Source organism: Crossiella sp. NPDC003009, assembly GCF_053591555.1.
In genome coordinates this window covers 55973-112776 of sequence record NZ_JBSFUA010000015.1, presented here as the reverse complement: position 1 = coordinate 112776, position 56804 = coordinate 55973, and the positions used below count along the sequence as shown (strand labels likewise).

Annotated in this window: 50 protein-coding genes (2 of these 50 running past the window's edge); 19 read left to right on the top strand and 31 right to left on the bottom strand. The window is 71.7% G+C overall.

Annotation, left to right across the window (positions count from 1 at the left end):
- Positions 1 to 1051: the 3' portion of an MFS transporter gene (locus ACWDY5_RS18745; protein WP_449723441.1), read on the top strand. 269 nt of this gene lie to the left of the window's left edge; the window shows 1051 of its 1320 coding nt (coding positions 270–1320); its start codon lies beyond the left edge, outside the window; it ends in the stop codon at positions 1049 to 1051.
- Here the strand turns inward: ACWDY5_RS18745 and ACWDY5_RS18740 are convergent.
- Positions 1005 to 1631, bottom strand: a complete 627-nt coding sequence (locus ACWDY5_RS18740; protein ID WP_449723440.1) for a GntR family transcriptional regulator — start codon at positions 1629 to 1631, stop codon at positions 1005 to 1007. The genes ACWDY5_RS18745 and ACWDY5_RS18740 overlap by 47 nt on opposite strands.
- 84 nt (positions 1632 to 1715) lie before the next feature.
- Between ACWDY5_RS18740 and ACWDY5_RS18735 the strand changes: the two genes are divergently transcribed.
- The gene (locus tag ACWDY5_RS18735; RefSeq protein WP_449723439.1) at positions 1716 to 2510 is read left to right on the top strand and encodes a carbon-nitrogen hydrolase family protein; all 795 of its coding nucleotides are present in this window, start codon (positions 1716 to 1718) and stop codon (positions 2508 to 2510) included.
- 146 nt (positions 2511 to 2656) lie between these two features.
- Here the strand turns inward: ACWDY5_RS18735 and nadC are convergent, their stop codons facing one another.
- The 3 genes from nadC to nadA are packed head-to-tail and all read right to left on the bottom strand — an operon-like array spanning position 2657 to position 6238.
- Positions 2657 to 3511: a carboxylating nicotinate-nucleotide diphosphorylase gene (nadC, locus tag ACWDY5_RS18730; RefSeq protein ID WP_449723482.1), complete on the bottom strand. Its 855-nt coding sequence runs from the start codon at positions 3509 to 3511 to the stop codon at positions 2657 to 2659.
- Positions 3512 to 3567: 56 nt separating this feature from the next.
- Positions 3568 to 5217: an L-aspartate oxidase gene (locus ACWDY5_RS18725; protein WP_449723438.1), complete on the bottom strand. Its 1650-nt coding sequence runs from the start codon at positions 5215 to 5217 to the stop codon at positions 3568 to 3570.
- 1 nt (position 5218) lies between these two features.
- Positions 5219 to 6238: a quinolinate synthase NadA gene (gene nadA, locus ACWDY5_RS18720; RefSeq protein ID WP_449723437.1), complete on the bottom strand. Its 1020-nt coding sequence runs from the start codon at positions 6236 to 6238 to the stop codon at positions 5219 to 5221.
- Between the two features lie 71 nt (positions 6239 to 6309).
- On the opposite strand from nadA, the gene ACWDY5_RS18715 reads away from it, so the two are divergent.
- Both ACWDY5_RS18715 and ACWDY5_RS18710 read left to right on the top strand, forming a co-directional pair.
- The gene (locus ACWDY5_RS18715; RefSeq protein WP_449723436.1) at positions 6310 to 7035 is read left to right on the top strand and encodes an NUDIX hydrolase; all 726 of its coding nucleotides are present in this window, start codon (positions 6310 to 6312) and stop codon (positions 7033 to 7035) included.
- A 9-nt stretch (positions 7036 to 7044) separates the two neighbouring features.
- Positions 7045 to 7719: an LON peptidase substrate-binding domain-containing protein gene (locus tag ACWDY5_RS18710; RefSeq protein ID WP_283660836.1), complete on the top strand. Its 675-nt coding sequence runs from the start codon at positions 7045 to 7047 to the stop codon at positions 7717 to 7719.
- A gap of 13 nt (positions 7720 to 7732) precedes the next feature.
- Here ACWDY5_RS18710 and ACWDY5_RS18705 read toward each other — a convergent pair whose 3' ends face one another.
- The 3 genes from ACWDY5_RS18705 to ACWDY5_RS18695 form a co-directional block, all read right to left on the bottom strand.
- Positions 7733 to 8584 carry an NAD(P)-dependent oxidoreductase gene (locus ACWDY5_RS18705; RefSeq protein ID WP_449723435.1) on the bottom strand — a complete coding sequence of 284 codons (852 nt, stop codon included), beginning with the start codon at positions 8582 to 8584 and terminating at the stop codon, positions 7733 to 7735.
- A 47-nt stretch (positions 8585 to 8631) separates the two neighbouring features.
- Positions 8632 to 9063: a CBS domain-containing protein gene (locus ACWDY5_RS18700; RefSeq protein ID WP_449723434.1), complete on the bottom strand. Its 432-nt coding sequence runs from the start codon at positions 9061 to 9063 to the stop codon at positions 8632 to 8634.
- A 115-nt stretch (positions 9064 to 9178) separates the two neighbouring features.
- Complete coding sequence (locus tag ACWDY5_RS18695; protein WP_449723433.1) at positions 9179 to 10159, bottom strand: GlxA family transcriptional regulator; 981 nt, start codon at positions 10157 to 10159, stop codon at positions 9179 to 9181.
- Between the two features lie 95 nt (positions 10160 to 10254).
- Here ACWDY5_RS18695 and ACWDY5_RS18690 point away from each other — a divergent pair, with 95 nt between their 5' ends.
- On the top strand, positions 10255 to 10953 hold the full coding sequence (locus tag ACWDY5_RS18690) for a DJ-1/PfpI family protein (RefSeq protein WP_449723432.1): 699 nt from the start codon (positions 10255 to 10257) through the stop codon (positions 10951 to 10953).
- Between the two features lie 366 nt (positions 10954 to 11319).
- Here ACWDY5_RS18690 and ACWDY5_RS18685 read toward each other — a convergent pair whose 3' ends face one another.
- The 3 genes from ACWDY5_RS18685 to ACWDY5_RS18675 all read right to left on the bottom strand — a co-directional run bounded on the left by ACWDY5_RS18685 (position 11320) and on the right by ACWDY5_RS18675 (position 13225).
- Positions 11320 to 11862, bottom strand: coding sequence for a hypothetical protein (locus tag ACWDY5_RS18685; RefSeq protein WP_449723431.1), 543 nt, complete (start codon positions 11860 to 11862; stop codon positions 11320 to 11322).
- A 156-nt stretch (positions 11863 to 12018) separates the two neighbouring features.
- Complete coding sequence (locus tag ACWDY5_RS18680; protein ID WP_449723430.1) at positions 12019 to 13002, bottom strand: helix-turn-helix transcriptional regulator; 984 nt, start codon at positions 13000 to 13002, stop codon at positions 12019 to 12021.
- A gap of 133 nt (positions 13003 to 13135) precedes the next feature.
- Positions 13136 to 13225, bottom strand: a complete 90-nt coding sequence (locus tag ACWDY5_RS18675) for a PH domain-containing protein (protein ID WP_449723429.1) — start codon at positions 13223 to 13225, stop codon at positions 13136 to 13138.
- A gap of 159 nt (positions 13226 to 13384) precedes the next feature.
- Here ACWDY5_RS18675 and ACWDY5_RS18670 point away from each other — a divergent pair, with 159 nt between their 5' ends.
- The gene (locus ACWDY5_RS18670; RefSeq protein ID WP_449723428.1) at positions 13385 to 13789 is read left to right on the top strand and encodes a RidA family protein; all 405 of its coding nucleotides are present in this window, start codon (positions 13385 to 13387) and stop codon (positions 13787 to 13789) included.
- 591 nt (positions 13790 to 14380) lie between these two features.
- Positions 14381 to 15445 carry a DUF2293 domain-containing protein gene (locus ACWDY5_RS18665; protein ID WP_449723427.1) on the top strand — a complete coding sequence of 355 codons (1065 nt, stop codon included), beginning with the start codon at positions 14381 to 14383 and terminating at the stop codon, positions 15443 to 15445.
- Here ACWDY5_RS18665 and ACWDY5_RS18660 read toward each other — a convergent pair.
- The gene (locus ACWDY5_RS18660; protein ID WP_449723426.1) at positions 15429 to 16367 is read right to left on the bottom strand and encodes a GNAT family N-acetyltransferase; all 939 of its coding nucleotides are present in this window, start codon (positions 16365 to 16367) and stop codon (positions 15429 to 15431) included. The genes ACWDY5_RS18665 and ACWDY5_RS18660 overlap by 17 nt on opposite strands.
- Before the next feature lie 211 nt (positions 16368 to 16578).
- Positions 16579 to 17613: a DUF6923 family protein gene (locus tag ACWDY5_RS18655; RefSeq protein WP_449723425.1), complete on the bottom strand. Its 1035-nt coding sequence runs from the start codon at positions 17611 to 17613 to the stop codon at positions 16579 to 16581.
- A 301-nt stretch (positions 17614 to 17914) separates the two neighbouring features.
- Here ACWDY5_RS18655 and ACWDY5_RS18650 point away from each other — a divergent pair, with 301 nt between their 5' ends.
- A complete protein-coding gene (locus ACWDY5_RS18650; RefSeq protein WP_449723424.1) occupies positions 17915 to 18673 on the top strand; it encodes a bestrophin-like domain in 759 nt (252 codons plus the stop codon).
- Positions 18674 to 18699: 26 nt separating this feature from the next.
- On the opposite strand, the gene ACWDY5_RS18645 is transcribed toward ACWDY5_RS18650, so the two are convergent.
- Together ACWDY5_RS18645 and ACWDY5_RS18640 are read right to left on the bottom strand one after the other, a co-directional pair.
- Positions 18700 to 19476 (bottom strand): SDR family oxidoreductase, encoded by a 777-nt coding sequence (locus ACWDY5_RS18645; protein WP_449723423.1) that lies wholly within the window; start codon positions 19474 to 19476, stop codon positions 18700 to 18702.
- Positions 19477 to 19749: 273 nt separating this feature from the next.
- On the bottom strand, positions 19750 to 19953 hold the full coding sequence (locus ACWDY5_RS18640; RefSeq protein ID WP_449723422.1) for a hypothetical protein: 204 nt from the start codon (positions 19951 to 19953) through the stop codon (positions 19750 to 19752).
- Between the two features lie 897 nt (positions 19954 to 20850).
- Between ACWDY5_RS18640 and ACWDY5_RS18635 the strand changes: the two genes are divergently transcribed.
- Together ACWDY5_RS18635 and ACWDY5_RS18630 are read left to right on the top strand one after the other, a co-directional pair.
- Positions 20851 to 21666, top strand: a complete 816-nt coding sequence (locus ACWDY5_RS18635) for a sensor histidine kinase (protein WP_449723421.1) — start codon at positions 20851 to 20853, stop codon at positions 21664 to 21666.
- Positions 21659 to 22312, top strand: a complete 654-nt coding sequence (locus ACWDY5_RS18630) for a response regulator (RefSeq protein WP_449723420.1) — start codon at positions 21659 to 21661, stop codon at positions 22310 to 22312. Before ACWDY5_RS18635 ends, ACWDY5_RS18630 begins: the two co-directional genes overlap by 8 nt.
- Here ACWDY5_RS18630 and ACWDY5_RS18625 read toward each other — a convergent pair.
- The 4 genes from ACWDY5_RS18625 to ACWDY5_RS18610 all read right to left on the bottom strand — a co-directional run bounded on the left by ACWDY5_RS18625 (position 22278) and on the right by ACWDY5_RS18610 (position 28431).
- Positions 22278 to 24080, bottom strand: coding sequence for a serine hydrolase domain-containing protein (locus ACWDY5_RS18625; protein WP_449723419.1), 1803 nt, complete (start codon positions 24078 to 24080; stop codon positions 22278 to 22280). The genes ACWDY5_RS18630 and ACWDY5_RS18625 overlap by 35 nt on opposite strands.
- Positions 24081 to 24225: 145 nt before the next feature.
- On the bottom strand, positions 24226 to 27039 hold the full coding sequence (locus tag ACWDY5_RS18620; protein ID WP_449723418.1) for a vitamin B12-dependent ribonucleotide reductase: 2814 nt from the start codon (positions 27037 to 27039) through the stop codon (positions 24226 to 24228).
- A gap of 188 nt (positions 27040 to 27227) precedes the next feature.
- Entirely contained in the window at positions 27228 to 27716 is a 489-nt protein-coding gene (nrdR, locus tag ACWDY5_RS18615) for a transcriptional regulator NrdR (RefSeq protein WP_252480814.1), read from the bottom strand.
- Positions 27717 to 27924: 208 nt separating this feature from the next.
- On the bottom strand, positions 27925 to 28431 hold the full coding sequence (locus ACWDY5_RS18610; RefSeq protein WP_449723417.1) for a hypothetical protein: 507 nt from the start codon (positions 28429 to 28431) through the stop codon (positions 27925 to 27927).
- A 282-nt stretch (positions 28432 to 28713) separates the two neighbouring features.
- On the opposite strand from ACWDY5_RS18610, the gene lexA reads away from it, so the two are divergent.
- Positions 28714 to 29376, top strand: coding sequence for a transcriptional repressor LexA (lexA, locus tag ACWDY5_RS18605; protein WP_252480884.1), 663 nt, complete (start codon positions 28714 to 28716; stop codon positions 29374 to 29376).
- 52 nt (positions 29377 to 29428) lie between these two features.
- Here lexA and ACWDY5_RS18600 read toward each other — a convergent pair whose 3' ends face one another.
- The 4 genes from ACWDY5_RS18600 to mraZ all read right to left on the bottom strand — a co-directional run bounded on the left by ACWDY5_RS18600 (position 29429) and on the right by mraZ (position 33536).
- Positions 29429 to 31339 (bottom strand): peptidoglycan D,D-transpeptidase FtsI family protein, encoded by a 1911-nt coding sequence (locus tag ACWDY5_RS18600; RefSeq protein WP_449723416.1) that lies wholly within the window; start codon positions 31337 to 31339, stop codon positions 29429 to 29431.
- Complete coding sequence (locus tag ACWDY5_RS18595; protein ID WP_449723415.1) at positions 31339 to 31977, bottom strand: hypothetical protein; 639 nt, start codon at positions 31975 to 31977, stop codon at positions 31339 to 31341. Before ACWDY5_RS18595 ends, ACWDY5_RS18600 begins: the two co-directional genes overlap by 1 nt.
- Positions 31974 to 32930 (bottom strand): 16S rRNA (cytosine(1402)-N(4))-methyltransferase RsmH, encoded by a 957-nt coding sequence (gene rsmH / locus ACWDY5_RS18590; protein WP_449723481.1) that lies wholly within the window; start codon positions 32928 to 32930, stop codon positions 31974 to 31976. Before rsmH ends, ACWDY5_RS18595 begins: the two co-directional genes overlap by 4 nt.
- Before the next feature lie 174 nt (positions 32931 to 33104).
- Positions 33105 to 33536: a division/cell wall cluster transcriptional repressor MraZ gene (mraZ, locus tag ACWDY5_RS18585; protein WP_252480810.1), complete on the bottom strand. Its 432-nt coding sequence runs from the start codon at positions 33534 to 33536 to the stop codon at positions 33105 to 33107.
- Positions 33537 to 33954: 418 nt separating this feature from the next.
- On the opposite strand from mraZ, the gene ACWDY5_RS18580 reads away from it, so the two are divergent.
- From ACWDY5_RS18580 to ACWDY5_RS18570, 3 genes are read left to right on the top strand one after another with little or no spacing between them, the layout of a single operon-like run.
- Positions 33955 to 35037 carry an AAA family ATPase gene (locus tag ACWDY5_RS18580; RefSeq protein WP_449723414.1) on the top strand — a complete coding sequence of 361 codons (1083 nt, stop codon included), beginning with the start codon at positions 33955 to 33957 and terminating at the stop codon, positions 35035 to 35037.
- 3 nt (positions 35038 to 35040) lie between these two features.
- Positions 35041 to 36312, top strand: coding sequence for a DUF58 domain-containing protein (locus ACWDY5_RS18575; RefSeq protein WP_449723413.1), 1272 nt, complete (start codon positions 35041 to 35043; stop codon positions 36310 to 36312).
- Positions 36313 to 36322: 10 nt separating this feature from the next.
- Positions 36323 to 38797, top strand: a complete 2475-nt coding sequence (locus tag ACWDY5_RS18570) for a transglutaminase family protein (protein ID WP_449723412.1) — start codon at positions 36323 to 36325, stop codon at positions 38795 to 38797.
- Between the two features lie 49 nt (positions 38798 to 38846).
- On the opposite strand, the gene ACWDY5_RS18565 is transcribed toward ACWDY5_RS18570, so the two are convergent.
- Entirely contained in the window at positions 38847 to 39503 is a 657-nt protein-coding gene (locus ACWDY5_RS18565) for a response regulator (RefSeq protein WP_449723411.1), read from the bottom strand.
- Complete coding sequence (locus ACWDY5_RS18560) at positions 39455 to 41326, bottom strand: sensor histidine kinase (RefSeq protein ID WP_449723410.1); 1872 nt, start codon at positions 41324 to 41326, stop codon at positions 39455 to 39457. Before ACWDY5_RS18560 ends, ACWDY5_RS18565 begins: the two co-directional genes overlap by 49 nt.
- Before the next feature lie 188 nt (positions 41327 to 41514).
- Here ACWDY5_RS18560 and ACWDY5_RS18555 point away from each other — a divergent pair, with 188 nt between their 5' ends.
- The 4 genes from ACWDY5_RS18555 to ACWDY5_RS18540 are packed head-to-tail and all read left to right on the top strand — an operon-like array spanning position 41515 to position 49476.
- A complete protein-coding gene (locus ACWDY5_RS18555) occupies positions 41515 to 42444 on the top strand; it encodes an ABC transporter ATP-binding protein (protein WP_449723409.1) in 930 nt (309 codons plus the stop codon).
- Positions 42441 to 43181, top strand: coding sequence for an ABC transporter permease (locus ACWDY5_RS18550; protein ID WP_449723408.1), 741 nt, complete (start codon positions 42441 to 42443; stop codon positions 43179 to 43181). The genes ACWDY5_RS18555 and ACWDY5_RS18550 overlap by 4 nt, the downstream gene beginning before the upstream one ends.
- A 29-nt stretch (positions 43182 to 43210) precedes the next feature.
- On the top strand, positions 43211 to 46180 hold the full coding sequence (locus tag ACWDY5_RS18545; RefSeq protein WP_449723407.1) for an NACHT domain-containing protein: 2970 nt from the start codon (positions 43211 to 43213) through the stop codon (positions 46178 to 46180).
- Positions 46177 to 49476 carry an NACHT domain-containing protein gene (locus ACWDY5_RS18540; RefSeq protein WP_449723406.1) on the top strand — a complete coding sequence of 1100 codons (3300 nt, stop codon included), beginning with the start codon at positions 46177 to 46179 and terminating at the stop codon, positions 49474 to 49476. The genes ACWDY5_RS18545 and ACWDY5_RS18540 overlap by 4 nt, the downstream gene beginning before the upstream one ends.
- Position 49477: 1 nt before the next feature.
- Here ACWDY5_RS18540 and ACWDY5_RS18535 read toward each other — a convergent pair whose 3' ends face one another.
- The 6 genes from ACWDY5_RS18535 to ACWDY5_RS18510 all read right to left on the bottom strand — a co-directional run bounded on the left by ACWDY5_RS18535 (position 49478) and on the right by ACWDY5_RS18510 (position 55569).
- Complete coding sequence (locus ACWDY5_RS18535; protein ID WP_449723405.1) at positions 49478 to 50914, bottom strand: pyridoxal phosphate-dependent decarboxylase family protein; 1437 nt, start codon at positions 50912 to 50914, stop codon at positions 49478 to 49480.
- 96 nt (positions 50915 to 51010) lie between these two features.
- A complete protein-coding gene (locus tag ACWDY5_RS18530) occupies positions 51011 to 52192 on the bottom strand; it encodes an ATP-grasp domain-containing protein (protein WP_449723404.1) in 1182 nt (393 codons plus the stop codon).
- Complete coding sequence (locus tag ACWDY5_RS18525; RefSeq protein ID WP_449723403.1) at positions 52189 to 52692, bottom strand: hypothetical protein; 504 nt, start codon at positions 52690 to 52692, stop codon at positions 52189 to 52191. The genes ACWDY5_RS18530 and ACWDY5_RS18525 overlap by 4 nt, the downstream gene beginning before the upstream one ends.
- Before the next feature lie 462 nt (positions 52693 to 53154).
- Positions 53155 to 53562 (bottom strand): DUF3040 domain-containing protein, encoded by a 408-nt coding sequence (locus ACWDY5_RS18520; protein WP_185008604.1) that lies wholly within the window; start codon positions 53560 to 53562, stop codon positions 53155 to 53157.
- 341 nt (positions 53563 to 53903) lie between these two features.
- On the bottom strand, positions 53904 to 54521 hold the full coding sequence (locus ACWDY5_RS18515; protein WP_449723402.1) for a TetR/AcrR family transcriptional regulator: 618 nt from the start codon (positions 54519 to 54521) through the stop codon (positions 53904 to 53906).
- A gap of 4 nt (positions 54522 to 54525) precedes the next feature.
- Entirely contained in the window at positions 54526 to 55569 is a 1044-nt protein-coding gene (locus ACWDY5_RS18510) for an agmatine deiminase family protein (RefSeq protein ID WP_449723401.1), read from the bottom strand.
- 101 nt (positions 55570 to 55670) lie between these two features.
- Between ACWDY5_RS18510 and ACWDY5_RS18505 the strand changes: the two genes are divergently transcribed.
- Entirely contained in the window at positions 55671 to 56567 is an 897-nt protein-coding gene (locus ACWDY5_RS18505) for a universal stress protein (RefSeq protein ID WP_449723400.1), read from the top strand.
- A gap of 166 nt (positions 56568 to 56733) precedes the next feature.
- On the opposite strand, the gene ACWDY5_RS18500 is transcribed toward ACWDY5_RS18505, so the two are convergent.
- Positions 56734 to 56804, bottom strand: the end of a protein-coding gene (locus ACWDY5_RS18500) for a DNA polymerase IV (RefSeq protein WP_449723399.1). The gene runs 1213 nt beyond the window's last position; the window shows 71 of its 1284 coding nt (coding positions 1214–1284); the start codon falls outside the window, past its right edge; its stop codon occupies positions 56734 to 56736.

The window sequence follows — 56804 nt, the reverse complement described above, 5'->3', positions numbered from 1 at the left end:
CACTGGGGTATCCACCTTCGTGATCGGCCTGCTGCCCACCCACGAGGACATTGGGGTGACCGCCGCGGTGCTGCTGGTGCTGCTGCGCTTCGCCCAGGGCGTCGGCCTGGGCGGGGAGTGGGGCGGCGCGGTGCTGCTCTCCAGCGAGTTCGGCGACCCGGCCCGCCGCGGCTTCTGGGCCTCGGCCGCCCAGGTCGGCCCGCCGCTGGGCACCCTGCTGGCCAACGGCGTGATCGCGCTGCTCGGCGTGGCGCTGAGCGCCGAGGACTTCCTGGCCTGGGGCTGGCGGGTGGCCTTCCTGCTGTCCGCGGTGCTGGTCATCTTCGGCCTGTGGATCAGGGCCAAGCTGGAGGAGACCCCGGTCTTCCAGGCCATCGCCGAACACGGCGACCGCCCCACCGCGCCGGTCACCGAGGTGTTCACCACCCAGCGCCGCCAGCTCGTCGCCGCGGTGCTCTGCCGGGTCTGCCCCGACGTGCTCTACGCCCTGTTCGCGGTGTTCGTGCTGACGTATGCCACCCAGGAGCTGGGCGTGCCGCGCGGCTGGGCGCTGGCCGCGGTGCTGATCGGCTCGGCCGTGCAGGTCTTCCTGATCCCGCTGGCCGGCGCGCTGTCCGACCGCTGGGGCCGCCGCCGGATGCTGGCCGCGGCCACCCTCGCCGCGATGGCCTGGCCGCTGGTGTTCTTCCCGCTGGCGGAGGCGCGCTCGCTGCCGCTGCTCATCCTCGGCGTGCTGGGCGGCCTGGTGATCCACTCCGCCCTGTTCGGCCCGCAGGCGGCCTTCATCGCCGAGCAGTTCACCCCCAGGCTGCGCTACACCGGCAGCTCACTGGCCTACACCCTGGCCGGGGTGATCGGCGGCGCGGTCGCCCCGCTGCTGTTCACCTACCTGCTGGCGGAGTTCCACAACTGGCTGGCGCTGGCCGCCTACCTCGCGGTTACCGGCGTGATCTCCCTGATCGGCCTGGCCCTCGGCCGGAACCCCGACCCGGCCGAGCAGCTGCTCACCCCGCCAGCAGCACCTTCAGCGTCGCCTGCAGATGCGTCGTGATGGCCAGCGAGGCGGCCAGCCCGTCCCCCTCGGCGAGGGAGTTGAGGATCAGCTCGTGCTCGGCCAGCACCGCCTCCCGCCGCCCGGCCGCCCGGCCCAGCGCGGCCACCCCGACGGTGACCTGCCTGGCCCGCAACCCGTCGTAGACCCGCACCAGCAGCTGGTTCCCGGTGGCCGAGACCAGCGCGGCGTGGAAGCGCCGGTCCCACTCGATGAAACCGCGGGAGTCCTCGCTGGTGAGCAGCCCGCGCTGGGCCTCGAGCGCCTCGGCCATCTCGTTCAGCGCGCTGCGGTCGCCGGCCAGCACGCGTTCGGCGGCATGCCGTTCCAGGAGCTCGCGGAGCTCCATCAGCTCCTTGATCTCCCGCATGGTCATGGCCGGGATGTAGGCGCCCTTCTTCGGCACCAGGCGCAGCAGGTCCTCGGCGGCGAGCATGAGCAGTGCCTCGCGGATGGGCGTGCGCGACACACCGATACGGTCAGCGAGCTCCTGCTCGTTGATGAACTGTCCCTGCATGGCCGGATCACCCAGGACCGTGTCCTTCAGGAACTCGTAGGCGCGGTCACGGCCACTGGCCATCAGACACCCCCTTGCATACTGGAAGTATACAAGTAGGTCACACTGTGTGGGCCAGCTTGCCGAGGAGTTCAAGGAGGACCCAGAGTGCGAATCGGCCTGTGTCAGATCGTGTCGGGCGCCGACCCCGCCCAGAACCTGGAACTGGTTCGGGAGGGCATCAGCCTGGCCGCGGACCAGGGCGCCGAGCTGGTGGTCTTCCCCGAGGCCACGATGGCCTGCTTCGGCGGCCCGAAGCTGACCGACATCGCCGAGCCGGTGGACGGCCCCTGGGGCACCGCGGTCGGCATGCTGGCCAAGGAGGCCGGGGTGCTGGTGGTCGCGGGCATGTTCACCCCCGCGCCGGACGGCCGGGTCTACAACACGCTGCTGGTCACCGGCGGCGACGACCCGGTGGGCTACAACAAGATCCACCTGTTCGACGCCTTCGGCTTCACCGAGTCCAAGACGGTGGCGCCCGGCGACGACCTGGTGGCGATCGAGATCGGCGGGGTCACCGTTGGCATGACCACCTGCTACGACCTGCGCTTCCCCGAGCTGTACCGCGCGCTGGCCGACAACGGCGCCAGCGTCATCGTCACCGCCGCCTCCTGGGGCGCCGGCGAGGGCAAGCGCGAGCAGTGGGAGCTGCTGACCAGGGCCCGCGCCCTGGACTCCACCACCTGGGTGGTCGCCTGCGGCCAGGCCGACCCGGCCAGCGCGGGCATCGAGCCCAGGGGCAACGCCCCCACCGGCGTCGGCTACAGCGCGGTGGTGGACCCCTTCGGCCGGGTGCAGGCCGCGCTGGGAGCGGAGCCGGAGGTGCTGGTGGTCAGCATCGACCCGTTCGTCACCGAACAGGCCCGCGAGGCCATCCCCGTGCTGGAGAACCGCAGGCTCTGAGCCGCCCGGCGGCCGCGCCACCACCCGGTCTGCCCCGGCCCGGCAAGCGCCGCCCCCGCCCGGCAGGCCCGCCCGCGCCACCCCGCCCGGCTCCGGACAAAGCGAAGGGGCGTCCTCCCCCTGGAAGACGCCCCTCCAACCTCTGCTCAGCGCAGGTCAAGCCCCAGGTCCAGCGCGGGCGAGGAGTGCGTGAGCCCGCCCACCGCCAGGTAGTCCACCCCGGTCTCGGCGTACTGCCTGGCCACGTCCAGCGTCAGCCCGCCGGATGCCTCCAGCTTCGTCGCGGTCCCGGCCGCCCTGCGCACCGCCTCGGCGCACTGCTCAGGGGTGAAGTTGTCCAGCAGCACCAGCGAGGCCTCCTCGCCGAGCACCAGGTCCAGCTCCTCCAGCGAGGTCACCTCGACCTCGCAGGGCAGGTGCGGCGCGTGCTGGCGGGCCAGCTTCAGCGCCTGCACCACCCCGCCCGCGGCGACCACGTGGTTGTCCTTGATCAGCACCGCGTCGCCGAGGCCCAGCCGGTGGTTCTCCCCGCCGCCGCAGCGCACCGCGTACTTCTGCAGCAGCCGCAGGCCGGGCAGGGTCTTGCGGCTGTCCCGCACCACGCACCCGGTGCCGTTGACCGCGTCCACCCAGGCCGCGGTCGCGGTGGCCACCCCGGAGAGGTGGCAGACCAGGTTCAGCGCGGTCCGCTCGGCGGTGAGCAGCCCGCGCACCGGGCCGCGCAGCCGCAGCGCGCTCTCCCCCGGCGAAAGCTTCTCCCCGTCCTTGCGCAGCTCCAGTACCTCGTAGTTCTCCGCGCCGATCACCGTGTCGAACACCGCGAGCGCGACCACCCCGCCGGCCAGCACCCCGCCCTTGCGCGGGTTCAGGTCGGCCTCGGCGACCGCCTCCCGTGGCACGGTCGCGTCCGTGGTCGCGTCCGGGCCGTACCGTAGGTCCTCGCCCAGGGCCAGGCTGATCACCCGCTGCACGTCGTCCACGTCCAGCCCGGCCCGGCCCAGCTTGGCCGAGACCCGGTGTGAACAGCTGCGCCAGTACTCGACCCCGCCAACGGCTCTCACGCCGCACCTCCCATCGCGGTCCACCGCATCAGCTCCGGCCTGCCGTCGGCGCCGAGCCGGACGGCGATGCTGCGCCGCCAGCCCAGGTCGTCGGTGGCCGGGTAATCCTCGCGGACGTGGCAGCCCCTCGTCTCGGTCCGCGCCGCGGCGCTGTCCAGCAGCACCGCCGCGGCCAGGGTGAGCGCCGCGTCCTCGACCTCCGCCCGGCTGCGCAGCGGCGCCTCCGCGCTCGCCGCGCCGATCGTCTCGGCCGCCTCGGCCAGGCCCTGCGCGCTGCGGCCCACTCCGGCGTGCCTGCTCATGGTCAGCTGCAAGGTGTCCCGGTCGGCGATCCTGGCCACCGGCGCGGCGATCCGCACCGGCGCCCGGTGCCCGTCGGCCAGTCCGGTGCCCAGGTCCAGCGCGACCGCCTCGGCCACCCGCTCGCCGCCGACCAGGCCTTCCAGCAGGCTGTTGGAGGCCAGCCGGTTCGCGCCGTGCAGGCCGGTGCGCGCGACCTCGCCGACCACGTACAGCCCGGTGACCGCGGTGCGCCCGTCCACGGTGGACATGACACCCCCGCAGGCGTAGTGGCAGGCGGGCGCGACCGGGATCGGGTCGACGGCCGGGTCGATCCCGGCCGCCACGCAGGCCGCGTGCACGCTCGGGAACCGCTGTGCGAACGGCACGCCGAGGGTGTCCGGCCCCAGCCTGGTGGCGTCCAGATACACGTTGCGGACACCGGTGGCGTTCATCCGCCGGGTGATCGCCGCGGCCACCACGTCCCTCGGCGCGAGGTCGGCCAGCGGGTGCACCCCAGTCATCACCCGCGCGCCGTCGCCGTCGACGAGCACCGCGCCCTCGCCGCGCACCGCCTCGGTGACCAGCGGCCTGCGACCGCGCGCGCCGGAGCCGGTGTAGAGCACGGTGGGGTGGAACTGGGTGAACTCCAGGTCGGCGGCGGTGGCCCCGGCGCGCAGCGCGAGCGCGAGTCCGTCGGCGGTGGCCACCTCGGGGTTGCTGGTGGCGGCGTAGAGCTGGCCGAGGCCGCCGGTGGCCAGCAGCACGGCGGGCGCTGCCAGCACACCGAGGTTCCCGGTCTCGTCCAGCACCAGCAGTCCGTTGACCGCGCTGCCCGGCCGCGGTCCGACCTGCACCGGCTCGGCACGCAGCACGTCCACCGCGGTGTGCCGCTCCAGGATGGTCAGCCTGCCGTCGGCGGCACTGGCCAGCAGCGCCCGCTCGACCTCCGCGCCGGTGGCGTCCCCGCCGGCATGCACCACCCGGTACGCGGAGTGCCCGCCCTCCCTGGTGCGCGCCAGCCTGCCGTCCGGCTTGGCGTCGAAGATCGCGCCGCGGCGGCGCAGCCTGCCCACCGCGGCCGGTCCACCGGCGAGGATGGCCCGCGCGGCGATCTCGTCGCACAACCCGGCGCCCGCGGTGAGGGTGTCCGCCAGGTGCTTGCCGACGCTGTCACCCGGCTCGTGCTCGCCGTCCAGCACCACGGCGATGCCGCCCTGGGCCCACCTGGTGTTGCCCTCCTCGGCGGCCGCCTTGGTGACCACCAGGACCCGCAGGCCCAGCTCGGTGGCCCGCAGCGCCGCGGTCAGCCCGGCGACGCCGGTGCCGACCACGACCAGGTCGGCGCGAGCCTCCCAGCGCGGCACCTCACTCGCCCCCGCCCGGCTGCCCGATCTCGATCATCCGCCGCACCGAGGCGCGGGCGCGGGCCGCCACCTCGAGGTCGACGTGCACCTCGTCCTTGCCCTCGCGCAGCGCGCGCAGCAGCGCCGCCGGGGTGATCATCTTCATGTAGCGGCAGGAGGCCCGGTCGTTCACCGCGCGGAAGTCGATCTCCGGCGCGGCCCGGCGCAGCTGGTGGATCATGCCGATCTCGGTGGCCACCAGCACGGTGTCCGCCTTGGTCTGCCTGGCGGCCTTGACCATGTCGCCGGTGGAGAGGATGTGCACCCGCTCGGCGGGCACGGTGCCCTCGCCCGCCAGGTAGAGCGCGGAGGTGGCGCAGCCGCACTCGGGGTGGATGAACAGGTCCGCCTCCGGGTGGGCCGCGGCCTTGGCGGCCAGCTCAGGACCGTTGATCCCGGCGTGCACATGGCACTCGCCCGCCCAGATGTGCAGGTTGTCCCGCCCGGTCTCGCGCTTGACGTGCGCGCCGAGGAACTGGTCGGGGCAGAACAGCACCTCGCGGTCCTCGGGGATCGAGCGGACCACGTCCACCGCGTTGGAGGAGGTGCAGCAGATGTCGGTCTCGGCCTTCACCTCGGCGGTGGTGTTCACGTAGGAGACCACCACCGCGCCGGGGTGCTCGGCCTTCCAGGCCCGCAGCTGCTCGGCGTTGATCGAGTCGGCCAGCGAGCAACCCGCCCGCTCGTCCGGGATCAGCACGGTCTTATCCGGGCTGAGGATCTTGGCCGTCTCGGCCATGAAGTGCACACCGCAGAACACGATGGTCGAGGCATCGCTCTCGGCCGCGATGCGGCTCAGCGCCAGCGAGTCACCGGTGTGGTGCGCGATGTCCTGGATCTCCGGGAGCTGGTAGTTGTGCGCCAGCAGCACCGCGTCGCGCTCCTCGGCCAGCCTGCGTACCTCAGCGGCCCACTCCGCGTTCGGCTCGACGCCGCCGTAGGGAGTCAGGTCGGTCCGCTCCAACCACGCAGTAGCGGCCATGTCGTCCTCCTTGCTCCACCCGAGCGTGCCGAGTGGCCGTCAACCAGGTTTTCGCCTTAGAATCGAAAACTATGGGTGATGGTATCAGCCAAAAGGGTCATGCGGCACATGAGGTTCTGGCCGCAGTGCTCCAAGTGCGAGCTGGATCACTCCAGGCGCTGCTGTGGCAACGGGCCCGCGAACCGCACGCCGGACGGTGGTCACTGCCCGGCGGCAGGCTCGGGACCAGCGAGGACGTCGAGACCTCCGTGCGCAGGCAACTGGGCGAGAAGGTCGATGTGCGCGAAGTGCCGCACGTCGAGCAGCTCGCGGTGTTCTCACTCCCTGAGAGGGTGCCCGGCGAACGGGTGGTCGCCACGGCCTTCCTCGGCCTGGTCCCCTACGACGTCGACCCGGCCATCCCGTCCGACACCGCCTGGCATCCGGTGGACGCCCTGCCGCCGACCGCCTTCGACCACCAGGCCATCGTCCACCGCGCCCGCAACCGGCTGCGCGCCAAGCTGTCCTACACCAACATCGGCTTCGCGCTGGCGCCGCCGGAGTTCACCGTCTCGGCACTGCGTTCGCTGTACTCCGCGGCGCTGGGCTACCGGGTGTCCGCGACCAACCTGCAACGCGTGCTCTCCCGCCGCGGCCTGCTGGAACCCACCGGCCACACTGCCCCGCCGGGCCCTTCCGGCGGCCGTCCGGCGGCGCTGTTCCGGTTCCCCGGCAAGGGCTTGGAGGTGACCGACCCGTTCGCGGTGCTGCGGCCGCCCGCGGGAAATCGGCCAGCGGGCACGGGCGGCTCGTCGTAACGTGAACGGGTGACCGACACACTGCCGCTGTTCCCGTTGGGCACGGTGCTGCTGCCGGGCGCCTCGCTGCCGCTGCACATCTTCGAACCGCGCTACCGGCAGCTGATGGTGGACCTGGTGACCGGCGCCGTGCCCGGTCGCAGCTTCGGCGTGGTCGCGGTCAAGCAGGGCTGGGAGGTCGGCGAGGACAACCTGGAGGCCTGGCACGAGATCGGCTGCACCGCGCTGCTGCGCGAGGTCCGCAGGCTCGACGACGGCCGGTTCGATGTGGTCGTGCGCGGTCAGCGCCGCTTCCGGCTGCTGGCGGTGGACGGGGGCAGCGCGCCGTACCTGCTCGGCCAGGTGGAGTGGATGCCCGACGCCGAGCCGGCCCTCGGCCCCAAGCCCACGGTGCTGGCCGACGCCGCCCGCGCCGCGCACCGCCGCTACTGCACCACGGCCTGGCGGCAGGAGGACTGGAAGGAACCCAGCGGCTCGGCCGATTTCGCCTCCTTGTCCCACGAACTGGCCGCCGACTGCATGCTGCCCCTTGAGGACCAGCAGCGGCTGCTGGAGGAGACCTGCCCGATCCGGCGGCTGCGGCTGGTCCGCCGGATGCTGACCAGGGAGGCGGAGATCCTGCGCACCCTGCGCGCGGTCCCGGTGCCGCTGACCGAGTTCGCGCAGAAGCACAGCGAGAACTAGCCCGCCGCCCGGGTCAGTCCCGCTGGCGCAGGTGCGTGACCACGGCGCTGAAGTCCCGCTCCCCAAGCCCGGCCTTTTCCGCCACGCCCAGCTCCCGCCGCGCCGCCGCGATGACCCCGTCCGCCGCCGCCCCGGCCTCCAGCGCGAGCCGCAGGTCCTTGGCGGCCAGGCTGAGCGAGAAGGTGACCGGCTGACCGTCGTCAGCGGTCTGCTCCCGCAGCCGCCTCGCCATGCCGCCGACCGCGGAGCCGGCCAGCGCCTCCCACGCGGTGCCCGCGTCCACGCCCATCCCGTCGGCCAGCGCCATCGCCTCGCCGATCAGCACCGGCACCGTCGCGGTGATCGCGTTGACCACCAGCTTCAGCGAGGCCCCCGCGCCGATCTCACCGACCCGCACCGGGTTGCCTAGTACCGAGAGCACGTCCCGGACCGCGGCGAACTCGGCCTCGGTGCCGCCGACGTAGATGTCCAGCGTGCCGCCCTCGGCCTGCGGCAGCGTGCCCTTGACCGGCGCGTCGACCAGCGTGGTCCCCTCGGGCATCCGGGCCCGCAGGCCCCGGACCGCCTCGGGCCCGCTGGTGGACATCTCCACCACGGTCGCCCCCGCGGCCAGCTTCCTCGCGCCGCCGCCGGTGCCGAAGATGACCTCGTCCACCGCGTCGCCGTCGGCCAGCATGGTGATGACGAGCTCCGCGCCGTCCACCGCGCCCGCCGGGTCCTCGGCGACCTTGGCGCCCTGCCGCGCGAGCGGTTCGGCCTTGGCCGCGGTCCGGTTCCACACGGTGAGGTCGTGCCCAGCGGCCAGCAGCCTGCCCGCCATCAGCACACCCATGCGCCCGAGCCCGAGAAATGCGATACGTGCCATGACAGCGCACGCTAGGACCAGCCCAGCGCCCCCGCCACCGCGAAATGTCAGCCCTGGGCGATATACGCCTGAAGGTGCTCGTGGTCCTCTTCCAGCTGGCTGATCCGGGACTTGACCACGTCACCAATGGACACGATCCCGGCCAGCTGCCCGTCGACGAGCACCGGCACATGCCGGATCCGCCGTTCGGTCATCAGCACGGTGAGGTTGTCCACGGTGTCCTCCGGCGTGCAGGTCACCACCGCGGCGGTCATGATCTCCGCCACCGTGCCGCTGAGCAGCTCGGTCCCGCGTTCCCGCAACTGCCGGACCACGTCCCGCTCGGACACGATGCCCACCACGGTCCCGTCCGGTCCGACCACGACCAGCGCACCCACGTTGTGCTCGGCGAGCGAGCCGAGCAGCTGGGTGACCGTTGTGCCAGGTTCGACCGTGGCAACAGTGGAACCCTTGCTGCGCAGGACATCCGCGATCCGCATGGCAACACCCTTCGATCGACACCGGCCGACCCGGTTCAGGCTAACGGGGGACAGCCGAACGCGCAGCGCCCCCAACGGTGGTTCTTCCGGTCCCCCGGTTCGCCCGCACCCGAGGTCAGCCCGCCGCGGACCGCCTGCGCTGGACCAGCCGGTAGCTGGACGGCGAGGTCTGGAAGTGGTCCAGGAAGGCCTGCCGCAGGGTCTCGGTGGAGCTGAACCCGCAGCGGAGGGCGATCGCGGCCAGCGGCAGCCGGGTCGACTCGAGCAGCCGCGCGGCGGCCCTGGTGCGGGCGGCGCGGACGTACCGGCTCGGCGTGCTGCCCACCTGCTCCTCGAACAGCCGGGCCAGGTGCCGGGTGCTCAGCCCCGCCCGCCGGGCCAGCGTGCTCGCGCGCAGGTCGGCGGCCGGGTCGCTCTCGATCAGCCGCACCAGGTCCCGCACCACCCCGCGTTCGGGCGGCGGCGCCGCGACGTACATGCTCACCTGCGCCTGGTTGCCCGGCCGCTGCAGGTAGGTGACCAGGTGCCGGGCCACCGTCCGAGCCACCTGCGCCCCGTGGTCCTCCTCCAGCAGCGCCAGCGCCAGGTCGAGCCCGCTGGTCACGCCCGCCGAGGTGTACAGCGGCCCGTCCTTGATGAACAGCGGCGCGGGGTCCACGGTCACCGAGGGAAAGTCCCTGGCCATCTGGTCGGCGTAGAACCAGTGCGTGGTCGCCCGCCGCCCGTCCAGCAACCCAGCGGCGGCCAGCAGCGTGGACCCGACACACACCGAGGCCACCCGCCGGCTCAACCCCGCCACCCGCCGCACCTGGTCAACGAACCGCTGGTCAAGCGCCTGTTCCCGGTAGGTCCAGCCCCCGGCCACGATCATCGTGTCCACCGGCCCCGCCACCCGCTCCAACCGCACCTGCGCCGCCAGCGTCAACCCGGAAGCACACCGGACCGCGCGTCCCCCCATGCTCGCCAGCCGGATCTCATACCCCGGGTCCAGGCCCATCCGGTTGGCCGCGTCCAGCACATCGCTGGGACAGGCGATGTCGAGCAGCTCCGCCTCGTCATACCCGATGATCACCACCCGCCGAGCCGCACCAGCCATGCCGCAAACCTAGCTCCCCATGTCCGTCAGACAAGGACCCCAAGTTTTCGGACATCCCCCGCGCACCGCCATGATCATCCAGCCAGGCTGGCCCCATGACCGCAGACGTGCGCACCATCGCCTTCGTCCTCTACCCCGGCCTGACCCCACTCGACCTGGTCGGCCCCCTCCAAGTGCTCGCCGCTCTCCCCCAACTGGGCCTGCCCTACCGCGCCGTCACCGTCGCCGGCACCAAGGACCCCCTCCCCACCGACCTCCCCCTGCACCTGTCCGCCACCCACACCTACCCCGAGATCCCCAACCCGTTCGCGGTCCTGGTCCCCGGCGGCGGCGCCCCGACCTTCCGCGCCATGGCTGACGAGTCACTGCTCAACTACCTCCGCACCACCAGCCCCCAGGCTGAGTTGATGCTCTCGGTCTGCACCGGCTCCCTGCTGCTGGGTGCTGCCGGCCTGCTGAAGGGCCGCAAAGCCACCACCCACTGGGCCGCACGCCACGTGCTCCCCCGCTTCGGCGCCACCCCCGTGGCCGAACGCTGGGTCACCGACGGCAAGTTCACCACCGCCGCCGGCGTAGCCGCCGGAATCGACGCGGCCCTGCACGTCGTGCAACAGCTGACCGGCCCGGAAGTAGCCCGCGCCGTCCAGAACGGCATCGAGTACGACCCCCAGCCCCCACTCGGCCCCATCGACTGGTCCACTGTGGACCTGGACTCCGGCACCGCCTGGATCAAGTCCATGGTCGAGGAGGCCTTCCCGGACAACCCAGACCTCCGCGCCACCCTGCTGGGCTGAGCAGAATTCCCTTGCGGAGAGCGCAGGCGATCCGGGATGATCCGCCCATGCAGCTGAAGCGAAAGGGCGGTCACCGCCCAGGCCGTTGACCGGCCCCCCGTGGGCCCCCGGCCACCACACCGGAGAAGTCCCCACGATTCCAGCGCTCTCCGCCATCGGTTCCGCCACACGCACGATCCCAACGGACGCAGCGCCAACGCCATCCCGCACGACCGCGACGTGGCTCCTGGTCACGTTCACGCTCGCGCTGGCAACGTCACTCCCGGGCACCGACCCACCAGCGGTCGCGACATCGATCCTGGCCACAGTCCCACTCGCGCTCGTGGCCTCGCTCGTAGCCGCGACAACCCCGGCCATCCCAGCACGTCACGCGACCCCGGTGACGCCCGCAGCCACGGCTCCCTCGGCTGCCTCAGCGTCGCCAGCAACACCGGAATCGCCTGGCGCACCAGGATTGCCTGGCGCCCCGGGACTGCTTGCCGCTCCGAGATTGCCGGTCATGCGGGCGTTGCCTGCCGCGCCAGCATCGCCGATGGTCTTGGCATCGCACGCGGTCCTGGCATCGCTGATGGCCCTGGCGTCGCCGATGGTCTTGGCGTCGCCGATGGTCTTGGCACCGCTGGTGGTCTTGGCACCGCTGGTGGTCTTGGCACCGCTGGTGGTCTTGGCACCGCTGGTGGTCTTGGCACCGCCGATGGTCCCAGCATCGCTGGTAGTCCTGACGTCGCTGGTACCTGCGGCGTCGCTAGTAGCCGCGGCGTCGCTGGTGGTCGTGACATCGCCGGTGGTCCTGACATCGCTGGTAGCTCCGGCGTCGCTAGCAGTCCTGGCGTCGCACGTGGTCCTGGCCACGCTCGCGGTCACGGCATCCGTCGCTGCCCCGGTCCGCCCCGCGATCACACTGTCCACTGTGGACCGATGCCTGCTCCCGTCCGGCGTTCGTGTCCCACGCGACCGTCTCCGCGGGCCCATCCCACCCGGTCGCACCCAATTCCTCTCACCCACAGAAAGGAGTCCGACCACCTTGCCGCACAATGGCTGGGACACAGCCGCCGCACGTTGAGCTCACCCGAGGTACGTCGCCGCCAGCGCACGCACGGACTCCGTCACCAGGGCCCGTAGTTCCTGCGGCGCAAGGACTTCCACTTCGGCACCAAGCTTGAGCAGGTCGTCGTGCGCCACGGCGGCCTGCTCCACCGGCATTTCCGCCCGCACCCAGCCGCGCTCGTCAGGCGGCCCCGCGGTACGCGCGACCGCCTCGGCCACCACGTCGCCGTAGAGATGCGCCAACCGCGACACCGCCTTGGGCGACAGCCGAACCACCGCCGTGCCCACCAACATGTCGCGCTCGTACCGCCGTGCCCACTCCGCCCAGTACCGAGCCAGGTCAAAGGTTTCCGGCCGCTCGAACCGCTCCGGCAACACCACCAGCTCCAGCACCTGCGCGACCCGATAGGTGCGCACCTGCCCAGGCCGGTCCACCGCCTGCGCCACGAGGTACCAGAGCCCCGACTTCAACACCAGGCCAAGCGGCTCCAGCTCCCGATCCACCTCCTGCGGTTCCCGCCAACGCCGGTACCGCACCGCGATCCGCCGGCCGTCCCAGACCGCCCCGGCGATCGCACTGAGCCACGGCGTCCGATCGGCCGGCCGGAACCACCCGGGCGCATCCAGATGGAATCGCTCCCGCAGTGCCTCCGCCCGCGTCCGCAACTCCGCGGGCAGGGACGCCAGCAGCTTCAACTCTGCCGCGGCCAGCACCCCACCGAGTCCCAGTTCCGCCGCAGGCCCGGGCATCCCGGTCAGGAACAGCGACTCCGCCTCATCCGCGGTCAACCCAGTCAGCCGAGTCCGGTACCCGTCCAGCAGCTGATACCCGCCGGACCGCCCGGCATCGCCGTACACCGGCACACCGGCCGCGGACAACGCCTCCATGTCCCGGTACACCGTCCGCACCGAGACCTCCAGCTCGGCGGCCAGCTCACTCGCCGACATCCGCCCTCGCGTCTGGAGCAGCAACAGGGTGGACAACAACCGGCTGGCACGCATGGCCGGAACCTACCCCGCGCCCCAGACACCGGCCGCGCGAGCGAGCCCACGGCCGCACCACGACCCGGACGCCATCGCGACCGAACCGCCATCGCGGCGCCGCGGCGTCGCGAGAAGAGGCACAGCCTCTGTCTCAAGGCCGAACCAGGACCACGGCAACCCACGCAAGGCTCTTCCTGCCGAACCAACTACGCCAAGCGACACCTCCTTCCGAAATAGTCACTTCTCGATGCGGCACCGGGCTTCAGGCGCACAGCCTCCTGGTTTCCGGGGCAGCGACACCCGCGGTCGCGGCCAGTCATCGAAGGCATGCCGATCACGCATGCCACCTCTGCACAACCTTCGCTGGTCGCATGCCTGGTATCCACCTAGCGTCACCGCCATGCGGACCACGTTCGACAACCCGGCCGGTGCGCCCGGCCCCTTCGCCAACTACTCCCAGGTCGCCCGGGTCGACCTGGGGAGCGGCGCGTTGCTGGTGCTGTCCGGTCAGATCGCGGTGACCGAGGACGGGCAGCCCCTGCCGACCCAGGACATGCGGGTTCAGGCGGAGAACGTCTTCGCCACCATCACCGCCCTGCTGGCCGCGCATGGCGCGACCCTGGCCGACATCGTCAACATCCGCTCGTACCTGACGGACATGGACGACCTGCCTGCCTATGGCGCGGTACGTCGCCGGCTGTTCCCAGCCGACCCGCCCACAAGCACGACCGTGCAGGTGTCCCGGCTGTTCCGGCCGGAGGCGCTACTGGAGGTGGACGTCATCGCTACCGTGCGGAACACCTGAGCCGGCTTGCCCTGTCGAGCGCTCCGGTCAGCCGCACAAATCCGGCACGCGGGGCAGGCGCGAACCGAGGGGGCGGTTGATCGTTGGCGGGTAGCCGCTGCCACTGCTCGCCCTCGCGCACCAGGCCCTGAATGTCCAGCGCTGCCAACGATTCACCTCCTCTACGGCAGCGCTGGACAGGTCAGTCCAGGATGGGTGCGGTGCAGTCCGGCGAGCTGAGCGACACGCGTCGGCAGTTCGGTCAACGTCAGGATCCACGGCTCGAATGTCCGTCCACTGTGGACTAGCTTTCGTATTTGCCTCCAGATAAAGAGGTTTCCGCTGTTCGGGTAGCCACAGGTGCACCTGCATGGCGTGGTTGGTGCTCAGCGCACCGAGATATGAGGTCGCGGACAGCGCCCGGAATACGACGACACGGCGTCGAGAAAGCTGTATATGCTCGGGAAAATGAGGTTTGCACTACCGGCGGAGGAGTCCCGAGTCTCGGTCGGCCTGGACGCATCGTAGCGCACTTCACGATGATCGGGTTCCACCCCGGCCGGCTGTGGATAACTTCGCAGAGGACGACGGTCCAGCTGGCAGACTGGTCTCGTGGTCCAGGCAGTCATGTCCAAGCTCGAACGGCGCGTCACCGAGGCGTCCGTGGCGTTGCTGGCGAAGAAGAAGTTCGTCTCCCCGGTGCTCGTGTTCAACCGGCTGGGCTGGCTGACGGACAAGCGGATCGAGGACTGGGAGCAGGGCAGGCTCGGTTCGCTCACCGAAGGGATGTCCGCGCCGGTGGAGAAGGTCGACACCGCGCTCGGGCACCTCGGCGACTGGGCGCGGCGACAAGGTCTGACCGCTGAGGTGGTGGACTACGTGGCGGCGACCCGGGATCGGCGTCCGCTGCGGTTCACCTCATCCGGTTCAATTGACGCCGAACGGGTGTTCGCCACGCACTGGCTGGCACCGAATCTGTCGCAGGCACAACGGGATCGGCTCGCGCAGCGGCAGAACGCGGCACCCGATCTGGTGGTGTTGCGCGCTGATGGCGGCTGGGTGTGTACCGACTGCGGTGGCACCGACACCTACCAGTTCGTCGAGGAGAACCGGCCGTACTGCCTGGAGTGCGCCGACCTGGACCACCTGGTATTCCTGCCAGCCGGCGACGCCGCACTGACCCGGCGGGCGAAGAAGGCGAGCACGCTGTCCGCGGTGGTGCAGCGGTTCAACCGGTCGCGCAAGCGGTTCGACCGGCTCGGACTGCTCGTCGAGGAGGCCGCGCTGGAGGCGGCGGAGGAGCAGTGCTTCGCCGACGCCGAGCTGCGTGCCCGGCGACGGGATCGGGACGCGGTGCGCCGCGCCGAGCAGGACCTGGACTTCCAGGCCCGGCTCGCCGCGGAGATCCTGCGGTTGTTCCCCGGCTGCGCGCCCGCACGGGCCGAGGCGATCGCACGGCACGCCGGGGCGCGCAGCAGCGGGCGGGTCGGGCGGTCGGCCGCCGGTCAGTCCCTTGACGAGGGTGCGACGCGGCGGGCGGTGATCGCCTCGATCCGGCACGAGGACACCGGCTACGATGCGATGCTGATGGCCGGGGTGCCGCGAACCGTTGCCAGGGAACGGATTCGCGACACCATCGACGCGGTGCTGGACCGCTGGGTCAGCGGGGTGCGCTGAGTACCAGGCGCATCTCGATGTTGCGGTAACCGCCTCGGGTGAAAGCCGCGGCCATCGGCTGGTTCACCAGGTCGGTGTCCGCGACCACCCTGGGCATGCCCAGCTCGGCGTGGTGCCGGGTGATGTGCGCGAGCAACTCGTGGATGTAGCCGTGGCCGCGGTGTTCGGGCAGGACACCGAGGTAGCCGACCACGGCATTGGTCGGGTTGCGCGAGGGCAGGGCGAGGCCGACCAGGTCGCCGTCGGCGGTGTAGGCCAGCCGCCACCAGTCGCGGGGGCCGGGCATCTCGTCGCGGTAGAACTCGAAGTCGTCGCGAGCGTGTGCGGCCACACCGACCGTGGCGACTCCACGCCGGGTCTCCGTGTCGAGGCTGCCCTCGGTCAGCTGGCGGAACACCGACAGCATCACCTCGTCGTCCGGTTCCGGGCGGAAGTGCAGGCGTGCCGGTGGTTCGGGCAGGCGGTCGGCCGGAGTCCACTCGTAGCGCAAGCGCTCGTTGTCCTCGGTCAGTCCGGCGCGGGCGGCTGCGGCACGGCGCCAGTCGACCGCGGCCACGCAGGCTGGGTCGGCACGCCAGTTCAGCGGCAGCTTGAGGTGGTAGGCCGGTAGTACGGGCGCGCCGTCGGCCAGGAACGCCGCGTGTGCGGTGTTGAGCAGTTCGCCGACCAGGACTGCCGGGTCGGTGACGGAGTGGTGCACGTGCAGGTAGTCCAGGGAGAGCGGGTGCCTGCCGTTGCCGAAGCCCCACCACATGGCGCGGGCCAGTATCCGGTCGCCGTCCTCGGCCACCCAGGTCCACTGTGGGCGATACTGGGCGGCGGCGCGGCGCTCGTCGTACTGAGCCGCGGTGGCCCAGTCGAACGGGGCGGGGACGTGCGGAGTGCGGTCGAGGTCGGCCGCGGTGAAGGAACGGAACTTCATGAGGTACTGCCTCCGAAGGCGAGGTTCAGGAGGCGCGCGCGGGATCGGTCAGGCGATCCGCGGAGGCGCCGACAGGAATGTGTGCACTGGGAGCCTCCCTTCCGTCCATGGCGGCCGCGCGGTGCGGCGAACACAGCCTAAGGCATGACCGCACCCGGACGCCGGGATTATTCCGGATGCGCCGGGCGCGGATGTGCAGGCGAGAATCGGGTCAGCGGTGGGAACGGACGATGCGCACCGCGGCACCGGAGCCGAAAATGAGCATCACCACGGTCACCACGGTCCACCGTCGCTGGTCACGGACCAGCGAGGACGACGCCTGGGCCTTCGGGGTGGGACGTGGGGGCGTGCGGGCGACTACCGGCTTGGCCGGGGGTGGCGGCGGGGTGGCGCGGCTCGGCGGCCGTGGTGGCGGCGGCGGGATGACCGGGGCGGGCCGGGTGGCCGGGGTGGTGGTCCTTGGCGGCGGTGGCGGAGGGATCACGGCCGGGGGCGGGACCGGCGTGGTGGTGACCGGGGGTGGGGTGGTGGTGGCGGGCGGCGGGGTGGACTTCAGACAGCCGGCGCCGTCCGTGCTGGTGAGCGCGGGACCGGTGTTGACCTCGGTGATCGTGTTGTCGCCCAGTTGGATGCGGTAGAGGCGGCTGGCGCGGCGGTAGTCGTTGTTCAGAACCCAGAGGCCGTTGTCGGCCGGGTCGAGCACGACGGCGCCGTAGGTGCTGGAACCGGGCAGGCCCTTGAGCACCTTGACCTTGGTGACCTTGCCGTTGCCGGGGTCGACCTTCACCAGGGTGCCGTGGCCGTGGCCGGTGTTGGAGATGCCGTAGAGCTTGCCGTCGGCCGGGTTGTGCGCGAAGTCGTCCAGGTCGTCGGAGAGCCAGTGCCAGTCCAGGCGGACCGCGTGCACCAGGCCGAGGAAGCTGGGACTGCGCGGGTCGATGTCGATCGCGTACAGCTTGTCCCACTCACGCACGTACAACCGGTTGCCGACGACCGTGCCCGCGTAGCTGTCGATCAAGCCGCTCCACGGCACCGGCACCGCGCCGGTGCGCCGGACCGGACCGAGGTCGTTGACCGTTCCGTTGAGGTCGATGCGCACTACGTGACCGCCGTCACGGAACTTGCCCGATCGGTCGCGGCTGGCGATTCCGTAGACAAGACCCTGCGCTTGGGCGTACCCGATCGAGTTAACGGCGAGCCCCAACGGCTGCGGCGCCCGGTTCGGCAGGCCGGTCGGCAAGGTCACCCGCAACAGGGTGGACAGGCCACCGTGTCCGGTCGCCCGTACCTGGTATGCAGTGCAGACGCTGGCCGCCTGCGCCGGGCTCGGGATGAGACCGCCACTGCTGACGAAGAGCAGGAACGAGGTACTGCACAGCGCAATCAAATGGCGCGACCACCGTATTGGAGCAACTGAATACGACAATCGGGTACTCCTCTCGGGATCGCGCTGATTCGCTCTGCATACAGTCATCGCATCGCGACCTGACCGGACTGTACTCCCCACAGTAGACCGTGATGTAATCCCGGACCAGAAAGGAGCTGAATTGAACCTCTACCTGTCGGGCTTGCTCTGGGTCGCCGGCGTCGCCGTGGTGGTCGCGGCCTTGGCCATCCTGTTCCGGAGATTCGGCTCCGACGAGGAACGACTGAGCAACAACGAGTCGGCCGGGTTGGTATTCACCATTGTCGGCGGGCTCCACGCGGTGGTCACCGCGTTCGTGCTGATCTCCCTGCTGGACACGGCCAAGGCGGTCGGGGACGACTCGACCAAGGAGGCCAACAGCATGGTCGCGGTGAACTGGGCCGCGACCTCGTTCGCGGAGCCGGTGCGCGGCCAGGTCCAGGAACTGACCAGGTCCTATATCGGGATCGTGCTCAACGAGGAGTGGCCGAAGCTCCGCGCGGAAGAGGACCTCGACGACGCGGGCTGGCAGAAGCTGGACGAACTGCGCAAGGTCATCGCGGACACCCCTGCCGAGGGCCACTGGCTGGAGAACCGCAAGACCGAGGCGGCCGCCCAGCTGTGGGAGGCCTACCAGGCACGTCAGTCCAGACTGGACGCGGCCAGCGGCGGGGTCAGCACCGTGATGTGGTTCGCGCTCATTCTTGGCGCGGTGATGTCCGCACTGTTCCCGTTTCTGTTCGGCGGCCCGAAGATAATTCCACATATCGTTATCGTGGTCGTCCTGACCGCCGCACTGACTCTGCTACTCTTCGCCATCTATCAGTTGGAAAACCCGTTCAGTGGCGGCGTCAAGGTTGATCCGGACGCATTCAGCTCCGCCCTGGATCGGTTGCGTTAACCCCTTCGGATGATCCCTGTCCGCTTTCACCGTTTTTTACCGGCCTCTTCGGCGAGGAACTCGGCGAAGGTGACCTTCCCGTGCGCGTATTCCGGCGCGAGGTGCGCACCGTTTCGATACCCGGTGAACACCTCGCCCGGGAGCCGCACCGGCAGCACCCAGCGACGCCTGCCCTGTGCCCGCAGGTACAGCCGGGCCAGGTCGGTCAGCAGGTGGGTTTCCGGACCACCCAGGTCGGGAGCCGCGCCGGCGGGTGCGCCGCTGGCGAGCTCGATCAGCCGTTCGGCGACCTCGGTGACCTCCACCGGCTGCACCGGGACCCCGGCGGGCACCGGCATCAGCGGCGACTTCGCCAGCACGCCGAGCACGCGCAGCACCAGGTCGTGGAACTGGGTGGTGCGCAGCACCGTCCACGGCAGCCCGGACTCGCGGAAGACGGCTTCGGCCGCGAACTTGCCCTGGTAGTAGGGCAACGGGATCCGATCCACGCCGACAATGGAGATGTAGACCAGGTGCGGTGCGCCCGCGCGGGTGGCGGCGCCGACGACGGTGTTGGCCAGCGCCAGGTCCCGCTTCCCGCTGACGCTGGTGGCGGTGTGCACGACCGAGTCGGCTCCGGCGAAGGCGGCGTCCAGACCCTCCCCCGTGGCGTAGTCGACGGTGTGCCATTCGACGCCGGGATCGGCGGTGGCAGGGCGGGGGCGGCGGCTGGTGAGCCGCACATGGTGTCCCTCGCGCAGCAAGCCGCGCACCACGGCGCGCCCGAGGGTGCCGCTGCCACCGGTCACCAGAACCACACTCATCGCTGGGCCTCCTGTTGTCGGGTACACCCAGTGGACGAGCCAGCCGGTTCTGCTGTGACAGTCGCGTGAGTGATCCGGCCGACAGCGCGCGTCACGCCGGGTTCCCGCAGCGGGCGCGCCGTGCCGGTGCCGAACGACTGGGAAGTCCACTGTAGACAATGTGGCGGCGTGCAGCCGTCCGCCCGCGTTCACCTCGCGCAGCACCGTGCCAAGGGCACGTCGCAGGGCTTGGCGGGAGCGTCGCTCCGAGATGCGGGCCAGCCGGGCGACCGCTCAGTTTCCGTTGTAGGCACGGGAAAACGAGTGGATCACGACGGCCCGTCGATGTGCGACGGGCCTGGGCCGACGCCCCTGGTTCTGGGCCTCGGCGAGGATCGCCGCGCTGTAGCGCATGTCGGTGAGGACGACCGCGCGCCAAGCCGTGTGGTGCGCGGTCTGGGCGCGTGCGGACGTGATGTGGGCAGCGGTGCGGGACATGGGGACTCCCAGGTGCACACCGCCAGGTCTCTCCTCTCCTGGCGGAGCTACCTGAAGCCGAGGGGGCCGGACTTCCGCATCGCGTTCATGGGGACGACGCTAATCGATGGGCGGGGCTGGTGGGGCGAGTTGTCCACAGGCTCCGGAGTGCGGCGGCGAGGTGGTTGGCCACGATCCGCACGCCTCTTGGCGAGCGCGCTTTGACCTCGGCGCGCCCGAGGTCCGCCGAGGTCCGCCGGGGTGTCCCGCGACGGACGGGCAGGTTCGTCACCGGCGGCGGTCCCGGCCATCGAATCCGGGCGGCCAACTGTCGGCACGTGAAGGATCGGACCGTGGTCCGATGTCGGCGAGCCAAACTCCGGTTACGGTCCTGAGGTGTCGGTGTCCTGGATCCCGCGCTTCGGGTCGCGAGCACTGTTGGTCGTCGACGGCCTGGTGGCGGTTGTCGTGGTGGTCGTGACCGGGCTTCGGACGAGCTCCAGCGCCATGCCGTTCGGTGGTGCGGTCACGGTCTGGGTGCTGGCCGTGGCCGTGGGCGCACCGTTGGCAGTGCGGTGGTGGCGGCCGACAGTGGTGTTCGGGCTGGTGCTCGGCGCCGCTGGAGTGGCGATCGCGGTCGGGGTCGCCGGAGAAGTTGTGGTGCTGGCGGTGGCGTACGCGCTGTATCCGGTGGCGCTGGGTTGCCCGGCTCGGCAGGGAGTCGGGGCGATGGCTGACGCCGGGTGGCGTGCGGCCACTGACTCGGCACGGCTACGGACGGCGTTGTCAGGCGTCCCGGCAGGACAGCGAGCGACGGGCTCGAGTCACGCCGCACTGCGACGGCCGACAAACGCGGAGCCGCAGCCGCAGTCACAGCCGGCGACAACGCCGACCGGCTCGGCGCGGCGAGCGGCTGTGGTGCTGGCGGTCGCACTCGGTGTGGTCACCGGGGCTGGGCTCGTCAGCGCGATCGGGCCGGTGGCCAGCGTGCCAGGAGTGGAGTCGTTCAGTCAGACGCCGGTGAGCGCGTCGCTCTACTCCTGGGTGGTGCTGGGCGCTAGTTGGGCGCTGGCGCGAGCGGTTCGGGTCCGACGGGATCACGCCGCGCAGGTCGCGGAGCTGGTGGCGCGGCGGGCGGTGGTGGCCGAGCGGTTGCGGATCGCCAGGGACATCCACGACGTGGTGGGGCACAACCTGAGCCTGATCGCGTTGCGGGCCGCGGTCGCGAACCACCTCGCGGACGACGGGCGGACCGCGCTCACCGAGATCGAGGCGATCAGTCGCCGGGCGCTGGCCGACGTGCGTTCGGTGCTGGGTGCGGTGCGCGATCCGGATGACCCGGAGCCGGGTGCGGCGACGCTGGACCAGCTGATCGCGGACAGCAGGGCGGCCGGGCTGGAGGTCGAGTTCTCGGCGGTCAACCTGACCGTGGCGCCCGAGGCGGTGCGGGTTTCGGCCTACCGGATCGTGCAGGAGGCGCTGACCAACGTGGTGCGGCACGCTCGGACCAAGCGGTGCCGGGTGCGGCTGGCCGTGGAGAAGGAGGTTGTGCTGGTCGAGATCACGGACGACGGTCCGGCTCGGGGGCCGATGGGGCCGCCGGGGCAGGGGCTGGTCGGCATGCGAGAACGGGCCGCGCTGCATCAGGGCAGCGTGGCGGCTGGTCCGCGGCCCGAGGGCGGGTTCGCGGTGCGGGCCCGGTTGCCACTGCGTCCGGGAGACGGTGATGAGTGAGCCGATCCGGGTGCTGCTGGTCGACGACGAGCCGATGCTGCGCGACACCCTGGGACAACTGCTCGCCTCCGCGCCGGATCTGGATGTGGTGGGGGCGGCGGAGAACGGGCAGGTCGCGATCGACCTGCTCGACGAACGCGGCGCCGACCTGGTGCTGATGGATGTCCGGATGCCGGTGCTGGACGGGATCGAGGCGACCGCGCGGATCACCGCCCGGCCCGATGCGCCCCGGGTGCTGGTGCTGACCACCTTCAACCTCGACGACTACGTGTTCCGGGCGTTGCACGCCGGCGCGAGCGGGTTCCTGCTCAAGGACACCGCGCCGCGGGACCTGCTGGCCGGGATCCGAGTGGTCGCGGCCGGGGACGCGCTGCTGGCGCCGAGCATCACCCGCAAGCTCATCGCCGAGTACACCAGCGGCGCGACCCGGCGGCGGCCGCTGCGGCGGCTCACCGGGGTGACCGACCGCGAGCGCGAGGTGCTGGAGCTGATCACGCAGGGCCTGTCCAACACCGAGATCCAGGAGAAGCTGTTCCTCAGCCGGGGCACGGTGAAGACCCACATCGGGCGGCTGCTGACCAAGCTCGGCGCACGGGACCGGGCCCAGTTGGTCATCGCGGGGTACGAGGCCGGGCTAGCGCCGTGACCCTGGCCAGCACGACCAGCAGGCAGCCGAGGGTGGCCGTGGCCAGGAACAGCATGAACGTGGGGTACAGGTAGGCGACCTGGAGCCAGGCCACGTCACGACCGCGGAAGAGCACGCCGACGATCCGGTGGACGGTCAGCAGCAGCGCCAGCGGTAGCAGGTACGGGAGCAGGCGGAGGGCGATGCGTGCGCCGGTGGCGCGGGCCGAAGCTTGGCGGCGAGCGGTCGGCGGGCTGGTGTCGGCCGACGCCTCGCGGTGACCGGTGGGCGGGCCGATGTGGGCCAGTGTTCCGCGGCGAGCAGGCGGCGGGCTGGCATCGGCCGGTGCCTCACGGTGCGCGGTGAGCGGATTGCTGACGGCCGATGCCTCCGGGTGCGAAAGAGGCGGATTGCTGACGGCCGATGCCTCGGGGTGCGAAAGGGGTGGATTGCTGACGGCCAGGGCCTCGCGATGAGCGGTGGATGGATTGCTGTCGGCCGAAATCTGCCCGTTGGCGGTGGTGAGTTCGTTGGTGCTTCCGTGGGTCTGGGGACGTCGGCGGGTGGGGCGGGGAGTGGTTCGTGCTTGGGTCCAGCGGCGGGCTCGGCGGAGGCCTTGGATGGTGAGCAGGGTGGTTGCGAGGGTGAGGGCGAGCAGGATCGCGTCGGTGAGCAGCAGCGGGGTTGCCGGGGCGGGGATGGGGCGGTTTTCCAGCAGGGCGATGAGGCGGCGGGCCAGGGCTGGGGCGTCGGCGTGGGTCATGCCGGTGTTGGCCAGGACCGCGATGCCGTGGCCGGTGCTGGGGAGCAGGGCCTGGTAGGCGGTGGCGGTGAACAGGTCGCCGCTGTGCGCGATGAGCGGGGCACCGGAGTCAGTGCGGCCCAGCGACCAGCCCAGGGCGTAGTCGCCGGAGGCCGGGGACGGGGTGTGGGTGGCGGTGAGGGTGGCTGGGGTGGCGATCTGGGCGCCGGTGGGGCCGCGGCCGTTGTTGTTCTGGGCGATCAGCCAGGAAGACAGGTCTTGGGCGGTGCTGAGCATGCCGCCGGAGCCGTTGCCGAAGGCAGGGGGTTCGGGCAGGGCGATGGGCAGACCGAGGACCAGCAGGTGGCCGGAGGGGCTGGGCAGGTCCTTGGCGGTGTTGAGGGTGCGGCTGGTGGTCATGCCTAGTGGGATCAGGATGTGCTGGCGCAGGTAGCTGTCGAAGTCCTGGCCGCTGACCACCTCGACCAGGCGGGCGGCGACCTGGAAGTTCGGGTTGTGGTACTCCCAGTGGGTGCCGGGATCGGCGGCCAGGCGGGCTGAGCGCATCGAGGCCACGGACTCGGCCAGGGTGTTCGGCTGGGGGCGGGTGAAGGACGGGAAGGTGCGGTCGGACAGGCCGGAGGTCTGGTCGAGCAGCTGGCGCACGGTGATCGACTCGACCCTGGGGTCGGCCATGGTGAACTCGGGCAGGTAGGCGCGCACCGGGCGGTCCAGGTTCACCCGGCCCGTCTCGGCCAGCTGGGCCACGGCGAGGGCGGTGAAGGACTTGCTCACCGAGGCCACCGGCATCGGGGTGTGCGCGGTGACCGGCTCACCGGTCGCGGTGTGGCCGTAGCCGGCCGCGTGCAGGACCCGGTCGCGGTGGGTGATCGTCACCGCGGCGCCGGGCAGGCCGGTCGCGGCGAGGTAGTCGCGGACAACGGTGTCGATCCGGGCGGGATCGGCGGCGGCGGACGCGGCTGGGGTCGGCAGCAGGGCGCCGATCAGGGTGGCCGTGGTGGCCAGGAGGAGGAGTCGGGCGGTCACGGGTGGAGTGTCCGCGGTGGCGGGGGTTGGGCGCATCGGACCGGGATCCGATGTTGTCGGCGAGTGGGCCGGGAGCGGGGCTGGACAGAGCACTGGGGGGAGCCGACGTCGGTCGGCTCCCCCCAGTGGTCAGTCGGCTATCGGGTCAGCTGCACCCGGAGGTGGAGCCGCAGCCCTCGCACACGTAGCAGGAGCCCGCGCGGCGCATCTTCGTGCCGCAGGTGAAGCACAGCGGCGCGTCCGCGGCCATGCCCAGCTGCAGCTCGATCAGCTCGGTCGAGCTGCCCACCGTGACGTCCGCGGGCTTGGCCGCGACCTCGCCCTTGCCGCCTGCGGGCTTCGGCTTGGCCTCGACCGTGGTCTGCAGCGCGGTCAGGTCGACCTCGCCACCGCCGTACTCGGCCTCCACCTGCGCCGAGCGCTCGTCCGCGGTGAAGATGCCCAGCTCGGCGCGCTTGGCGGGCGGGAGGTGGTCCAGGGCCAGGCGGCGGAACAGGTAGTCCAGCACGCTGGTGGCGATGCGGACGTCCGGGTCGTCGGTCATGCCGGCCGGCTCGAAGCGCTGGTTCATGAACTTCGAGACGTAGAACTCCAGCGGGATGCCGTACTGCAGGCCCACCGAGATCGACATCGAGAAGGCGTCCATCACGCCGGCCAGGGTCGAGCCCTGCTTGCCCAGCTTGACGAAGATCTCGCCGAGGCCGTCGTCGGGGAAGGAGCCCGCGGTCAGGTAGCCCTCGGCGCCGCCGACGGTGAACGACACGGTCTGGCTGGGGCGCTTCTTCGGCAGGCGCTTGCGGACCGGGCGGTACTCGATCACCGTCTCCGGCTGCTTGTCAGCGGCCTTGCTCGCGCTCTTGCCCGCCGACAGCGGCTGGCCGACCTTGCAGTTGTCCCGGTAGATCGCCAGCGCCTTGAGGCCGAGCTTCCAGCCCTCGTAGTAGATCTTCTCGACCTCCTCCACGGTGGCCGTCTCCGGCATGTTCACCGTCTTGGAGATGGCGCCGGAGATGAACGGCTGCACCGCGGCCATCATCCGGACGTGGCCCATCGCGGCGATGGAGCGCTCGCCCATCGCGCAGTCGAAGACCTCGTAGTGCTCCAGCCGCAGGCCGGGCGCGTCCACCACGTGGCCGTGCTCGCTGATGTACTCCACGATCGCCTCGACCTGCTCGGGCTGGTAGCCCAGCGCGGTCAGCGCGCGCGGCACGGTCTGGTTGACGATCTGCATGGAGCCGCCGCCGACCAGCTTCTTGAACTTGACCAGCGCCAGGTCCGGCTCGATGCCGGTGGTGTCGCAGTCCATCATCAGGCCGATGGTGCCGGTGGGCGCGAGCACGCTGGCCTGCGCGTTGCGCCAGCCGTTGCGGTTGCCCACCTCGAGGCAGTCCTGCCAGGCGATGGTGGCCAGCTTGTGCACGGCCTTGTCATTGCGGTGCATGGTGCGGACCAGGTCGTTGGCCGCGGCGTGCTTGCGCATCACCCGCTGGTGCCCGTCGGCGTTGCGGGCGTAGCCCTCGTAGGCCCCGACCACGCCGGCCAGCTCGGCGGAGCGCTTGTACGCGGTGCCGGTCATCAGCGAGGTGATCGCGGCGGCCAGCGCGCGGCCGCCGTCGGAGTCGTAGGCGTGGCCGGTGGCCATCAGCAGCGCGCCCAGGTTGGCGTAGCCGATGCCCAGCTGGCGGAACTTGCGGGTGGTCTCGCCGATCGGCTCGGTCGGGAAGTCGGCGAAGCAGATGGAGATGTCCATCGCGGTGATGACGAACTCCACCGCCTTGGCGAAGCGCTCACCGGCGAAGGTGCCGTCATCGTTGAGGAACTTCATCAGGTTCAGCGAGGCCAGGTTGCAGCTGGAGTTGTCCAGGTGCATGTACTCCGAGCACGGGTTGGACGCGCTGATCCGGCCCGACTCCGGGCAGGTGTGCCAGTCGTTGATGGTGCCGTCGTACTGGATGCCGGGGTCGGCGCACTCCCACGCGGCCTGGGCCAGCTTGTGGAAGATCTCCTTGGCGTCCCTGGAGTCGATCGCCTCGCCGGTGGTGCGGGAGCGCAGGTGGTAGCTGCCACCGCTCTCCACCGCACGCATGAACTCATCCGAGACCCGGATCGAGTTGTTCGCGTTCTGGTACTGGACGCTGGTGATGTCCTTGCCACCGAGGTCCATGTCGAAGCCGCCGTCCCGGAGGATGCGGATCTTCTCCTCCTCGCGGGCCTTGGTCTCGATGAACTCCTCCACGTCCGGGTGGTCGACGTCGAGGATGACCATCTTCGCCGCGCGCCGGGTGGCCCCGCCGGACTTGATGGTGCCCGCGGAGGCGTCCGCGCCGCGCATGAACGAGACCGGGCCGGAGGCGCTGCCGCCGGAGGAGAGCAGCTCACGGGAGGAGCGGATGCGGGAGAGGTTGACCCCGGCGCCGGAGCCGCCCTTGAAGATCAGACCCTCTTCCTTGTACCAGTTGAGGATCGACTCCATGGTGTCGTCGACGGCGAGGATGAAGCAGGCGGAGACCTGCTGCGGGGAGGCGGTGCCGACGTTGAACCAGACCGGGGAGTTGAAGCTGAACACCTGGTGCAGCAGCATCCAGGTCAGCTCGTGCTCGAAGATCTCCGCGTCCTGCTGGGTGGCGAAGTAGCCGTTGTCCACCCCGGCCTTGGTGTAGGTCAGCACCACGCGGTCGATGAGCTGGCGCAGGCTGTTCTCGCGCTGCTCGGTGCCGACCGCGCCGCGGAAGTACTTGCTGGTCACGATGTTGACCGCGTTCACCGACCAGAAGTCGGGGAACTCGGCGCCACGCTGCTCGAAGTTCACCGTGCCGTCGCGCCAGTTGGTCATCACGACGTCGCGGTGCTCCCAGGTGACCTCGTCGTACGGGTGCACACCGGGGGTGGTGTAGACGCGCTCCATGCGTAGGCCAGTGGCCTGTTCCCCGGCGGCCGGGGTCCCGACGGTCTCCGTCATGACCTTCTGCTCTCCCTCGCTCGCTGCTGCGTGCCCGGCCCCGTCCGGTGTCCCCGTCCGATTCGGTCCGGCAAGACTCTTGGTGTTCTTCCCCGCCGCGCTCTTCCCCGCCGCGCCGCCCTTGCCCGTCCCACCACGGGTCTTGGCCGCACCGGCCTTGGGTCGCCTGCGGGGGCTCTCCTGGCTGGTCATTCGCTCTTCGCCGCTTCCTGCTCGTCCGCCGCTTCCGGCTGCTTGGCCTCGCGGAGGTCGAGGATCTCCTTCTCGAAGTCCTCCACCGAGGAGAAGGACCGGTAGACGCTGGCGAAGCGCAGGTAGGCGACCTCGTCCAAGTCGCGCAGCGGGCCGAGGATGGCCAGCCCCACCTCGTGGCTGGGCACCTCCGCGACGCCGGTGGCGCGGATCGCCTCCTCCACCTGCTGCGCCAGCAACTGCAGCTTGTCCTCATCGACCGGACGGCCCTGGCAGGCGCGGCTGACCCCGCGCGCCACCTTCTCCCTGCTGAAGGGTTCGGTGACACCGGAGCGCTTCACCACGGCCAGCACGGCCTCCTCGACCGTGGTGAACCGGCGGCTGCACTGCGGGCAGGACCGGCGACGGCGGATGACCTGACCCTCGTCGACCTCGCGGGAGTCCACCACCCGGGAGTCGGAGTGCCGACAGAATGGACACCGCACGGTCCTCGCCCCTTCCCCGCACCAGCCCGCCGCGACCCAATCAGTGGGACAACCACAGCGGTGTAACTACTAGATGTAGGGGTAGAACCTAGGCCGAGCGGGTGACGGAAGCAAGTTGACAGGCGCATGCCACCACGTGTTCCGCGGACGTGCGAGCGGGATCACGCCAACAGGTGACAGCCAACCTAGCCGAGGGCGCTCCGGCGGCTCAGGGGCGGGCCGGGTCCGCGTCGAGGTCGGGCACCCACAGCGGCTGGCCGGCGTGCGGGCCGTTGGACAGCGAGGCGTTGAGCTCGTGGATGCGCGCGATGACCTCGGCGGGCGCGCGGCCGGGCGCGACCCGGCGGGCCAGGTCGGTCAGGGTCTCCCCGGCGCCGAGCTGGGTGAGCATGGTCTTGGCGGGCAGCGGCTCGGACTCCCCGCCCATCCGGATCTCGGCGAGCAGGCCGAGACCGAGCACGGCCAGCGCGGTGACCAGGGCGACCAGCACCAGGTCCACCCAGGTGGCGCGGCGGCGGGCCGGTCCGCAGGTGGCGATGACCCGGCCGGTGGCGTCCTCGGCGAACTGCTCGCCGTCCGGACGGCCCTGCGGGCGGGCCCCGTCCCCGGCGCGGCGCACCCGCAGACTGCGCCGCTGCCAGGCCACGTGGGCAGGCACGTGGCCCGACCCGGCCTGCTGCTGGTCCGCGGTTTCGGTGTGTGCGAGCGCCGACATGACGTCTCCATCCAACGCGAGCGGTCCCTGGCCCGGACCCCGATCGAACGGGTGTTCGATCGAACGTCCGTGCGAATGTCTACCACCACCGCGGACCGATTTGAAGCATTTCCGGCGTGTCGTTCGAACACGCGTTTGATCTCGACACGCTGTGCGACTACCGTTCGAACCTGAGTTCACCTGGGACTGGAGGGCAACCCCGTGGCACGCGAGACGACCAAGGAGCCTGTTCTTACCGGCGCCGAGCCCGCCACGGCGGGCGAGGCGGCGCGGCGCGCGGAAGTGCACGTGCTACCGGAACCGGTGTCCGAAGGCGTCGAGCTAGTCGGCCTGACCCCGAGGCAGAGCAAGGTGCTCGAGGTCATCAAGGACTGGCTGGAGCGCTACGGCTACCCGCCCAGCATCCGGGAGATCGGCGAGGCGGTCGGCCTGAACTCCACCTCCTCGGTGGCCCACCAGCTGCGCGCGCTGGAGCGCAAGGGCTACCTGCGACGCGACGCCAACCGCCCGCGCGCCTACGGGGTGCGCACGCCGGAGGGCGAGGAGGAGCCGGAGCGCTTCGACCGCCCGAGCCCGACCTACGTGCCGGTCGTCGGCCGCATCGCCGCCGGTGGCCCGATCCTGGCGGAGGAGTCGGTGGAGGAGGTCTTCCCGCTGCCGAAGGAGCTGGTCGGCGAGGGTTCGCTGTTCCTGCTCAAGGTGGTCGGCGACTCGATGGTGGACGCGGCCATCACCGACGGCGACTGGGTCGCGGTGCGCCAGCAGCCCGACGCTGACAACGGTGACGTGGTGGCCGCGATGATCGACGGCGAGGCCACGGTGAAAACCTTCAAGCGCCGGGACGGGCACGTCTGGCTGATGCCGCACAACCCGGCCTACGAGCCGATCCTGGGCGACGAGGCGAAGATCCTGGGCAAGGTGGTCGCGGTCCTGCGCCGCCTCTGACCACCCGGACAGCTGTGCCTGAACCCCCGTCCCCGCTCCTGGGGGCGGGGGTTCAGCGCACGATCAGGTTCTGGATCGGGCTGGGCTCGGGCGAGACCGGGATGCGGTAGCGCTGCACCAGGTACGAGGCGATCTCGTGGAACAGCGGGGCCGCCGACTTGCCGTCCGGCCCGCTCTCGGTGGGCGCGTCCAGCATCAGCCCGACCACGAAGCGCGGGTTGTCCGCCGGCACCATGCCGGCGAAGGTGATCCAGTGCTTGGTCTGGCTGTACCGGCCGTTCTCCACCTGCTGCGCGGTGCCGGTCTTGCCGGAGATCTGGTACCCCTCCAGCGCGGCCGCCGGGCCGGTGCCCCGCAGGTCCGGCTTGCCCGGCACCTGCTGCACCACCGCGCGCATCATGTCGCGCACCGTCTTGGCCGTCTCCGCCGAGACCACCCGCACGCCGTCCGGGCGCTTCTCCTCCCGGCGCTGCTTGTCCGGGCCGATCTCCGCGCGCACGATCCGCGGCGGGATGCGCACCCCGTCGTTGGCGATGGCCTGGTACATGCCGGCCATCTGCAGCACGGTCATGTTCAGGCCCTGGCCGATCGGCAGGTTGCCGAAGGTGGACTGCGACCACTGCGAGCGCGGCGGCACCGTGCCGGCCGACTCGCCGGGCAGGCCGATGCCGGTCTTCTTGCCGAGGCCGAACTTGGCCAGCATGTCGGCGTAGCGGTCCTCGCCGATCTCCTTGGCGGTGAGCAGGGTGCCCACGTTGGAGGACTTGGCCAGCACCCCGGTGAAGGTCATCTTCTCCAGGCCGTGGTCCCAGGCGTCGGAGACGGTGTAGCCGGGGTAGTTGAGGCTGCCCGGCACGTTGAGCACGGTGGTCGGGGTGACCAGCCCGTACTCGATGCCGGCCGCGGCGGTGACGATCTTGTTCACTGAACCGGGCTCGAACGGCGAGGTCACCGCGAACGGGTTCATCTGTTCCTTGGTCGCGCTGGTGAAGTTCTTCAGGTCGTAGGGCTTGTCATCGGCCAGCGCGTAGACCTCGGCGGTCTTGACGTCCATGACCACGGCCGTGCCGTTGCGCGCGCCTGCCCGGCGGACGTAGTCGGTGAGCAGCTGCTGCACCCGGTACTGCAGGTCCGCGTCCACGGTCAGCTCCAGGTCGGAGCCGGGGGTCGGCGGGATCTGCTCGCGCTCGCTGCCCGGGATGACCGCGTCCTCGTTGTTGGCCACGGTGTCCACGATCCGCTTGCCGTTCTTGCCGGTCAGCAGCTGGTTCCGGTAGGACTCTAGGCCTTCCAGGCCGGCCAGGCGGCCCGGCTTGTCCTCCATCCGCCAGTTCGCGTAGCCGATGACGTCGGCGGCCAGCGTGCCGCCGGGGTACTGCCGCTCCTCGCGGGACTCGGCGCCGATCTCCGGGAAGGCCTTGGTGATCTCCCTGGCCTTGCCCGGCTCGACACTGGGCACCAGCACCACGTACTTGACTTCCCTGCGCAGCTTGTCCAGGAGGTCCTTCTCGTCGACCTGGTCGCCGAGCACCTGCTTCATCTTGGCCGCGATGAGGCGCTTGCGCTCCTCGCCGTTGGGCACGGGGTCCTTGGTGCCCTTGGCCTTGCCCTCCTCGGCGAACTTGTCCCACTCCTGGGTGATCCGCTGCGGCAGCGCGTACAGCGCGCGGACCTGGCTGGAGAAGGCGAGCAGCGCGCTGTTGCGGTCGGTGATCGAGCCGCGCGGGCCGGGCAGCTCCTGCGGGGTGCTGCGCTGGCGGGAGGAGGCGGCGGAGAACTCGGCCGCGTTCACGATCTGCACCTCGACCAGCTTGACCCCGGCCGCCACCAGCGCGATGACCAGCATGAGCCTGCCGACCACGGTCCTGGTGCGGTGGTTGCCCATGCCGCCGGGCGGGCGGCTGGACCTGGCGCCGCGGACGGACCGCGACCGGACCGGGCGGCTCGTGCGCGAACGCTGCATCAGCCCGTTCCTCCTGGCTGCCCGCCCTGCTCCGCGCCGGGCTGGTTGTCCACTGGCGGCTCGCCGCCCTGGTGCTGACCACCCTGCGCGCCGTCGGCGGGCTGGCCCTGCGGGTTCTGCTCCGGCGGCGGGCTCTGCGCCGGGGAGTTCGGCTGCTGCCGGGACTGGGGCTTGACCGCCTTCGGCTCGCCGACCACGCCCCAACTGCCATCCGGCTTCTGCACCAGCATCGCCGGGTCGATCGCGGGCACCAGGCCCATCTCGCGCGCCTTGCGGTCCAGCTCGGCCGGGGACTCCTTGGTCGCCACCTCGCGGCGCAGCAGCTCGACCAGCTCGGCCTGGGCGCGGGCGTCCTTCTTGATCTGCTCCAGCTTCACCGAGTCGGCGGCCGCGGCCGTGGTCAGCCACAGCGAGGTGACCAGGCCGATGCCCAGCAGGGACATCACCATGAGCACGAACGGCGCGCGGAAGCCGGTGGCGGCCGCGCGTTCCTGCACCGGGCGCAGCCAGCGGTCCTTGCGCTGCTCGCGGCGGGCGTAGGCGCGCTCGGCCGCGGAGGAGCGACCGCGATCGCCAGGGTTGACCGGAGTCTGGTGCTCCGGGAGTTCGGGCGGGGTCTGCCGTGCTGGTGCGGTCATGTCGCCTCCCTGATCCGCTCCGCGGCACGCAGCCGCACCGAGGCGGCCCTCGGGTTGACCGCCACCTCCTGCTCACTGGCCTGTTCGGAGCCGCGGGTGAGCAGCCGCAGCTCGGGTCCGTGGCCGGGCAGCTCCACCGGCAGGCCCTGCGGGGTGGTCGAGGTGGCGCGTTCGACCAGCACCCGCTTGACGATCTTGTCTTCCAGCGACTGGAAGGACATCACCGCGATCCGGCCGCCGAGCACCAGCGCGTCGACCGCGGCCGGGATGGCCCGGCGCAGCACGTCCAGCTCGGCGTTGACCTCGATGCGCAGCGCCTGGAAGGTCCGCTTGGCCGGGTGGCCGCCGGTGCGCCGGGTGGCCGCCGGGACCGTCGCGTACAGCAGGTCCACCAGGCGGCCACTCGTGGTGAACGGCTCCTTCTCCCGTTCGCGCACGATGGCCGAGGCGATCTTGCCCGCGAACCGCTCCTCGCCGTAGTCGCGCAGGATCCGGGCCAGGTCACCGTGGCCGTAGGTGTTGAGGATGTCCGCCGCGGTGATCGGGCCGCTCGGGTCCATCCGCATGTCCAGCGGCGAGTCCTTGGAGTAGGCGAAGCCGCGCTCCACCGCGTCCAGCTGCAGCGAGGACACGCCGCAGTCGAAGAGCACTCCGTGCACTCGCGGTATACCGAGGTCGAGCAGCACCTCGGGCAGCTCGTCGTACACCGCGTGCACAAGATGAGTACGCGCGTTGTATGCAGCCAGTCTTTCGCCGGCGAGCTTGAGCGCCTGGGTGTCCCGGTCCAGGCCGATCAGCGTCAGCCGGGGGTGCGCGGCGAGCAGTGCCTCCGAATGCCCGCCGAGGCCGAGGGTGGCGTCGACGGCCACGGCTCCCGGTTCGCTCAGCGCGGGCGCGAGCAGCTCAAGCGTGCGGTCCAACAGCACCGACACGTGTTGCGGCTGCCCGGTCATGGCGGTCACTACCTCTCTTACCCGCCCATGCGCGACAAGCAGGTGCCTGGAACGTCTCCCGGATGCCGCCAGGTCCCCGCCCGCCCGTCGCACCTGGTGCCGGGGAAGGTGCACCAGGGTCGAAAGCCGAGCGGACCGAGGCCAAGCCGCATCCGAATGCCTCACGCACGTCTTCTAGAAGACTCCGGGGAGCACCTCCTCGCGTGCCTGCGCGTAGCTGTCCTCGTGCTCCTCGAGGTAGCGCTCCCAGGCGGTGGCGTCCCAGATCTCCAGCCGGTTGATCGCCCCGATGACCACGCACTCCTTGGTCAGCGAGGCATAGCGCCGCAGTTCCGGCGTGATCGAGATCCGGCCCTGCGAGTCAGGACGCTGCTCGTCCGTGCCTGCGAACAGGTAGCGCTGGTACGCGCGGACCGCCTCGTTGGTGAACGGCGCCTCGGCCACCTTCCGCGCCATCTGCTCGAACTCCGCTCGCGGGAAGACGAACAGGCAGTGGTCCTGGCCCTTGGTGAGCATCAGACCCCCCGCGAGTGCGTCCCGGAACTTCGCCGGCAGGGTGAGCCGCCCCTTGTCGTCGAGCTTTGGGCTGTGGGTACCGAGGAACATCGGCAACGCACCTCCCAACCGACCCGACGGGACCGGCAGCGGGGCCCCCGTTTGCCCCACCGGCCGCCACAGTACCCCACTTTGCTCCACAGTCAACGCGAAACGGGCCCGTTGTCCCCCGGGTGTGTCGGCGTTTTCGCAGGAAGGAGGCGGTGGGTGCGCGTGGGGCTCGGTGGGGGGACCTGCCCGGAGAGGCAGCCGGAGCGGGTGGCATCGGCAGCCATCCGATCACCCTCCGCCCACGAATCCAGGCCGGAAGAGCAACCAGTTGGCCTATCGGCCGTCCACGGTGGTGAGAAGTGGGGGACGATGTGGGGCACCAGGTGTGCGGTATGACTGACCCGACCGGTAGGTCCCTTAGCCCGGTTTTGACAGACTGCGTGGCAGGCTGCCGCATAAGGTCTCAGCAGGAGGACGTGTGACGCCCAGTACCCAGCCCGCCGCACTATCCGGTCATCAGTACGGCGAGGACGGGACCACGGTCAGTCCGCGCGAGGTCGGCGGGTTGCCGGAGCTACACGCCACCGCCTCGCGGATCGCGGCCAACGTCGAACGGGTGCTGGTCGGCAAGCCGGAAGTGGTGCGGATCGCGCTGGTCACCCTGCTCGCCGAGGGCCACCTGCTGGTCGAGGACGTGCCAGGGGTCGGCAAGACCTCGCTGGCCAAGGCGCTGGCCCGGTCCATCGACTGCTCGGTCAGCCGGATCCAGTTCACCCCGGACCTGCTGCCAAGCGACATCACCGGCGTGTCCATCTTCAACCGCCAGAACAGCGAGTTCGAGTTCCGGCCCGGTCCGGTCTTCGCCAACATCGTGGTCGGCGACGAGATCAACCGCGCCTCCCCGAAGACCCAGTCCGCCCTGCTGGAGTGCATGGAGGAACACCAGGTCACGGTGGACGGCCGCAGCTACACCCTGGACTCGCCGTTCATGGTCATCGCCACCCAGAACCCGGTGGAGATGGAGGGCACCTACGCCCTGCCCGAGGCCCAGCGCGACCGGTTCACCGCCAGGGTCTCCATCGGCTACCCCGACCCGCAGGCCGAGCTGGCCATGGTGGACGAGCACGCCGGGCACGACCCGATGGCCGACCTCAAGCCGGTCTCCGACGCCGAACGGGTGCGCCAGCTCGTGGCCACCGTTCGGGAGGTTCATCTCTCGCCGGAGATCCGGCGTTACACGGTGGAGCTGGTCTCGGCCACCCGCCGCCTGCCCGAGCTGCGCCTGGGCGCCTCGCCGCGCTCGACCCTGCACCTGGTGCGGGCCGCGCGGGCGCAGGCGGCGCTGTCCGGGCGCGAGTTCGTGGTGCCCGACGACGTGCACGCGGTGGCCGTGCCGGTGCTCGCGCACCGCCTGGTGCTCACCGCCGAGGCGCAGGCCGCCCGCCGCTCCCCCGCCGACCTGGTCCGCGGGCTGGTGCAGCGGGTGCCGGTGCCGCAGGGCCCCGGCAACAACCAGGGCCAGAGCCAGCAGTGGCACGCGGGCCTGCGCGGAGCCAGGTGATCCATGGGCGTGTTGGCGGGACTGACCACCAGGGGCCGATGCCTGCTCGCCGCCGGACTCGCCGCCGCGCTGTGCGCGCTGCTGCTCGACGAACGTGACCTGCTGCGGATCGCGGTGTTCGTGGTCGCGCTGCCGATCATCGCCGCGGTGATGGCGGCCAACGCCCGGATCGGCCTGGCCGCGCTGCGCCACCTGGTGCCGGAGCGGGTGCCGGTGGGCACCAGCTCCGAGGTCCGCCTTGAGGTGCGCAGCTCGGGACGGCTGCCGGCGGGCGGGCTGATGCTGGAGGACGGCGTGCCCTACGCCCTGGGCAACAAGCCGAGGTTCGTGGTGGAGCGGCTGCCCCGGCGCAGCGCCGCGGTGCTGCGCTACCCGCTGCAGCCGGTGATGCGCGGCGTGCACCAGCTGGGCCCGCTGCGGGCCAGGGTCACCGACCCGTTCGGGCTGGCCGAGTTCGAGCGCGAGCTCGGCGGGCGCAGCAGGCTGGTGGTGGTGCCCAAGGTGGTCGCGCTGACCGGGCTGCCGTACGGCTCCGGCATGGGCGCCGGCGATGACGGCGCGGTGCGGCTGCGGGCCGGGCAGGGCGAGGACGACGCGATCATCCGGCAGTACCGGCACGGCGACGACCTGCGCAAGGTGCACTGGAAGTCCACCGCGCGGCGGGACGAGCTGATGGTGCGGGTGGAGGAGAGCCCGTGGCACGGCGGCGTCTCGGTGCTGCTGGACACCAGGGCCGCCGCGCACCGCGGCAACGGCCCCACCTCCAGCCTGGAGTGGGCGATCTCGCTGACCGCGAGCATCTGCCTGCACCTGCACAAACACGGCCAGCACGTGCGGCTGGGCACCGAGGAGGGCGTGCTGCTGGCCGGCGGCTCCGCCTCGGCGGGGCTCAGCGACGTGCCGGTGCTGGACGCGCTGGCCGCGCTGCACCCGGCGCACCGCGCGCAGCTGGCGGTCACCGGCGACCCCGGCGCGGGCCGGGAGATGATCGCGGTGCTGGGCGATGTGACCCCGGCCGCGTTGGCCGAGCTGGTGCGCTTCCGGCCACGCGGGGTGCGCAGCCTCGCGGTGCTGCTGGACGTCAACGGGTGGGCCAGCGCGCGCGAGGAGCGGGGCGCCGACCCGCAGGACGCGCTGCGGCTGCTCACCTCGGCCGGCTGGGGCGCGGTGGTGGCCCGGCCGGAACAGGGCATGGCCGCGGTGTGGTCGCTGCTGTGCAACACCGTGCCGGAACGGATGTCCAGCGGCCACGTGGCCGGCGCTGGGCCGTGGTGAGCGAGGGCTGATGGTGAACAGGCGGAGGGCGGTGGCCGCTCCGGTCGGCTGGACCGGGCCGGTGGTGCCCAGTGCCGCGGGACTGGCCGTGCTGACCGCGGCCACCTCGCTGTCCGGGGTCATCGACGGGGTGCGCTGGCTGGTGTTCGTCGCGGTCACCGTGGCGGTGATCGCGGGCACCGGGATCGCGCTGCGCTCGGTCCGCACGCCGACGCCGCTGGTCGCGCTTGGCCAGTTCGTCGGCCTGCTGTGCTTCCTGACCGCGGTGTTCACCCGCAGCGGCCTGCTGGTGGTGCTGCCCGGCCCGGCCGCGCTCAGCGACCTGATCGGGGTGCTGCGGCAGGCGATGGCCCAGGTGCAGACCGGGGTGCCGCCGGTGACCGCGACCGCGGCGATGCTGTGCCTGGTGTGCGTGGCGATCGGGCTGGTCGCGATCGTGGTGGACACCCTCGCGGTGGCCGCCGCCGCGCCCGCGGCCTCCGGGCTGGTGCTGCTGTGCGTGTACGCGGTGCCCGCCTCGCTGGCCGACGAGCTGCTGCCCTGGTGGTCCTTTGCCGCGGGCGCAGCCGGGTTCGCGCTGCTGCTGGTCATCGACGAACGCCAGCGGCACCGGCTGTGGCGGGGCAGGCTCGGCCTGCCCGCGCTGCGCTCGGGGGACGGCTCGGCGCACGCCGCGGTCGGGGTGGCCGCGGCCGCGGTGGTGATCGCGCTGTTCGCCGGCGCGGTGCTGACCATGGTCGGCACCGCGGGCAGGCTGCCCGGCGGGGGCGCGGCCGACGCGACCGCCTCGATCGGGCTCAACGCGTTCACCTCGCTGCGCGGGCACCTGGAGCGGGACCGCAACATCGAGATGTTCCGGGTGCGCGGGTTGCCGGACCGGCCGCCGTACCTGCGGGTGATGACGCTGAGCAAGTACGACCCGAAGCGCGGCTTCGAGGTCGACCCGCAGCTCGACGGGCAGCCGACCAGGGGCGAGCTGGCGCTGCCGCCGGGGACGGACCGGCGGCGGCTGCTCGCCGAGGGCAAGCAGATCGAGGTCGACATCGAGACCGTCGGCTTCCTCGACCCGTGGCTGCCGGTCTACGGCGTGCCGCTGATGTTCTCCAACATCGCGGACAACTGGAGCTACGACCCGACCGCCGGCATCGTGCACGCGCCCAACCGGCAGAGCCCTGGCCGGTACCTGCAGGCCTCGATCCTGCCCGACCCGACGGCGGAGGCCATGCGCGCCGCACCGGGCGGGCGGTCCCGCAACGCGGCGCTGATCGGCGAGCGCTACTACGACCACAGCGTCGACCCGCAGGTGGAGTCGCTGGCCAGACAGGTCACCAGGAACGCGGGCACCGACTACGACAAGGCGCTGGCGCTGCGCAACTTCCTGGCCAAGGACGGCGGGTTCAAGTACCAGCTGCGCACCGAGGGCACCGGGCAGGGCGACCCGCTGGTGGACTTCCTGTTCAACGGCAAGACCGGCTACTGCGAGCAGTTCGCCTCCTCGATGGTGGCGATGCTGCGCTCGGTGCAGGTGCCTGCCAGGGTCGCGGTCGGGTTCACCCCCGGCTTCGCCAGCGGCAACTACCGGACGATCACCACCAACGACGCGCACGCCTGGGTCGAGGTGTTCTTCAACGGCCTCGGCTGGATCCCGTTCGACCCGACCCCGCTGCCGGACAGCCGCGGCAACACCGCCCCCTACGAGCAGCCCAACCCCGGTGACGAGGGCAACTCGGCACTGCCCACCACGGCCGCCCGGCCCACCACGGCCGCGCCGACCACCACCGTGAACCCCGGCCAGAACCCCGGCAACGACACCGAGCAGAACAGCGACCGGGACGACACCATCCTGCCGCTGTGGGTGTGGTTCACCTCCGGCCCGCTGCTGCTGCTCGCACTGGCCGCCGCCGCCCGCGGCGCCGCGGTCACCCAGGCCCGCAGGCGGGAACGCCAGGCCGGGGTGCTCTCCAACGGCAAGGAGCCGCCGGAGCTGTGGTGGGGCCTGGCCGCGCTGGCCGGTGGCGCCGCGGTGCTGATACCGCTGTGGCACCTGGTGCACCCCGCGCTGTGGTGGACCCTGTTCACGCTGGGCCTGGCCGCGGTCGCGCTGGCGGTGCCGTCCTGGCTGCGCCGCTACCTGCGGGACCGCCGCCTGCACGCGGTCGCGGTCGGCGGGCCGGACGCGGCTGGCGCGGCCTGGCAGGAGCTGATGGCGGCCTCGGTGGACCGGGGCGCCGCGGTGGCGGGCACGGAGACGGTGCGCGCGGCGGCCAGGAAGCTGGTGCGCGAGCACAAGCTGGACGAGCGGGGCCAGAACGGCCTGCGCACGATCATCGGCGCGGTGGAGCGGTCCTGGTACGGCGGCGCGGAACGGCCGGAGCCGGAGCTGTTCGCCGCGGTGCGCCAGGTCCTGGACAGCCTCACCGCGAGCTCCCCGCTGGGCTGGCGCTCCCGCCTGTTCCCGCCCTCGGTCCTGCGCCCCGCCCGCTGACCCCGCCCCGCGTGCCGGCCGTTGCGGCACACGGTGCCGGCCGTCGCGGTCAGGCTCCGGCCACACCCTGCAGGTAGGCGAGCACGGCCAGCACCCTGCGGTTGTCATCGTCGGAGGGCGCCAGGCCGAGCTTGCCGAAGATGCTCGCGGTGTGCTTGCCGACCGCGCCCTCGCTGACAAACAGCCGGGCCGCGACGGCGGCGTTGGAGCGGCCCTGCGCCATCAGCTCCAGCACCTCGCGCTCGCGCGGGGTCAGGCGGTCCACGCCGGAGCGGCGCGGGGAGCTGTCCAGCAGCTTGGCGATGACCTCCGGGTCCATCACGGTGCCCCCGGCGGCGACCCTGCGCACCGCGTCGACGAACTGCTCGGCGTTGAACACCCGGTCCTTGAGCAGGTAGCCGATCGCGCCGGTGCCGTCGGCCAGCAGCTCCCTGGCGTAGAGCTGCTGCACGTGCTGGGAGAGCACCAGGATCGGCAGTCCGGGCGTCTCGGCGCGGGCGGCCAGGGCGACCTGCAGGCCCTCGTCGGTCTGGGTCGGGGGCAGCCGGACGTCGACCACGGCCACGTCCGGGCGGTGCTCGGTGAGCGCGGCGCGCAGCTCGGGGCCGGTCTCCACCGCGGCGACCACCTCGAAGCCGTGCGCGGCGAGCAGGTGGGTCAGGCCGTCTCGGAGGAGGTAGAGGTCCTCGGCGAGGACAACGCGCACGGGATCTCCAGGCGGACCGTCGTGGGACCGCCCGGCGGGCTGTCCAGGGTGAGCTGACCGTCGAATGGTGCCAGCCTGCGCCGGATGCCCCGCAACCCGCTGCCCTTGGCCGGGTCCGCGCCGCCACACCCGTTGTCCACCACGGTGATGCGCAAGATATCCGCGTTGTATACGAGCTGTACGACGACCTCGGTCGCCTCCGCGTGCCGGACCGCGTTGGTCATCGCCTCGCACACCGCGAAGTAGGCCGCGGACTCCACCGGCGGCTCGAACCGGCCAGGCAGCGCGCCGTCCACCCGCACCGGCAGCGCGGCGTCCAGCGCGACCGAGCGGATCGCCTCGGCCAGGCCACGTTCGGCCAGCACCGGCGGGTGGATGCCGGCCACCAGCTCGCGCAGCTCGGTCAGCGCGGCCGAGGAGGAGGCCAGCGCCTGGTCCAGGATCTCCTTGGCCCGTACCGGATCGGTGTCCACCAGTGCCCTGGCCGCGCCGAGGTTCAGGCCCAGCGCGACCAGCCGGGCCTGCGCGCCGTCGTGCAGGTCGCGTTCGATCCGGCGCAGCTCGGCGGCCTGGCTGTCCACCGCCTCGCTGCGGCTCTCGGTCAGCCCGCGCACCCGCTGGGCGAGCAGCGCGGCCTTGGTCGGCGCGAGCAGCCACGCGCACCAGCGGCCGTAGGCCCGCAGCAGTATGGGCGCGGTGTACACGGCGAGTACCGCCACCGGCAGCCCGATCAGCGGGCCGAGGGTGCGGAACAGGGTGGTGGGCACCGGGTCCCACGGCAGCCACTGGTACATCGTGGGCAGCATGTCCCGGCCGAAGAACAGCGACAGCACCGGCGAGACCACCACCGGCAGCCACACCCCGAGCAGGAACCCGCCGGTGGCCGCCAGCGGCGGCAGCAGCACCAGCACCGGGGCCACGATGGTGTTGGTCAGCAGCCACAGCAGGTCCCGCCAGGCGGCCCGGTCGGTCATCACCCAGCTGTAGCGCCGCATCCGCCGGACCGGCGCGTCGGTGCTGAACAGCTGGTTGCCGAAGCGGTACTTGCCGCCGGGCTCCGGCCGGGGCGGCAGCGGCGCGGGCAGGTACGGGTCCGGGATCTCGATGCCTGCCCACTCGCGCAGCAGGCGGCGGTGCAGGTCGGTGAACTGCCGGGTGTACTCCACCAGCGGCGGCCACCAGAACTGCCAGGTGCCGAACACGTGGTGGAGGAGGAACCCGGCCAGGTTGACCACCAGGATCGGCAGCCCGGCCAGGGCGAGCAGGCCGAGCAGGAACCCGCGCCAGGACGCCTCCCAGCAGTGGAAGAGCCGGTGCAGGAACCGGTTCGCGGCCGAGGGCTCGCGCGGACCGAGCATATGTGCGGTCCACCGGTTGTATACCTGAAGTGCACGGGGCCCGGCGAGCACCGTGCCGACCACGGTCAGCGGCGCGAGCACCGGGTTGACCAGCAGCCAGCGCAGGTCCCGCCAGCTCGCCGGATCCTCGGAGACCCAGTCCAGGTGGTGGTTGACCCGCAGCCAGCGCCGCGACCGGTACAGCTGGTCCCGCCACCGGGAGAGCCCGTCCGGTTCCGGTTCGGGCAGCGGCGGCCGGGGGCGGTAAGGCGGGGTGACGGCGGTCCCGGACCACCGGCTCACCGTGGCGCGCACCCGGTTGAGGAACGGGCGGCCGTGGCGCAGCCCCCACCCGTAGCAGAACACCAGCCCGAACATCGAGGGCAGGAAGCTCAGCAGTCCCACCACCAGCACACCCAGCGCGGGTACCGCGAGCGCGAGCACCCAGAGTGCGCGGCCAAGGGCCGTGCCGTATCGGCGGACCATCCGCGCACCTCCGTTCCCAGCCGGCCAAGTCTGACCGACCCGCCCCGGCGCGGGCGATGCGTCCAGGCACCGTGTCGGGGGTGGGGCTAGCCCAACCCCCACTCGGGTTCCAGACGCATTCCGCGCAGGTCAGCGAGTTCCTAGCGTTTCGCCGTGTCAGCAGCACAACGAGAAGGGAGCTGGCGGAGATGCCGGTCATCGAGGTCGCGAACCTGCACAAGAGGTACGGCGACCGGGTCGCGGTCGCGGACGTGTCCTTCCAGGTCGAGTGCGGGGAGATCTTCGGGATCCTGGGCCGCAACGGCGCGGGCAAGACCACCACGGTGGAGTGCCTGACCGGGCTGCGCGTCCCGGACGGCGGCCGCCTATCCGTGCTGGGCCTGGACCCGACGGCCGACGGCGACCGGCTGCGCAGCCGGGTCGGCGTGCAACTCCAGGAGGCGGCGCTGCCGGACAAGCTGCGGGTCGGCGAGGCGGTCGAGCTGTACGCCTCCTTCTACCCGGACCCGGCCGATCCGGTCGCGCTGCTGGACGCCCTCGGCCTGGCCGAACACCGGCGCACCCCGTTCAAGAAGCTCTCCGGCGGCCAGAAACAACGGCTGTCCATCGCGCTGGCACTGATCGGCAACCCGGAGATCGCGGTGCTGGACGAGCTGACCACCGGCCTGGACCCGCAGGCCCGCCGGGACACCTGGCGGCTGATCGAGCAGGTCCGCGAGCGCGGGGTGACCATCCTGCTGGTCACCCACTTCATGGCCGAGGCGGAGCGCCTGTGCGACCGGCTCGCGGTGATCGAGGCGGGCCGGGTGGTCGCGGTGGACACCCCGGCCGGACTGGTGTCCACAGTGGACAGTGAGCAGCGGCTGACCTTCCGCCTGGACGGCGACCTCCCCGAGCACCTGCTGCGCGAGCTGCCCGAGGTCACCGGCCTGACCCGCCAGCACCGCGCGATCACCGTCTCCGGCAAGGGAAACCTGCTCAACGCCGTGGTCACCACCCTGGCCGTGCACCAGCTCACCCCGCTGGACCTGCGCGTCGAACAGTCCACTTTGGACGACGCCTTCCTGGCCCTGACCGGGGCCCCGCTCACCGACGACGAGAACGGAACCGACCGATGACCGCCCTGACCCGCCTGACCGTCACCGAAGCGCGCCTGTTCCTGCGCGATCCGGCCGCCGTGCTGCTCAGCCTCGGGCTCGGCCCGGTCCTGCTGGTGGTCTTCGGCTCGATCCCGTTCTTCCGCGAGCCGCAGGCGGCCTACGGCGGCGCGCGGATCGTGGACTTCTACCTGCCCACGCTGATCGCGATGACGGTGGCCATGCTCGGCCTGAGCCTGCTCTCGGGCAGCCTGGCCGGCTACCGCGAGCTGGGTGTGCTGCGCCGCCTGGCCACCACCCCGGCGCCGCCGATCCGGCTGCTGACCGCGCAACTGCTGGTGCACCTGCTGATGGTCACCGCCGCCACCGTCGTGCTGATGGCGCTCGGCCGGGTCGTGGCCGGCGTCCCGTTGCCCGGCAACCCCTTCGCGGCGCTGCTGTCCTTCCTGCTCACCACGCTCGCGATCTTCGGCCTCGGCCTGCTGATCGCCGCGGTCGCGCCCACCACCAAGGCCGCCCAGGGCATCGGCACCATCACCTTCTTCCCGCTGATGTTCCTGGCCGGGCTGTGGACGCCGGGCCCGCTGATGCCGGAGCTGGTCCGCCGGATCGGCGAGTTCACCCCGCTCGGCGCGGGCACCCAGGCGATGCAGGCGGCCTGGTCCGGCAACTGGCCCAACCCGTTGCACCTGGCGGTGACGGCCGCCTTCGCCGCCGCGGCCATCTTCGGTGCAACAAAACTGTTCCGCTGGCAGTGACCGGCCGCTCACTCTGGATACCGTGAGGCGTGCGGAGAATCCTGAGCTACCGCGACGCGGTCCGGCTGCTCGACGGCGGCCAGAGCCCCGCCGTCACCTGGCTGGACCGCCTCGCCAGCGGCGCGATGCTGGCCGCCGCCCCCGGCGCCGAGGAGGTGCTGAGCTGGTTCGACGCCAAGTCCGACCTGATCAGGCACGGCCACGACCTGGTCACCGGCCTGTCCGGGCGACTGCGCGGCCTGCACCGCTTCGACCGCACCCAGCGCCTGGAAGCCGCGCACGCGATCATCGTCACCACCGCCTTCCTCACCGCCTGCGCTGAGCTGGCGCTGCCCTCCGACAAGAGCCCGTCCCGCGGCTTCGACCAGGCGGTCCGCGAGCTGCTCAGCACCCCGCTCCCGCTGCCCAGCCCGGAACACCCGTACGAGCACAACCTGGCCGCCCTACGCGCCCACTACCGCACCCGCGCCGAAGCGCTGGCCGCGGAACTGCCCGCGCTGGCGATCTGGGACAGCTGGCACGAAACCCAGCGGGACCGGGTCCGCACCACATTGCTGAAATCAGTGCCGGACAACGCGATCCGCCAATACGAGGACCAGTTCCGCCAACTGGCCGCCGAGTGCCCGGAACTCGCCTGCTGGGCCAGCCTGACCGACCACCAGGCCACCCGCGCCACCGTCAGCACCGGCCTGTCCGCCCTCGCCGCCCGCCTGGACGAGATCGCCACCGGCCGCTTGCCGGATGCCCGCCGCGCCGACCTGGCCCGCCGCTACCAGGCCCAGCTGACCCGCCCGGTCCTCGGCGGTGACCTGCCCGCCCACCTGCGCATCCCAGCGCTGGAAAAGGCTTACGTGGACCCGGTTTTCCGGGTGCTGGCCGCCGAGGGCCGCACACCGGCGCACGAGCACGAGTGGCGCGACCTGCCCGACCGCACCGACATCCACGACTTCCTGACCGGCTACCTGACCAACCCGATCGCGGTGCAGCTGCCCCTGTTGGTGCTGGGCCAACCGGGTTCGGGCAAGTCCATGCTCACCTCGGTGCTGGCTGCCCGCCTGCCCGCCACCGACTTCCTGCCGGTGCGGGTCCCGCTGCGCGATGTGGCCGCGGAGAGCGACATCCAGTCCCAGATCGAACAGGCCATCCGCGCCGACACCGGCGAATCCCTGTCCTGGCCCGCCCTCTCGCGCTCGGCAGGCGACGCGCTCCCGGTGGTCCTGCTCGACGGCTTCGACGAGCTGTTGCAGGCCACCGGCGTCAGCCAGAGCAACTACCTGGAGAAGGTGCGCGAGTTCCAAGAACGCGAGTCCGACACCGGCCGCCCGGTCGCGGTCCTGGTGACCACCCGCACTTCGGTCGCCGACCGCGCCCGCATCCCCGACGGCAGTATCGCGCTACGCCTGCAACCCTTCGACAAGCCCAGGGTCACCACCTGGCTCGACCGCTGGAACACCGCCAACACCGGCCCCGGCTTCACCCCCCTGCCCGCCGAGGTCGCCCTCCGCCACCCCGACCTGTCCACCCAGCCCCTCCTGCTGCTCATGCTCGCCCTGTACCACTCCGAGGGCGGCGCGCTGACCGCCGAGGAAGGCCTGAGCGAGAGCGAGCTCTACGAACGCCTGCTGTTCCGCTTCGCCCGCCGCGAGGTGGTCAAGACCCAGGACGCCTTGCCCGACAAAGAGATCCGCCGCTCGGTCGAGGAGGAGCTGCGCCGCCTGTCCGTGGTCGCCTTCGGCATGTTCAACCGCGGCACCCAGTGGATCGCCGAGTCCGACCTGGACACCGACCTGGCCGCCCTCCCCGGCCCGACCCGGGAACCCGTTGCCGCACAAAGCCTGCAAGCCCGCCTGACCGAAGCCGAACAAACCCTGGGCCGCTTCTTCTTCATCCACCGCGCCGAAGCCAGCCGCGACAACCGCCGCCTGCGCACCTACGAGTTCCTGCACGCCACCTTCGGCGAGTACCTGGTCGCCCGCTTCACCTGGAAGGTCCTACAAGGCTTGGTGGCACAGGAAAAAGCCATCGCCGACGACCCGTACGCCACCACCGAGGTCAACGACGACCTACTGCACGCGCTGATCTCCTTCGAGCCACTCAGCTCCCGCCGCCCGGTGCTCACCTTCCTGACCGAACTGGCCGACCGCCTCGACGACTCAACCCGGCAGGCGACCGCCGACCTGCTCAACCGCCTGTTCCGCACAGCGCACCAGGAACGCGCTCAGCGCCGCCACGCCGCCTACCGGCCGAGCCCGCGCGAGGTCCCGGCCCGGCACGCGGCCTACAGCGTGAACCTGTTGCTGCTCAACGTGATCGTCGACGGCGAGGTGCCGGTCAGCGCGTACGGCCGCTGGTACCAGGAGGCCCGCTTCTGGCACTCCCAGCTCAGCGATCCGGACTGGCTCAGCATCCTGGACATCCTCACCGTCACCTACCGCTCCTCCGCCAAAGGACGCCAGGCCTGGGTGCGGATGCGCGAGGCGAGCGACCCGCCGCCGACGGTCGAGCTGCACGGCCTGTTCGGCGACAGTCCCAACAGCGGGAGCGTATACGGCCGCAGCGATCAGGAACCGGTGCAGATCCAGCGTCGGCACCACCTGCTCGGCACGGAGATCTGCCTGCTGCACGCGGTGGAGCCGCTGCTGCGACACCTCGGTTCGGCGATCAACAGGTTCCCCTGTGTCGACGGCGTCATCGAGCCCTCCTTCGCCCGCCGGATCATGGAGCTGTGGCTGCTCTCCGCCCGTCCGGTCAGCCCGCAGGACCGGTTCTCGCTCTACCACCGGGCGTTCGACTACCTGGCGGCCAACCAACACCGCCTCGCCGATGAGGAATATGACCTGTACCTGACACTCGTCCTGGAGCGTCTGGCCGCGGACACCGTCCTGGGTGTCGACGAACTCCTGGCCCTGCGGGAACGCGCGCAGAAACGCCTCCGCACCAGCCTGCCAAGCTTTGACCGCTGCCACCTCGTCATCGACAGCCTCCGATCGGGAGCGTGACCGTGCTGCGGACCCTGAGCTACGCCGACGCGGTACGACTGCTGGGCGGCAAGGAAAGCAAGGCCGTCACCTGGCTGGACCGGATCACCGGCGCCGCCATGCTGGGCGCCGCGCCGGGGGTGGCGGAGGTGCTCGGCTGGTTCGACGCCAAGGCGGAGCTGGTGAAGCACGGCCATGATCTGGTCAACGGCCTCTCCGGCCGGATCCACGGGCTGCACCGGTTCGACCGTTCCCAGCGCCTGGAAGCGGCGCACGCGATCATCGTGACGCTGGCCTTCGTCGAGGCGTTCCAGGCGCTGCCGCACCGGCCGGACCCCAAGGAGCTGCTGGACAGCCGGGTCAGCACGACGGAACTGGTCCGAGAGCTGCTGCTCAGCGCCGCTCCCCTGCCGACCCCGCAGAGCCCGTACCGCGAGCACCTGCGCGCGCTCACCCTGTACTACCACGCGCAGGCCAACGCGCTGATCCTGTTCGTGATGGGGCTCGCGGTGTGGGACCGGTGGAACCAGACCGAACGCGACCGGTTCACCGCGCAGACCGAGGACCGGCTGGTCACCCAGGCGCTCGCGCGGTACCAGGAGCTGTTCCGGCAGCTCGCCGTGGAGTGCCCGGAGCTGGCGTTCTGGGCCAATCTCACCGAGCACCAGGGCACCCAGGAGCTCATCCGCACCGGCCTGGTCCAGCTCCACACGCAGTTGGCCGCGATCGCCACCGGCCGGGATCCGGACGCCCGGCGCGCCGAACTGGCCCGCGGCTACCAGGCCCAGCTGAACCGGCCGGTGGTCGAGCCCGACGAGCTGCCCGCCGACTTCCGCATCCCCGTCCTCGGCGACGCCTACGTCGATCCACTGTGCCGGGTAAGGGAAATCGCCGCGGGCGACACCCCGAGCCAGGAGCCGTGGTGGGAGGAAGTGCCGCTGCGGCACGACATCCAGGACTTCCTGGCCGGTCACCTCACCTCCCCGCAGGCGGCCGAGCTGCCGCTGCTGGTGCTCGGGCAGCCGGGGTCCGGCAAGTCGGTGCTGACCAAGGTGCTCGCCGCCCGGCTGCCCGCCGCGGACTTCCTGCCGGTGCGGGTGCCGCTGCGCGAGGTGGCCACCGAGGTCGACGTGCAGACCCAGATCGAGCAGGCCGTCCGGCTCGGCACCGGGTACCGGCTGGACTGGCCGGAGCTGGCCGGCTCGGCGGGGGACGCGCTGCCGGTGGTGCTGCTGGACGGGTTCGACGAGCTGCTGCAGACCACCGGCGTCAGCCAGAGCGACTACCTGGAGCGGGTCCGCGCGTTCCAGCAGCGCGAGGCGGCGCAGGGCCGTCCGGTCGCGGTGGTGGTGACCACCCGCACCACGGTCGCCGATCGCGCTCGTATACCGCATGGATGCGTGGCGCTACGGCTGGAACCCTTCGACGAGCCGAGGGTGTCCCGCTGGCTGGCGCACTGGCAGGCCAGCAACTCCGGCTCCCGGTTCCGCCTCACCACCCAGACCGCGATGCGCTACCCGGCGCTGGCCACCCAGCCGCTGCTGCTGCTGATGCTGGCCATCTACGACGCCGACGGCGGCGACCTGCGCGAGGCCCAGCTGCGCGAGAGCGACCTGTACGACCGGCTGCTGCACCGGTTCGCAATGCGCGAGGTGCGCAAGACCCGCGCCGGGCTGCCCGAGCCGGAACTGCGGGCCGCGGTGGAGGAGGAGCTGCGGCGGCTGTCCGTGGTGGCCTTCGGCATGTTCAACCGCGGCCAGCAGTGGATCACCGAACCCGACCTGGACGCGGACCTGGCCGCCCTGCTCGGCGCCAGGAGCGGCCCGCTGACCGGCGCCCGCACCCCGCTCGGTCCCGCGGAGTCCACGCTGGGCCGGTTCTTCTTCATCCACCGGGCCGAGGCCCAGCGCGACGACCGGCGGTTGCGCACCTACGAGTTCCTGCACGCCACTTTCGGCGAGTACCTGGTCGCCCGCCTCACCTGGCAGGCCCTGCACGGCCTCAACGCGATGGCCCAGGCCGCGGCGGCCAACCCGCTGGCGGTGGTCCCGCTCAACGACGGCTTCCCGCACGCCCTGCTCGCACACACCCCGTTGAGCAGCCGCCGCCCCGTGCCGACCTTCCTCACCGAGCTCGCCGAGGCCACCGCGCCCGACGTCCGCGCCCAGCTGGCCACCCTGCTGATCCGGCTGTACCGCGACGCCCCCGGCGCGCACCCGACCCGCAGCCACGGCGACTACCAGCCCCGCCCGATGACCGTCCCCGCCCAGCACGCGGCCTACCGCGCGAACCTGCTGCTGCTCACCGTGATCACCAAGGGGCGGCTGCGCGCCAGCGAGCTCTACGGCGAGGCGGAGGAGGAGCCGGGAGTGGTGCGGCACTGGCGGAGTGACGCCCTGCTGTGGCGCTCCCAGCTCAGCACCGAGGACTGGACCGGCCTGGTGGACACCCTCGCGCTCACCCGCACCTGGCGCGGCCCCCGCCGCGACCTGGAACTGCGCCTGGACAACGGCGGCTTCACCCCGCCCGCCCTCGACCTCGCCTGGTCGACCCGCCGCCCACCGCAGGAGATCAACCCCAGCTCCATCGGCATCCAGTACGCCAACCAGACCCCGCGCGCGCAACGCCGACTGCTGCACTTCCTGTGCGGCAACGAGGACATCCACCTGCACGTGCTGGAACCGCTGTTCGACCACCTGGAGCCGTTCTACGCCCTGCACCCCATCGTGGACGGCGAGCTCCTGCCCACCCGCCCTCGCGCCCTGCTCGACCTGCTCGCCCTGCCCTACCAGCACACTGTCGACAACCGTGCCGAACAGTACGAGCGCTGCCTCCGCTCGATCACTAGCCTGCCCGGCCAACCGGACACCCTGGACCGCCTGGCCAGCCTCGATCTCACCCTGACCGTGATGGCCGCCGACCCCGGCTCCCCCCTCCCCCTCGCCGCCCAGGTACTCGCCGTGCTGACCGCCCACCTGTTCCGCCTCCCGCACCGCGCCATCCCCCTGGAACGGCGAGCCCTGCGCCACGCCCTCACCCTGCTCACCCGCCCCGAACCCCCCACCCCGGAGCTGACCACCGCCCTGACCAGGCTGATCACCGACGCCCTGACCAACGACCCCACTCCCCTGGCACTGGAAGCCCTGGTCACGCTGCTCGAACGCGAACCCGCCACCGACCCGTACCCGCTGGCCGACCTGGACCCCGAGACCTGGTCCGAGCTGACCACGGTCCGCCCGGACCTCGGCCACCGCGCGCACAACGTCTGGCGCCGCCTCCTCGACGGCGACAACCCCTGGCCGCACGCCACCCCATGAGCTAGTGCCGCACGGCCTCGCGCGTCTGGAGTTCGCGGCCGTGGCTGACCACGAGGTCGAGGACGGCTTCGACGTCCTCGCGGGTGCTGGCCGGGTTGATCGTGCACAGGCGGAGCACCACCGCGCCGCGCACGCGGGTGGTCAGCACCAGGCCGTCGCCGCCCGCGCACACGGCGCGGCTGATCCGCTGCTGGGCGCGGTCGCCGTCCCAGTCGCCGGGGACCCGGCGCGGGCGGTAGGCGAAGGTGAGCACGCAGAGGCTGGGCGGGGTGACCAGGTGCAGCTCGGGATGGGCCTGGATCAGGGCGCCCGCGTGTTCGGCGAGGTCGATGCCGCGCTCGATGGTGTCCCGGAAGGCCGCCGCGCCGAACGTCTTCAGTGACAGCCACAGTTTCAGCGCCCGCAGCCCTCGGCTCTGCTGGGGGCCGTGGTCGGAGAGGTTGGTCTCGGTGCCGGGCGCGTGGGCGGGGTCGAGGTAGGCGTTGTCGAGGGCGTGGCGCGCCAAGCTGAAGGTGGCGGGCAGCAGTTCGGGCCTGCGCAGCAGGACACAGCCGATCTCGTACGGCTGGAACAACCACTTGTGCGGGTCGACGGTGAGCGAGTCGGCTCGGCCCAGCGCGGCGCGCAGGTGCCGGCCGCGGCTGGTGGCGGCCACGGCGGCGCCGAACGCGCCGTCGACGTGCAGCCACAGGCCCTCGCGCTCGCACAGGTCCGCGAGCTCGGCGAGCGGGTCGATGGCGCCCGTGCCGGTGGTGCCGAGGGTGGCGGTGACGGCGAAGGGCCGGTGCCCCCGGCCCCGGTCGCGGGTGATCTGCTCGGCGAGCGCGGCGGGGTCGAGCCGCAGCTGTTCGTCAGCGGGCAGGACGTGCAACTGGTCGCGGGTCAGGCCGATCACGTGCGCCGCGCGGGCCACCGAGGGGTGGGCCTGGGACGAGCAGTACAGGCGGGCCCGCTCGAGGTGGCCGTCGAGGTGCTGGTCCCTGGCCACGGCCAGGGCGGTGAGGGTGGCCACGGACCCGCCGCTGACAAAGAGCCCGCCGTGGCCCTCGGGGAGGCCGAGCAGTGCCTTGAGCCAGTTCAGCGTGGTCAGCTCGAGCTGGGTGGGGCCCGCGCCGACGAACCAGGCGCCGGGGACGGAGAGGTAGGCGGCGGCGAGCGCGGCGGCCAGCACCGCGGGGAAGTTCCCGGTGGCCGGCACGAAGGCGAAACTGCGCGGGTGGTCCAACCGGGTCGCTTCGGCCAGCGCCTGCTCGGTGACCTGGTCGAGCAGGGCGGGCAGGTCGTCGACGCCGTGTTCGGGCAGCGGCTCGTCCAGGCTCGCGCGCAGGGCTTCGGGGGCCGGAACGTGCCAGGTTGGGCGGTCACCGGCGGTGGAGACCCGCTTGATGATCAGTTCGATCGCCCGCCTGCCCGCCCGCCGCATGTCCGCTTCGCCCACTGGAAGGACCTGACCCAGCTCAGTGCCTCGGCGCTGGGTTGCGGCCGGGGTTCCCTGGCGGCGACCGGTCGGCTGAACTGGAGCAGACCGATCTCCTCACCCGCCCGGACCGGCCCCGGCTCGGCGATGGCCCACCACACGGCCTCCGCCGCCGTGACGCCGGTGAGCCGGGCCGGGAAGAGGATCGTGGCCGTCGGCTCGGTAGTGCCCCGAGGGCGGAACCTCGGACAGGGTGAGGTCGGCGGGGGCGTGCACGACGAGCTGGCTGTACCGCGGTCCGGCCGGGTAGGTCCGGCCCGAAGTGGGCGGCAGCGCCGGGGCGAGGAACGCGAGCATGTGCAGGCCCAGCGCCGGGAGCAGCCCGCAGTCACTCTCCACGGCCTGGACGAGTGAGACCACGGTCTGGAACCGCGGGTTGACCTCGACGGCCAGCAGCCGGCCGGAGTCGGCCACCAGGTCCAGCCCGAACATGCCGCGAAAACCCCTGGCGCGCAACAGCTCGCCAACCCGCCAGGCCGCGAGCCTGGCCTGCTGGTAGAGGTCGCCGGGCAGTTCCCCGGGCGCGAGCAGCTGGTTGCCGCAGTGCGAACCCCAGGCCGCGGCCAGTTCCGGCAGGCCGACCAGCTGGTGCGAGACCGCCGAGACGACGGTGCGGTCACCGCCGGCGCAGGCGGTGACGGTCAGCGAGATCCCGGGGTGGAACCGGCTGAGCTTGACCGGCTGGTCCGGCCACTCGGCCAGGCAGTCCCGCAGGTCCGCGACCGAGTCGAGGACGCGGGTGCCGTGGCCGATGAGGTTGTTCTCCCGGCGCTGGGCGACCGTCCTCGGCCACTCCTGGTTCCAGTAGGCCGAGGCGGCCATGCGGTCCCGCGCCGGGACGACGACCGACGACGGGCTGGCCACACCCGCCCTGGCGAACAGCCCGACGGAGGCGATCTTGTCCGCGGCCCAGGCGGTCAGCTCGGGCGCGGGCGCGAGCAGGCGGTAGCCGTGGGTGCCCGCCCAGGTGCGGGCGTTGTCGCCGTGTTCGGGCGCGAAGGACACGCAGATCCGGCGCTGGTCGGCCGCTACCGGAGGCAGGTGGCCGGGCGACGGCGTGGGCAGCGGCTGGAACGCCGAGACCTGCTCGTGCCGGAGCCAGCCGGGCGACGGCTGGCACGAGGCGTAGACGAACGGACAGTGGTCCAGCCACACGGCCTCGTCGACCAGCTCGTCCAGCAGGCGCAGCCCGGCCTCGGCCTCGACCCCCTCGATGTCGTCGAGGGGCGCGCCGGTCACTGGAGCAGGGTCAGCGTGTCCAGCCCGCTCACCCTGGACACTCCCTCGCCCAGCGCCGCGGTGAGGTCCAGCTCGGGCAGCACGACCACGCTCTGCGCCAAGGCCCCCCGGAACAGACCGTCGGTGACGGTGCCAAAAGCCGTGACCACGATGCTGCCGTTCACCTTGGCCACCACGTTCCTCGCCCAGTGCACGGTGCTGCCGCGCCCGGTGTTCCAGTGGTAGGTGGCCTCCGCGGTCGGGATGGTCACCGCGACCGCGCTGGTCGTCTCGGTCGACTCACCGGAGCCGCGCGCCGAGCCGACGCCGTCGAGCAGGCAGGTGCCGAAATCCTCGACGAACCTGATCGTGGTCGGCCGCGGGGTCAGCGTCAGCGGCGGGTCGAAGGTGATGGTCTGGGTCCCCAGGCACTGCGAGACGCCAAGCCGCGGCAAAGCCTGGGCGGGAGCCGCCGCCAGGACGCCGAGCACACCCGCCAGCGCCACCGCCGTGACACCCATCAGCCCACGCGTCCAAGACCACCGAACCACGGCCGCACCTCCACAAGTCCCCTGCGAGGCGCCCACTGTGGCCGACTACCCCATCAAGGTCAACCGACACACCCGAACGGCCCAAGGACGCGAACCGGACGCGTCCCGCGGGCGCCCGGAACCCGCGGTCTGGGCACTGGTCACGTTCGCCCGTCGGTCGAGCGGCACACGCGAAACCTGGGCCAAACTGCCGCTGCCGTTCGCCGCGGACTTTGGTCAGCTGGCCGGATCGCCGGCGTGCTCAATCCTCGGTGGCTCCCGCTCACCGCCGGGCTCGGCGGAACACTCGTGTTCGGCCAGCAACTCACGGCAATGATGGCGGGGCTAGTAGGGCTGGACATGACTCAGCGGGGCGTCCGCTCCCTGGCTGCTGGGAGGCGACACCCCGCTGGGTGGTCTGCTAGCTGGTGGTGGTGATGGTGGTGGCTGCGATCAGTGTTGATCACCGTCGTCGAAACGGCGGCGGAAACGCTCTTCCATCCGCTGAGAGAACGAACTCCGCCGCGGCGTGGCCGACCGCTGTTGCGGCGATCCACCTTCCTCGGCGGCTGGGTCTGTCTTGTTCGTGGCGGACAGACCCCACACGGCGCCGACGAACATCAGCAGGAAGCCGACGACGCTCAGCACCGGGATTTCGGCCGGTCGCAATACGGGCAAGATCACACCGACAACGAGCAGCAACAGGCCCACCACGAACACCGCAAGCCCCTGTAGGCGTCGCCGTCGAGATGGCCTTCGCAACCGAGCGCCGCGCACGGTGGAGGCGAACTTGGGGTCCTCGGCGTAGAGCGCGCGCTCGATCTGGTCGAGCAGTCGCTGCTCGTGCTCGGAGAGTGGCATGGCTCCTCCTCCGGCACAGCTTGTAGCGGGCGCCGGGCTTCAGCGGTTCCGCCGGACCCGGCGGGCGCCCCGCGTGGGGCGTCACCTTGAGAATACGATCCGTGCGACGCCTAGACTACCCGGTCCCCGGAGTCGAGACGGTGGTGTCTCAGACGTCATCCGCTCGGGGTAGTGGCCAAGGGTGACTGAACGCCGTTCAGGACGATGTTCCAGTGCGTTAACCCCACCCCGACGGACGAGCAGTTTGATCACGACGCCCTGGCCGGGCCACGGATCGCCACCACCGCCACCACGGCCCGCGGAACGCCCTGGTCATCACTGCCAGCCAGGTGATCCGTACGTCACACGGTCGGAGCAGTCCGCTCCGGTGCGATGCTCGGCCGCCGCCCCGGCAGGCATTCGGCCGACACCGCCGCCCGGACCGCCGCGTGCGCCTGCTCGGTGCTGAGCAGCTTGGCCAGCCAGCGTGAGCTGAGCCCCTCCACGAGCGCGGTGAACCGGACCGCCGCGGCCGCCGGATCGACCGTGGCCGAGATGCTGCCGTCCTCCTGTCCCTGCTCGATCAGCTCGGCGATGTACTTGCCCCACCGGAGCCCGGCGTTGCCCACGATCTCCCGCAACGCCTTGTCGAACACGGCCGCCGCCCGGAGCTCACCCCAGACCGCGGAGTTCTCCCGGACCCGGCGCTTGTCCTGGAACTCGCGCTGGAGGTTGTCGAGCAGCCGTTCGTACCCGTCGCCCTGGCTGGACTGGGTGTACTCCGCGGCACGCTCGTCGACGAACCGCATGGTCGCCGCCAGCAGGCCGCTCCGGCTCTTGAAGTAGTAGTAGATCAACGCGGTGGAGGCCCCGGCCTGCTGCGCCACCTCCTCCACGCGGAGGCCGCGGACGCCGGTGCGGGCGATCATCCGGCAGGTCGCTTCCAGCAGGGCCTGCCGTCGGTCGGGCGCTTCGCTCACGGGATCACATTGTCATGGCCGGCTCCTGCTGGGTCGCGCAGTGGATGCCACCGCCGTATTGGGCGATGGCGTCGATGTCGAGGTGGACGACCACACGACCAGGGTGCAGCTCGGCCAGCAGGCCGCGGGCATGGTCGTCGGCCCGCCTGTCACCAAAACTGGGGACGAACACCGCGCCGTTGGCCACGTAGTAGTTGAGGTAGCCGGCCAGGAAGTCGCCGGAGCCACGGATTCGGGACCGGTCCGGCGCCGGAAGCTCGACCACCTCCAGCGGGCGACCCCTCGCGTCGGTGGCGTGCTGGAGCGCCTTGAGCGCCTCGTCGCTGACGGCCGTCCACTCATCCGGTGCGGAGCCCCCGGCCGGACGGTCGAGCAGCACGACACCGGGAGCCGCGAACCGGGCCAGCGCGTCGACGTGGCAGTCGGTGATGTCCGCGCCGCGGACACCGGTCAGCCAGATGACCTTGTCGATGCCCAGCAGCTCGCCGAGCACGGCCTCGACATGTTCCTTGCCGCGACCCGGGTTGCGGTTGTCGTTGAGCAGCGAACTCTCGGTGGCCAGCAGGGTTCCCTCGCCGTCGACCTCGAGGGAGCCGCCCTCGGCCACGATCCCGGCCGCGAGCCGGGGCAGGCCGAGGTGGTCGAGTAATCGCCGGGCCACGCGGTGGTCGTCCTCGTGCGGGTGCTGCTTGTCGCCCCAGCCGTTGAACCCGAAGTCGACCCCGGCCACCACACCGGGCCTGCTGACGAAGGTCGGCCCGTGATCGCGCGTCCACAGGTCGTCCACCGGAATGGGCAGCACCTCGACCGCGCCACCGACCGCCCGCTGGGCCGCGTCCCGGTGCTCCGGGCGGGCGAGCAGGGCTACTGGCTCGTAGTCGGCGACGGCCCTGGCCAGCCGGGCCACCGTGTCGCGGACGGCGGGCAGGTCGGCTCGGTACAGCGAGGTGTGCACGGGCCAGGAGAGGTACGTGCGGGCATGCGGAACCCACTCGGCCGGCCTGCGCCATTCCGCGGCGGATGGACTGTTCTCGCTGTTCGGCGGCATGGAGACCACCTTGCCATCTACTGAAAATTCAGTCAAACTGGCTGGGAGCCGGCGTGCGCAGGCATCCTGTTTGCCGGTTGTCGAGAGGGGTAGTCAGGAATATGACGGCTGACCTGGAACCTGACGCACGGGTGGTCGCGGGGGTCGACGGCTCGCCTTCGGCGGCGGCCGCGGCCGAGTGGGCGGCCACCGAGGCCCGGCTGCGGAACCTGCCGCTCCGGTTGGTGTGGGCACACGAGGTCACCGCCCCCGGCTACGGCGTGGGCGCGCTGCCGGAGGGCGCGGTGGAGCAGGACTCGGTGCGGGAGTGGGCCGAGCAGTCCCTCGCCGAACTGGTGCGGCAGTGCCGCGCCGCCCACCCCGAGCTGGACGTGCACGGCGACTTCGTCCCCGGCGACCCGCTCGACGTGCTCGTCGAGCACAGCAAGAGCGCCGACCTGCTGGTGCTCGGCGCCGCGGGCCGATCGGCCGCCACCGGCATCCGGCTGGGGTCGATCGCCTCCAGCGTGGTCCGCGGCGTGGCCTGCCCGGTGGTCGTGCTGCGCGCCCCCGCCGACCCCGAGCAGGGCCCGGTGGTGGTCGGCGTGGACGGCTCGGACACCAGCGCGGCCGCCCTGGACTTCGCCTTCGACTTCGCCGCCCGGCACCACCGCCGGATCGTCGCCGTGCATACCTGGAGCGACCTGCCGCTTGACGCCTTCGGCCCGGTCCGCGCCTGGGACTTCGACCCGAAGATCATGCATCAGGAGGGCCAGGAGCTGCTCGCGCAGTGGCTCCTGCCGCTGCGGCGGGAGCGGCCGGACATCCCGGTCGAGGAGGTCGTGACCACCGAGAAGCCCGCGGACGCGCTACTGGAACGCGGCAAGGACGCCGCGCTGATCGTGGTCGGCAGCCACGGCAGGGGCGCGTTCCGGCGGCTGCTGCTCGGCTCGGTCAGCCACGCGGTCGTGCACTACGCGCACGGACCGGTTGCCGTGGTCCGCGCCCCGAAGTCCTGAACCTTCAGGCCGTGTCGTCACAGCCCCGTCTGCGGGAGTCGTGATCGGTTTGGTCACTGGCGGTGCGGCCGGGACACCCTCATACCGGGTGTATTCGGGCGTTCCGGCCGTGCTGCCAGCGGCCGAACCGGCGCGACTCCCGCGGGCGGGGCTGTGACGACACGGCCTAGTCCCTCGCCATCCGGGGCCTGGTCACATCGGCCCGCTGGGGCGCCGCGCCGAGCAGGGAAGCCGGTT

What these genes read in the sequence shown, in the direction of transcription:
- rsmH (WP_449723481.1), bottom strand. Translation starts at nt 32,930, where the DNA reads ATGACCGGGCAGCCGCAACACGTGTCGGTGCTGTTGGACCGCACGCTT.
- ACWDY5_RS18690 (WP_449723432.1), top strand. Translation starts at nt 10,255, where the DNA reads ATGACCGCAGACGTGCGCACCATCGCCTTCGTCCTCTACCCCGGCCTG.
- ACWDY5_RS18555 (WP_449723409.1), top strand. Translation starts at nt 41,515, where the DNA reads ATGCCGGTCATCGAGGTCGCGAACCTGCACAAGAGGTACGGCGACCGG.
- nadA (WP_449723437.1), bottom strand. Translation starts at nt 6,238, where the DNA reads ATGGCCGCTACTGCGTGGTTGGAGCGGACCGACCTGACTCCCTACGGC.
- ACWDY5_RS18670 (WP_449723428.1), top strand. Translation starts at nt 13,385, where the DNA reads ATGCGGACCACGTTCGACAACCCGGCCGGTGCGCCCGGCCCCTTCGCC.
- ACWDY5_RS18695 (WP_449723433.1), bottom strand. Translation starts at nt 10,159, where the DNA reads ATGGCTGGTGCGGCTCGGCGGGTGGTGATCATCGGGTATGACGAGGCG.
- ACWDY5_RS18600 (WP_449723416.1), bottom strand. Translation starts at nt 31,339, where the DNA reads ATGCAGCGTTCGCGCACGAGCCGCCCGGTCCGGTCGCGGTCCGTCCGC.
- ACWDY5_RS18660 (WP_449723426.1), bottom strand. Translation starts at nt 16,367, where the DNA reads ATGAAGTTCCGTTCCTTCACCGCGGCCGACCTCGACCGCACTCCGCAC.
- ACWDY5_RS18640 (WP_449723422.1), bottom strand. Translation starts at nt 19,953, where the DNA reads ATGTCCCGCACCGCTGCCCACATCACGTCCGCACGCGCCCAGACCGCG.
- ACWDY5_RS18700 (WP_449723434.1), bottom strand. Translation starts at nt 9,063, where the DNA reads ATGCGGATCGCGGATGTCCTGCGCAGCAAGGGTTCCACTGTTGCCACG.
- ACWDY5_RS18610 (WP_449723417.1), bottom strand. Translation starts at nt 28,431, where the DNA reads ATGTCGGCGCTCGCACACACCGAAACCGCGGACCAGCAGCAGGCCGGG.
- ACWDY5_RS18505 (WP_449723400.1), top strand. Translation starts at nt 55,671, where the DNA reads ATGACGGCTGACCTGGAACCTGACGCACGGGTGGTCGCGGGGGTCGAC.
- ACWDY5_RS18560 (WP_449723410.1), bottom strand. Translation starts at nt 41,326, where the DNA reads ATGGTCCGCCGATACGGCACGGCCCTTGGCCGCGCACTCTGGGTGCTC.
- ACWDY5_RS18680 (WP_449723430.1), bottom strand. Translation starts at nt 13,002, where the DNA reads ATGCGTGCCAGCCGGTTGTTGTCCACCCTGTTGCTGCTCCAGACGCGA.
- mraZ (WP_252480810.1), bottom strand. Translation starts at nt 33,536, where the DNA reads ATGTTCCTCGGTACCCACAGCCCAAAGCTCGACGACAAGGGGCGGCTC.
- ACWDY5_RS18715 (WP_449723436.1), top strand. Translation starts at nt 6,310, where the DNA reads ATGGGTGATGGTATCAGCCAAAAGGGTCATGCGGCACATGAGGTTCTG.
- ACWDY5_RS18510 (WP_449723401.1), bottom strand. Translation starts at nt 55,569, where the DNA reads ATGCCGCCGAACAGCGAGAACAGTCCATCCGCCGCGGAATGGCGCAGG.
- ACWDY5_RS18575 (WP_449723413.1), top strand. Translation starts at nt 35,041, where the DNA reads ATGGGCGTGTTGGCGGGACTGACCACCAGGGGCCGATGCCTGCTCGCC.
- ACWDY5_RS18645 (WP_449723423.1), bottom strand. Translation starts at nt 19,476, where the DNA reads ATGAGTGTGGTTCTGGTGACCGGTGGCAGCGGCACCCTCGGGCGCGCC.
- ACWDY5_RS18705 (WP_449723435.1), bottom strand. Translation starts at nt 8,584, where the DNA reads ATGGCACGTATCGCATTTCTCGGGCTCGGGCGCATGGGTGTGCTGATG.
- ACWDY5_RS18550 (WP_449723408.1), top strand. Translation starts at nt 42,441, where the DNA reads ATGACCGCCCTGACCCGCCTGACCGTCACCGAAGCGCGCCTGTTCCTG.
- ACWDY5_RS18525 (WP_449723403.1), bottom strand. Translation starts at nt 52,692, where the DNA reads ATGGGTGTCACGGCGGTGGCGCTGGCGGGTGTGCTCGGCGTCCTGGCG.
- ACWDY5_RS18520 (WP_185008604.1), bottom strand. Translation starts at nt 53,562, where the DNA reads ATGCCACTCTCCGAGCACGAGCAGCGACTGCTCGACCAGATCGAGCGC.
- ACWDY5_RS18570 (WP_449723412.1), top strand. Translation starts at nt 36,323, where the DNA reads ATGGTGAACAGGCGGAGGGCGGTGGCCGCTCCGGTCGGCTGGACCGGG.
- ACWDY5_RS18595 (WP_449723415.1), bottom strand. Translation starts at nt 31,977, where the DNA reads ATGACCGCACCAGCACGGCAGACCCCGCCCGAACTCCCGGAGCACCAG.
- ACWDY5_RS18740 (WP_449723440.1), bottom strand. Translation starts at nt 1,631, where the DNA reads ATGGCCAGTGGCCGTGACCGCGCCTACGAGTTCCTGAAGGACACGGTC.
- ACWDY5_RS18630 (WP_449723420.1), top strand. Translation starts at nt 21,659, where the DNA reads ATGAGTGAGCCGATCCGGGTGCTGCTGGTCGACGACGAGCCGATGCTG.
- ACWDY5_RS18620 (WP_449723418.1), bottom strand. Translation starts at nt 27,039, where the DNA reads ATGACGGAGACCGTCGGGACCCCGGCCGCCGGGGAACAGGCCACTGGC.